At 51.7% G+C, this 57,671-nt stretch carries 54 protein-coding genes and 1 pseudogene (2 of these 55 cut by a window edge); 20 read left to right on the top strand and 35 right to left on the bottom strand.

The genetic code is table 11. From position 1 onward, the window contains the following. Positions 1–234, bottom strand: partial view of an MsnO8 family LLM class oxidoreductase gene (locus FDW92_RS10420; RefSeq protein WP_042308305.1) — the 5' portion only. 765 nt of this gene lie to the left of the window's left edge; the window shows 234 of its 999 coding nt (coding positions 1–234); its start codon is at positions 232–234; its stop codon lies beyond the left edge, outside the window. A 516-nt stretch (positions 235–750) separates the two neighbouring features. Between FDW92_RS10420 and FDW92_RS10415 the strand changes: the two genes are divergently transcribed. After that, on the top strand, positions 751–2,292 hold the full coding sequence (locus tag FDW92_RS10415; protein WP_042308304.1) for a PAS domain-containing methyl-accepting chemotaxis protein: 1,542 nt from the start codon (positions 751–753) through the stop codon (positions 2,290–2,292). A 282-nt stretch (positions 2,293–2,574) separates the two neighbouring features. Beyond that, positions 2,575–4,017 carry an L-asparagine permease gene (ansP, locus tag FDW92_RS10410; RefSeq protein ID WP_042308296.1) on the top strand — a complete coding sequence of 481 codons (1,443 nt, stop codon included), beginning with the start codon at positions 2,575–2,577 and terminating at the stop codon, positions 4,015–4,017. Positions 4,018–4,059: 42 nt separating this feature from the next. Here ansP and FDW92_RS10405 read toward each other — a convergent pair whose 3' ends face one another. Both FDW92_RS10405 and FDW92_RS10400 read right to left on the bottom strand, forming a co-directional pair. Then, complete coding sequence (locus FDW92_RS10405; RefSeq protein ID WP_042308295.1) at positions 4,060–4,281, bottom strand: YgdI/YgdR family lipoprotein; 222 nt, start codon at positions 4,279–4,281, stop codon at positions 4,060–4,062. Between the two features lie 136 nt (positions 4,282–4,417). Next, positions 4,418–5,479 (bottom strand): YncE family protein, encoded by a 1,062-nt coding sequence (locus FDW92_RS10400; RefSeq protein ID WP_042308294.1) that lies wholly within the window; start codon positions 5,477–5,479, stop codon positions 4,418–4,420. 261 nt (positions 5,480–5,740) lie between these two features. On the opposite strand from FDW92_RS10400, the gene pqqU reads away from it, so the two are divergent. Beyond that, positions 5,741–7,861: a TonB-dependent receptor PqqU gene (gene pqqU, locus FDW92_RS10395; protein ID WP_042308293.1), complete on the top strand. Its 2,121-nt coding sequence runs from the start codon at positions 5,741–5,743 to the stop codon at positions 7,859–7,861. 31 nt (positions 7,862–7,892) lie between these two features. On the opposite strand, the gene FDW92_RS10390 is transcribed toward pqqU, so the two are convergent. Next, positions 7,893–8,930: an NADP-dependent oxidoreductase gene (locus tag FDW92_RS10390; RefSeq protein ID WP_042308531.1), complete on the bottom strand. Its 1,038-nt coding sequence runs from the start codon at positions 8,928–8,930 to the stop codon at positions 7,893–7,895. Between the two features lie 57 nt (positions 8,931–8,987). After that, positions 8,988–9,563, bottom strand: coding sequence for an XRE family transcriptional regulator (locus FDW92_RS10385; protein WP_042308292.1), 576 nt, complete (start codon positions 9,561–9,563; stop codon positions 8,988–8,990). 37 nt (positions 9,564–9,600) lie between these two features. Here FDW92_RS10385 and mddA point away from each other — a divergent pair, with 37 nt between their 5' ends. Together mddA and FDW92_RS10375 are read left to right on the top strand one after the other, a co-directional pair. Continuing rightward, the gene (gene mddA, locus FDW92_RS10380; protein ID WP_042308291.1) at positions 9,601–10,119 is read left to right on the top strand and encodes an L-methionine sulfoximine/L-methionine sulfone acetyltransferase; all 519 of its coding nucleotides are present in this window, start codon (positions 9,601–9,603) and stop codon (positions 10,117–10,119) included. Then, complete coding sequence (locus FDW92_RS10375; protein WP_042308290.1) at positions 10,116–10,565, top strand: DMT family transporter; 450 nt, start codon at positions 10,116–10,118, stop codon at positions 10,563–10,565. The genes mddA and FDW92_RS10375 overlap by 4 nt, the downstream gene beginning before the upstream one ends. Positions 10,566–10,645: 80 nt before the next feature. Here the strand turns inward: FDW92_RS10375 and FDW92_RS10370 are convergent, their stop codons facing one another. Beyond that, on the bottom strand, positions 10,646–10,879 hold the full coding sequence (locus FDW92_RS10370) for a YdcY family protein (RefSeq protein ID WP_003020183.1): 234 nt from the start codon (positions 10,877–10,879) through the stop codon (positions 10,646–10,648). A gap of 17 nt (positions 10,880–10,896) precedes the next feature. Continuing rightward, complete coding sequence (locus FDW92_RS10365) at positions 10,897–12,495, bottom strand: ABC transporter substrate-binding protein (RefSeq protein WP_042308289.1); 1,599 nt, start codon at positions 12,493–12,495, stop codon at positions 10,897–10,899. A gap of 282 nt (positions 12,496–12,777) precedes the next feature. On the opposite strand from FDW92_RS10365, the gene FDW92_RS10360 reads away from it, so the two are divergent. From FDW92_RS10360 to FDW92_RS10350, 3 genes are read left to right on the top strand one after another with little or no spacing between them, the layout of a single operon-like run. Continuing rightward, on the top strand, positions 12,778–14,085 hold the full coding sequence (locus FDW92_RS10360) for an SrfA family protein (protein WP_042308287.1): 1,308 nt from the start codon (positions 12,778–12,780) through the stop codon (positions 14,083–14,085). A gap of 4 nt (positions 14,086–14,089) precedes the next feature. Continuing rightward, the gene (locus FDW92_RS10355) at positions 14,090–17,071 is read left to right on the top strand and encodes a virulence factor SrfB (protein WP_042308529.1); all 2,982 of its coding nucleotides are present in this window, start codon (positions 14,090–14,092) and stop codon (positions 17,069–17,071) included. Further along, positions 17,068–19,227, top strand: a complete 2,160-nt coding sequence (locus tag FDW92_RS10350; protein WP_042308285.1) for a virulence factor SrfC family protein — start codon at positions 17,068–17,070, stop codon at positions 19,225–19,227. Before FDW92_RS10355 ends, FDW92_RS10350 begins: the two co-directional genes overlap by 4 nt. A gap of 10 nt (positions 19,228–19,237) precedes the next feature. Here the strand turns inward: FDW92_RS10350 and FDW92_RS10345 are convergent, their stop codons facing one another. Then, positions 19,238–19,411 (bottom strand): GhoT/OrtT family toxin, encoded by a 174-nt coding sequence (locus FDW92_RS10345; RefSeq protein ID WP_016153148.1) that lies wholly within the window; start codon positions 19,409–19,411, stop codon positions 19,238–19,240. Between the two features lie 192 nt (positions 19,412–19,603). On the opposite strand from FDW92_RS10345, the gene yncL reads away from it, so the two are divergent. Beyond that, positions 19,604–19,699 (top strand): stress response membrane protein YncL, encoded by a 96-nt coding sequence (gene yncL / locus FDW92_RS10340; RefSeq protein WP_071524268.1) that lies wholly within the window; start codon positions 19,604–19,606, stop codon positions 19,697–19,699. 135 nt (positions 19,700–19,834) lie between these two features. Here yncL and FDW92_RS10335 read toward each other — a convergent pair whose 3' ends face one another. Next, positions 19,835–20,596: a helix-turn-helix transcriptional regulator gene (locus FDW92_RS10335; protein ID WP_042308283.1), complete on the bottom strand. Its 762-nt coding sequence runs from the start codon at positions 20,594–20,596 to the stop codon at positions 19,835–19,837. Between the two features lie 101 nt (positions 20,597–20,697). On the opposite strand from FDW92_RS10335, the gene FDW92_RS10330 reads away from it, so the two are divergent. After that, positions 20,698–21,822 carry a multidrug effflux MFS transporter gene (locus tag FDW92_RS10330; RefSeq protein ID WP_042308281.1) on the top strand — a complete coding sequence of 375 codons (1,125 nt, stop codon included), beginning with the start codon at positions 20,698–20,700 and terminating at the stop codon, positions 21,820–21,822. A gap of 195 nt (positions 21,823–22,017) precedes the next feature. Here the strand turns inward: FDW92_RS10330 and patD are convergent, their stop codons facing one another. From patD to FDW92_RS10290, 7 genes are all read right to left on the bottom strand, one after another. Beyond that, positions 22,018–23,445 carry an aminobutyraldehyde dehydrogenase gene (gene patD / locus FDW92_RS10325; protein WP_042308279.1) on the bottom strand — a complete coding sequence of 476 codons (1,428 nt, stop codon included), beginning with the start codon at positions 23,443–23,445 and terminating at the stop codon, positions 22,018–22,020. A 21-nt stretch (positions 23,446–23,466) separates the two neighbouring features. Continuing rightward, complete coding sequence (locus tag FDW92_RS10320) at positions 23,467–24,273, bottom strand: ABC transporter permease (protein ID WP_003020204.1); 807 nt, start codon at positions 24,271–24,273, stop codon at positions 23,467–23,469. After that, a complete protein-coding gene (locus FDW92_RS10315) occupies positions 24,263–25,207 on the bottom strand; it encodes an ABC transporter permease (protein ID WP_061381299.1) in 945 nt (314 codons plus the stop codon). The genes FDW92_RS10320 and FDW92_RS10315 overlap by 11 nt, the downstream gene beginning before the upstream one ends. Continuing rightward, positions 25,208–26,224, bottom strand: a complete 1,017-nt coding sequence (locus tag FDW92_RS10310) for an ABC transporter ATP-binding protein (protein WP_042308276.1) — start codon at positions 26,222–26,224, stop codon at positions 25,208–25,210. It abuts the gene before it with no gap. A 16-nt stretch (positions 26,225–26,240) separates the two neighbouring features. Next, positions 26,241–27,386, bottom strand: a complete 1,146-nt coding sequence (ydcS, locus tag FDW92_RS10305; protein WP_042308274.1) for a putative ABC transporter substrate-binding protein YdcS — start codon at positions 27,384–27,386, stop codon at positions 26,241–26,243. Between the two features lie 329 nt (positions 27,387–27,715). Further along, on the bottom strand, positions 27,716–29,125 hold the full coding sequence (locus FDW92_RS10300) for a PLP-dependent aminotransferase family protein (protein ID WP_042308272.1): 1,410 nt from the start codon (positions 29,123–29,125) through the stop codon (positions 27,716–27,718). Between the two features lie 144 nt (positions 29,126–29,269). Next, the gene (locus FDW92_RS10290) at positions 29,270–30,277 is read right to left on the bottom strand and encodes a capsular biosynthesis protein (RefSeq protein WP_042308268.1); all 1,008 of its coding nucleotides are present in this window, start codon (positions 30,275–30,277) and stop codon (positions 29,270–29,272) included. Positions 30,278–30,490: 213 nt separating this feature from the next. Between FDW92_RS10290 and FDW92_RS10285 the strand changes: the two genes are divergently transcribed. From FDW92_RS10285 to FDW92_RS10270, 4 genes are all read left to right on the top strand, one after another. Beyond that, on the top strand, positions 30,491–31,894 hold the full coding sequence (locus FDW92_RS10285) for a cytochrome ubiquinol oxidase subunit I (protein WP_042308267.1): 1,404 nt from the start codon (positions 30,491–30,493) through the stop codon (positions 31,892–31,894). Continuing rightward, positions 31,894–32,904 (top strand): cytochrome d ubiquinol oxidase subunit II, encoded by a 1,011-nt coding sequence (cydB, locus tag FDW92_RS10280; RefSeq protein ID WP_042308266.1) that lies wholly within the window; start codon positions 31,894–31,896, stop codon positions 32,902–32,904. The genes FDW92_RS10285 and cydB overlap by 1 nt, the downstream gene beginning before the upstream one ends. Beyond that, a complete protein-coding gene (locus FDW92_RS10275; RefSeq protein ID WP_064507023.1) occupies positions 32,904–33,029 on the top strand; it encodes a DUF2474 domain-containing protein in 126 nt (41 codons plus the stop codon). The genes cydB and FDW92_RS10275 overlap by 1 nt, the downstream gene beginning before the upstream one ends. A gap of 189 nt (positions 33,030–33,218) precedes the next feature. Further along, a complete protein-coding gene (locus FDW92_RS10270) occupies positions 33,219–33,449 on the top strand; it encodes a DUF2554 family protein (RefSeq protein WP_042308265.1) in 231 nt (76 codons plus the stop codon). On the opposite strand, the gene FDW92_RS10265 is transcribed toward FDW92_RS10270, so the two are convergent. After that, positions 33,446–35,407, bottom strand: a complete 1,962-nt coding sequence (locus FDW92_RS10265) for a U32 family peptidase (protein WP_042308264.1) — start codon at positions 35,405–35,407, stop codon at positions 33,446–33,448. The two genes, FDW92_RS10270 and FDW92_RS10265, sit on opposite strands and share 4 nt — an antisense overlap. 79 nt (positions 35,408–35,486) lie before the next feature. Beyond that, entirely contained in the window at positions 35,487–36,023 is a 537-nt protein-coding gene (locus FDW92_RS10260) for an XRE family transcriptional regulator (protein ID WP_042308263.1), read from the bottom strand. A 105-nt stretch (positions 36,024–36,128) separates the two neighbouring features. Here FDW92_RS10260 and FDW92_RS10255 point away from each other — a divergent pair, with 105 nt between their 5' ends. Continuing rightward, a complete protein-coding gene (locus tag FDW92_RS10255) occupies positions 36,129–37,295 on the top strand; it encodes a benzoate/H(+) symporter BenE family transporter (protein WP_042308262.1) in 1,167 nt (388 codons plus the stop codon). On the opposite strand, the gene FDW92_RS10250 is transcribed toward FDW92_RS10255, so the two are convergent. After that, positions 37,278–38,147 (bottom strand): helix-turn-helix domain-containing protein, encoded by an 870-nt coding sequence (locus FDW92_RS10250; RefSeq protein WP_042308527.1) that lies wholly within the window; start codon positions 38,145–38,147, stop codon positions 37,278–37,280. The genes FDW92_RS10255 and FDW92_RS10250 overlap by 18 nt on opposite strands. Positions 38,148–38,338: 191 nt before the next feature. On the opposite strand from FDW92_RS10250, the gene FDW92_RS10245 reads away from it, so the two are divergent. Next, positions 38,339–39,247 (top strand): DMT family transporter, encoded by a 909-nt coding sequence (locus FDW92_RS10245; RefSeq protein ID WP_042308260.1) that lies wholly within the window; start codon positions 38,339–38,341, stop codon positions 39,245–39,247. Positions 39,248–39,284: 37 nt separating this feature from the next. Here the strand turns inward: FDW92_RS10245 and FDW92_RS10240 are convergent, their stop codons facing one another. From FDW92_RS10240 to tehA, 3 genes are all read right to left on the bottom strand, one after another. Further along, entirely contained in the window at positions 39,285–39,959 is a 675-nt protein-coding gene (locus FDW92_RS10240) for a DUF3313 domain-containing protein (protein ID WP_038640757.1), read from the bottom strand. A gap of 155 nt (positions 39,960–40,114) precedes the next feature. Further along, positions 40,115–40,711, bottom strand: a complete 597-nt coding sequence (gene tehB, locus FDW92_RS10235) for a tellurite resistance methyltransferase TehB (protein WP_042308258.1) — start codon at positions 40,709–40,711, stop codon at positions 40,115–40,117. Further along, positions 40,711–41,712, bottom strand: coding sequence for a dicarboxylate transporter/tellurite-resistance protein TehA (gene tehA, locus FDW92_RS10230; RefSeq protein WP_042308256.1), 1,002 nt, complete (start codon positions 41,710–41,712; stop codon positions 40,711–40,713). Before tehA ends, tehB begins: the two co-directional genes overlap by 1 nt. A 113-nt stretch (positions 41,713–41,825) precedes the next feature. On the opposite strand from tehA, the gene ydcK reads away from it, so the two are divergent. Further along, on the top strand, positions 41,826–42,806 hold the full coding sequence (gene ydcK / locus FDW92_RS10225) for a YdcK family protein (protein ID WP_042308253.1): 981 nt from the start codon (positions 41,826–41,828) through the stop codon (positions 42,804–42,806). On the opposite strand, the gene rimL is transcribed toward ydcK, so the two are convergent. The 5 genes from rimL to FDW92_RS10200 form a co-directional block, all read right to left on the bottom strand. Next, positions 42,798–43,343, bottom strand: a complete 546-nt coding sequence (gene rimL, locus FDW92_RS10220) for a 50S ribosomal protein L7/L12-serine acetyltransferase (RefSeq protein WP_042308251.1) — start codon at positions 43,341–43,343, stop codon at positions 42,798–42,800. The two genes, ydcK and rimL, sit on opposite strands and share 9 nt — an antisense overlap. A gap of 100 nt (positions 43,344–43,443) precedes the next feature. Then, positions 43,444–43,668, bottom strand: a complete 225-nt coding sequence (locus FDW92_RS10215) for a YdcH family protein (RefSeq protein WP_006684453.1) — start codon at positions 43,666–43,668, stop codon at positions 43,444–43,446. Positions 43,669–43,834: 166 nt separating this feature from the next. Continuing rightward, positions 43,835–45,490 (bottom strand): glucan biosynthesis protein, encoded by a 1,656-nt coding sequence (locus FDW92_RS10210; RefSeq protein ID WP_042308249.1) that lies wholly within the window; start codon positions 45,488–45,490, stop codon positions 43,835–43,837. 193 nt (positions 45,491–45,683) lie between these two features. Beyond that, positions 45,684–47,027 carry a VOC family protein gene (locus FDW92_RS10205; protein ID WP_042308247.1) on the bottom strand — a complete coding sequence of 448 codons (1,344 nt, stop codon included), beginning with the start codon at positions 47,025–47,027 and terminating at the stop codon, positions 45,684–45,686. 121 nt (positions 47,028–47,148) lie between these two features. Beyond that, complete coding sequence (locus FDW92_RS10200) at positions 47,149–48,051, bottom strand: manganese-dependent inorganic pyrophosphatase (protein WP_042308245.1); 903 nt, start codon at positions 48,049–48,051, stop codon at positions 47,149–47,151. A gap of 231 nt (positions 48,052–48,282) precedes the next feature. On the opposite strand from FDW92_RS10200, the gene FDW92_RS10195 reads away from it, so the two are divergent. Then, positions 48,283–49,206, top strand: a complete 924-nt coding sequence (locus FDW92_RS10195) for a LysR substrate-binding domain-containing protein (RefSeq protein WP_038640774.1) — start codon at positions 48,283–48,285, stop codon at positions 49,204–49,206. Positions 49,207–49,245: 39 nt separating this feature from the next. Here FDW92_RS10195 and FDW92_RS10190 read toward each other — a convergent pair whose 3' ends face one another. From FDW92_RS10190 to FDW92_RS10180, 3 genes are all read right to left on the bottom strand, one after another. Then, positions 49,246–50,934 carry a methyl-accepting chemotaxis protein gene (locus tag FDW92_RS10190; protein ID WP_042308244.1) on the bottom strand — a complete coding sequence of 563 codons (1,689 nt, stop codon included), beginning with the start codon at positions 50,932–50,934 and terminating at the stop codon, positions 49,246–49,248. A 169-nt stretch (positions 50,935–51,103) separates the two neighbouring features. Next, on the bottom strand, positions 51,104–52,222 hold the full coding sequence (locus tag FDW92_RS10185; RefSeq protein ID WP_038640779.1) for an S-(hydroxymethyl)glutathione dehydrogenase/class III alcohol dehydrogenase: 1,119 nt from the start codon (positions 52,220–52,222) through the stop codon (positions 51,104–51,106). A 32-nt stretch (positions 52,223–52,254) separates the two neighbouring features. Further along, positions 52,255–52,530, bottom strand: a complete 276-nt coding sequence (locus FDW92_RS10180) for a metal/formaldehyde-sensitive transcriptional repressor (protein ID WP_003833178.1) — start codon at positions 52,528–52,530, stop codon at positions 52,255–52,257. Positions 52,531–53,114: 584 nt separating this feature from the next. On the opposite strand from FDW92_RS10180, the gene FDW92_RS10175 reads away from it, so the two are divergent. After that, entirely contained in the window at positions 53,115–53,309 is a 195-nt protein-coding gene (locus FDW92_RS10175) for a hypothetical protein (RefSeq protein ID WP_042308241.1), read from the top strand. Positions 53,310–53,365: 56 nt separating this feature from the next. Here FDW92_RS10175 and FDW92_RS23205 read toward each other — a convergent pair. From FDW92_RS23205 to cybB, 4 genes and pseudogenes are all read right to left on the bottom strand, one after another. Further along, positions 53,366–53,452, bottom strand: a pseudogene (locus tag FDW92_RS23205) (SAM-dependent methyltransferase); the annotation flags it as partial. A 265-nt stretch (positions 53,453–53,717) separates the two neighbouring features. Continuing rightward, on the bottom strand, positions 53,718–54,983 hold the full coding sequence (locus FDW92_RS10165) for a Y-family DNA polymerase (protein ID WP_042308236.1): 1,266 nt from the start codon (positions 54,981–54,983) through the stop codon (positions 53,718–53,720). Between the two features lie 2 nt (positions 54,984–54,985). Further along, the gene (locus FDW92_RS10160) at positions 54,986–55,405 is read right to left on the bottom strand and encodes a translesion error-prone DNA polymerase V autoproteolytic subunit (protein WP_042308234.1); all 420 of its coding nucleotides are present in this window, start codon (positions 55,403–55,405) and stop codon (positions 54,986–54,988) included. A gap of 243 nt (positions 55,406–55,648) precedes the next feature. Then, on the bottom strand, positions 55,649–56,179 hold the full coding sequence (gene cybB / locus FDW92_RS10155; protein ID WP_042308232.1) for a cytochrome b561: 531 nt from the start codon (positions 56,177–56,179) through the stop codon (positions 55,649–55,651). 189 nt (positions 56,180–56,368) lie between these two features. Between cybB and gap the strand changes: the two genes are divergently transcribed. Further along, positions 56,369–57,370: a type I glyceraldehyde-3-phosphate dehydrogenase gene (gap, locus tag FDW92_RS10150; protein ID WP_042308230.1), complete on the top strand. Its 1,002-nt coding sequence runs from the start codon at positions 56,369–56,371 to the stop codon at positions 57,368–57,370. Positions 57,371–57,456: 86 nt separating this feature from the next. On the opposite strand, the gene aldA is transcribed toward gap, so the two are convergent. Further along, positions 57,457–57,671: the final stretch of an aldehyde dehydrogenase gene (aldA, locus tag FDW92_RS10145; protein WP_042308228.1), read on the bottom strand. It continues 1,225 nt past the right edge of the window; 215 of the gene's 1,440 nt are visible here — the last part of the coding sequence; its start codon lies beyond the right edge, outside the window — the gene reads right to left on this strand; it ends in the stop codon at positions 57,457–57,459.

Here is a 57,671-nt window from a genome sequence, read left to right as displayed (position 1 = left end):
CACGCCGCCGGAACCTACGCGGATTCGCTGGGTTTGTCCGAGGAGCCAGGCGATCACCAGCTCCGGCGATGGGCTGGCCAGCTGTGGTGTATTATGGTGTTCCGCGATCCAGAAACGATGGTATCCCCACTCTTCTGCCAGTTGCGCCAGACGCAAGGTCCGGGCAAGCGCCATCACGGCAGTTTCTCCTTCCCCAACGGGGCTTTTATCCAGAATACTCAGGCGATATGACATGTTACAGGCCCATGTTTGTTAACATGTCTTTATTATTAAATTATCAAATAACCATAATGAAACACTTAATTCACATTTGCTCAGCTAAAAAGTAGATAACCAGCCCTGTTGCCATCAGGGATAATACCAGTGGATTCCTTGACTGGTCAGAACACTCAATGGAAAACATGCAAAATTCATGACCTACAAAATATAATAGGGGCGCGACTCTCACAGAAATAACATCAAAATAAGTTCATGCCTGTTTTCTTTTTGCGAAAACGTTTTTTAGCGCGATTTACGTTAAGTCAGGTTAAACGACTTGCAAGGTTATGCGGTTGTATTAAATGTTTCACTTTTATGACGCTTAATGGATAGTACATATAGGATTTTTTAATTTAAGCACTTCCACAGCAATGATGATTAGTAGAGAATACAGCGTTTCTTATTAAAACGGTTTAATACAGTTTTTTAATATCCCCCGATTTTTATTGCGGGGATTTTTGTATGAATTATACATACCATCATGGGGCCTCTATGAAAAGTAACATGCCCGTTACACAAATTGAGTATGCACTTAACGATAAAGCGACGCTGCTCTCGACGACAGATAAAGAAAGTCATATTACCTACGCCAACACCGCTTTTATAGACGCCAGCGGATTTAACGAGCATCAGTTAATGGGCGAACCACATAATATTATTCGCCATCCTGACATGCCTCCCGCCGCGTTCGCCGATATGTGGTACACGCTACAGCAGGGAGACAGCTGGACGGGAATGGTGAAAAACCGGCGGCAGAATGGCGACCATTACTGGGTGCGAGCCAACGTGACACCGGTCTGGCACAATGAAAAACTCACTGGTTACATCTCGGTACGGACGGTTCCTTCGCGCGATGAAATAACGCAAAGCGAACGCTTATATCAAAAAATAAATAGTCAACAGTTTAAACACTTTCGCCTTTTTAAGGGCGTTATTATTCGTCGTGGCATATTAGCATGGGTTTCTGCGTTTAAATGGCTGAGTATTAGCCAGCGAGTTAATTATAGTTTAGGGGTAGCTGCCCTGCTGGTGCTGTTATTAATTTTTATCCCCGTCCCCCTCTTTATTCAGGCAGGTGGACTGTTGGTGCTGTTTCTGGCATTAGCTATTTACCTTAAGTATCAAATTTGTCAGCCAGTTAATACGCTACTGACGCAAATGAAAAAAGTGGTGTCAGGTCGTAAACCCGATAACTGTCATTTAAACAGGGTCGATGAGATCGGAATGTTGATGCGTCTGGTTAATCAGTCCGGGCTTAATTTGAATTCGCTGGTCGATGACGTCAGTACGCAACTATCCGGTATTCGCGCAATTAGCCAGCGGGTGTCAAAAGAAGGTTCTGCGTTGCACAAACGTTCAGAAGAAACCTCCGCTGACCTGCAACAAACTGCTGCTGCCCTCGAAGAAATTGGCAGCGCGGTACAGCAAACCGCTGATACCGCAGCGCATACTATGACCATGGCCGATAAAACCAGCGCCAACGCGGCAGCAGGCGGCGATATCATGAAACAAACCATTGCCATGATGCAGGCAATCTCGCGTGATAATGGGCAGATTGTCGACATCATTGGCGTTATCGACAGCATTGCCTTTCAGACCAATATTTTGGCGCTCAATGCCGCGGTTGAAGCCGCACGAGCCGGGGAATCCGGGTGTGGATTCGCCGTTGTGGCGGCAGAAGTGCGCAATCTGGCGCAGCACTCAGCGTCCGCGGCAAAAGAGATTAAACAACTGATCGAGAAGAACGTCGCCAATGTTAACAGCGGCGTCAAAATGGTGGAGAAAACGGAAACGCATCTCACCGGCATAATTGGTGATGTCTTGCAGATGTCGATGATGATCAAAGATATTAGTCTGGCCACGCGAGAGCAAACCCAGGCGCTGGATCTGATTAACGATTCGATTTCACGCGTGGGGGCCATGACACACAACAACGCCGAAATGGTGGAACGCGTCACTGACGCTACCGCCGATCTGACCCAGCGTTCATCACGCTTACAGCAGGCCGTTCAGGTCTTTGGCGCATCAGCATAACGTTACGGCGCTTACCGGGCGAATGTCTTGATAAGCGCACTCCTCTGGCTGGTTAAACGCCCCCTCTCTTTTATTGGCTGAATCGAGGCCACACCGCGCCAGTTCCGGCTGCACAAAAATGCTGCATTCTTGTTATCGGGGCTTTGCGCAAGTGAACAATTGAATGTAGGATGCTCGGCCGGCAGTTTTCCCCCCGTAACACAATGAAGGGTAACGCTGTTTTCGCCGCAGCAGGTGCGGCAAAAAGGATTTTGTATTTTTGTCAGGTCAACAGGAAAAGTAATGAACACACACAACACGCAAGCCGCGGAACAACATGCGGCGAAACGACGCTGGTTGAATGCTCACGAAGAGGGGTATCACAAAGCGATGGGGAATCGACAGGTACAAATGATCGCCATTGGCGGCGCGATTGGTACCGGGTTGTTTTTAGGGGCAGGCGCACGTTTGCAGATGGCTGGCCCCGCTTTGGCGCTGGTCTATCTGGTGTGCGGTATTTTTTCGTTCTTTATTCTTCGCGCGCTCGGCGAACTGGTTTTGCACCGCCCTTCCAGCGGTAGCTTTGTCTCCTACGCCCGCGAATTTTTAGGTGAAAAAGCCGCCTATGTGGCGGGCTGGATGTATTTCATCAACTGGGCGATGACCGGTATTGTCGATATCACCGCAGTTGCGCTGTATATGCATTACTGGGGCGCATTTGGCGACGTGCCGCAGTGGGTGTTCGCCCTCGGGGCGCTGGCCATTGTCGGCACCATGAACATGATCGGCGTGAAGTGGTTCGCAGAGATGGAGTTTTGGTTTGCGCTGGTCAAAGTGCTGGCGATTGTGATTTTCCTGGCTGTGGGTACCGTTTTCTTAGGTAGCGGAAAACCTCTGGATGGCAACGCCACGGGTTTTCACCTGATAACCGACAACGGCGGATTTTTCCCGCATGGCCTGCTGCCAGCGCTGGTGCTGGTCCAGGGAGTCGTCTTCGCGTTTGCCTCCATCGAACTGGTCGGCACTGCCGCTGGTGAGTGCAAAGATCCGCAAACGATGGTGCCAAAAGCGATCAATAGCGTTATCTGGCGTATCGGTCTGTTCTACGTGGGTTCAGTGGTCCTGCTGGTTCTACTTCTGCCCTGGAACGCCTATCAGGCGGGACAAAGTCCGTTTGTCACCTTCTTCTCCAAACTTGGCGTGCCGTATATCGGCAGCATCATGAATATTGTGGTGCTCACCGCGGCGCTTTCCAGCCTGAACTCCGGCCTGTACTGCACTGGCCGTATTTTACGTTCCATGTCGATGGGCGGTTCCGCGCCAAAATTTATGGCTAAAATGAGCCGCCAACAGGTGCCATGGGCAGGGATCCTCGCCACGCTGGTCGTGTATGTCGTAGGGGTATTTCTGAACTATCTGGTGCCGTCGCAGGTGTTCGAGATCGTGCTTAACTTCGCCTCGCTGGGCATCATTGCGTCGTGGGGATTTATCATGGTTTGCCAGATGCGTCTGCGCCGGGCGATTAAAGAAGGTAAAACCGCAGACGTCAGTTTTAAACTGCCGGGTGCGCCGTTTACCTCGTGGCTCACGTTGCTGTTCCTGCTGAGCGTGCTGGTGCTGATGGCGTTTGATTATCCAAACGGCACTTATACTATCGCATCATTACCGTTAATTGCCATCCTGCTGGTTGCAGGCTGGTTCGGCGTGCGTAAACGCGTAGCGGAAATCCACCGCACCGCGCCGTAAGGATAAAAAGGCCTGACAGGTTACCCCTTCAGGCCTTCTTTTTTAGTCTGCTTCAATGAGCTGCGCGACGTCGTTGCTGTTAATTTCCCGCGCATTCCCATCCTGATCGGTATAGCTGGTCATTCCCGTATCTTTATCCAGTTGTGGCTTACCCAGGGTGGTAATGGTTTGTCCGCTTTTGGTCGTCATAACGTAATTGGTCGTGCAGCCTGCCAACGTAAACAGCATTACGCCTGCACAAAGACACATAAATGGCTTTTTCATGGTATTCCCGCGTTATTTAGTTAGCCGTTGAGGGCGTAGTGTAAGTCCCTGAAGTTAGTCAGGCTACTGGCGGGGTGTAACGAGGCGTATCGTGAGGTTTAGAGAAATGACAGGAGGGGTTTCCCCCTCCGGTTAATTACAGCGCGATACGAATAACATCGTCCGGCTGGGTAGCTTCCTGCTCGCGGGTGGATTTCTGTTTCACGCTGACGTATAGCGTTTTACCGTCTGCGGAGAGCGCCAGGCTGTTCGGGAATGTTGGGGTCTCGAACGTTTTGACAACTTTGTAGCTTTTCGCGTCGATCACGCTTACTTTACCGGCCTGACGATGGGTTACATAGGCCTCGTTGCGCGCCGGGTTGAACAGCACGGCCAGAGATTCCGGCGCGGCGACTTTCGCCAGTACATTGCCGTTGCGGGTGTCGATAACCAGCACTTCCGCAGCCTTAGAGTCGGTAATAAATGCGCGGTTACCCGCCGTGTCCAGACTCAGGTTGATAAAGAAGTGCTCTTTTCCATCATCCAGCAGCTTTTTACGGCTGAGAATTTTGTTATTGGTGGTATCGATAGTGATGAATTCACCGTCCGCATTGGCGGTGTACAGGCGTTTAGCTTTGCTGTCGATAGCCAGAGCGGTGCTCATTTTGCCAGTATTTTGGATTGTGTCCTGAAGTTTGATCGTCTCACCGTCCACTACCCAAATTACGCTCTCTTTACCAATACCGCTAATGTATATCGTGTTGGTAGCATCATCGGCGACCAGCTCACGCGGTTGCAGCGGACGCACATCCTCAGAACGCTTACGCGCATCCAGCACCAGGCGCCCTTTCACCGCTCCTGTTTTAGCATCCATCGCCGTAACCGCACTGTTTACCGTATTACCAAACCACAGCGTTTGCGTGGTGTTATTGATGGTGGCGCCAAACGGTTTGAGATCGTTGTGAATAACCTGAGTCACTTCGAGGGTGACAGGGTCAAGACGATAAACCACGCCGCCGATATCCAGTTTGCGGCTCTGTGAGGTCGCCAGCCACAGCGCGTTCTCTTGCTGGCTGTATGCCATTTCATAGGCACCTTTGCCCACGGCTTTGCGCAGCAGTTCTTCTGCAGCCTGCGTAGTAAAAGATGATGCCACGAGCAGTGAACCTAACAGTAAAGAACCACGCAGGCGCGGCGAAAACAGATGACGTAAAGACATGACGACTCCCTTTGATAAATTCGTTTGTTACTGCTTCACATAGCTTCAATGAGCAAAATCATGGTTTTGCCTTTTTAAGAATGAGAATAGTAATCATTATTCATCGCAAAGTGGAGCACTTCTTCACATATTGACTACACTCCTTTTCATTGCCCGAAAAATTACCGCAATTCAGCAGCGCTAAAATTCATCTTTTTTATAAAAAAATTCACATGCTTACCGTCCTTTTTCCGACGTCAGCATCCTAAACTGGCCTTATTCATGACGATTTTTTCAGCCCGCTATATTGTCTTTCCTGTTTCATTACTGCCTGTCTTTCTCTCGACTTTTGCCGCGGCAGAAAGTGAGCTAAACGAGCAAACGCTGATCGTTAGCGCGACACCACAATCTGTTTCAGAACTGGATACGCCTGCTGCCGTCAGCGTTGTTGCCGGTGAAGATATGCGTCTGGCAACACCGCGCATTAACCTGTCCGAATCGCTGACCAGCGTCCCTGGGTTACAGGTGCAAAATCGGCAGAACTACGCGCAGGACCTCCAGTTGTCGATTCGCGGCTTTGGTTCAAGAACCACGTATGGCATCCGCGGCATTCGTATGTACGTAGACGGAATTCCAGCCACCATGCCGGATGGGCAAGGTCAAACATCCAATATCGATATCAGCAGCGTACAAAATATTGAAGTCCTGCGGGGGCCCTTCTCTGCGCTGTATGGTAATGCTTCCGGCGGTGTGATTAATGTCAGTACCGAAACAGGGCGTGAACCGCCAACCATTGAGGCCAGCAGCTATTACGGTAGTTTTGGCACCTGGCGCTATGGTGTAAAGGCCACCGGAGCACTGGGTGACGGTACTCAGCCAGGTGATGTGGATTACACTGTTTCAACAACACGATTTACTACCCACGGGTATCGTGATGACAGTAGCGCGCAAAAAAATCTGGCTAACGCCAAACTGGGAGTACGTGTTGATGACGTGAGTAAACTAACCCTAATTTTCAACAGCGTGGATATTAAGGCCGACGATCCCGGTGGCCTGACGAAGTCAGAATGGAATGCCAATCCGCAGCAATCGCCCCGCGCGGAGCAATTCAATACGCGAAAAACCATCAAGCAGACCCAGGCGGGATTGCGCTATGAACGCCAACTTAGCGCGCAGGATGATATCAGTGTCATGGCCTATGCAGGAGAGCGCGAAACCACCCAGTATCAGTCGATCCCAATGGACCCACAGTTAAATTCTTCTCATGCCGGCGGTGTCATCACCTTGCAACGTCATTATCAGGGGATAGATAACCGTTGGACTCACCGTGGCGAATTGGGGATTCCGGTGACGTTCACCACCGGAGTGAACTATGAAAACATGAGTGAAAACCGTAAAGGCTATAACAACTATCGTCTTGATAATGGTGTCCCAGAGTACGGTCAGAAAGGCGACCTGCGACGCAATGAACGTAACCTGATGTGGAACGTCGATCCCTATCTGCAAACCCAGTGGCAATTGACGAAGAAGCTTTCGCTGGATGCCGGCGTTCGTTACAGTTCCGTATGGTTTGATTCCAACGATCGCTACATTACTGTTGATAACGGAGATGACAGCGGCGACGTAAGTTATCACCAATGGTTGCCCGCCGGATCGTTGAAGTATGCAATGACTGACGCCTGGAATGTCTATCTGGCTGCGGGGAGAGGATTTGAAACCCCCACGATTAACGAACTCTCCTACCGTTCCGATGGACAAAGCGGCATGAATTTGGGTTTACAGCCGTCCACGAATGACACTATTGAAATCGGCAGCAAAACACGCATCGGCGATGGACTTTTTACCGCGGCGCTATTTCAGACCGATACCGATGACGAGATTGTGGTTGATAGTAACAACGGTGGTCGTACGACTTATAAAAACGCCGGTAAAACCCGCCGTCAGGGTGGCGAGCTATCCTGGGACCAACGCTTTGCCACAAACTGGCGCGTAAAAGCAGCATGGACCTGGCTGGATGCTACCTATCGCAGCAACGTCTGTGGCGATCAAAACTGCAACGGCAACCGACTGCCCGGCATAGCGCAAAACATGGGATTTGCCTCACTGGGCTACGTGCCAGATGAAGGTTGGTATGCGGGATCAGATGTGCGTTATATGGGCGACATTATGGCCAATGATGAAAACACGGCGAAAGCCCCGTCATATACCGTAGTTGGCTTGAATACCGGCTATAAATTTTATTACAGCAGTCTCATGATCGACCTTTTCGGTCGGGTGGATAACCTGTTTGATAAGACCTATGCTGGGTCGGTGATTGTTAATGAAACAAGGGACAGATACTACGAACCGGCGCCAGGACGAAACTATGGCGTGGGTATTAATCTGGCCTGGCGTTTTGAATGATACTGGCGGGAATCGCTCCCGCCGGCACTCTTTACGCATCGTCTGCTACGCGAATAACCACCTTGCCGAAGTTTTTCCCGGTCAACAAACCGATAAAGGTCTGCGGCGCATTCTCCAGACCGTCAGTGACCTGCTCACGGTAGTGGATTTTACCCTCTTTAATCCAACGCCCCATCTCCCGCTGAAACTCATGAATGCGGTGACCATAATCCTGACCAATAATAAACCCCTGCATCCGGATACGCTTTTTCAGTAAGGTTGCCATCAGCAACGGTAATCGGTCAGGGCCGGTCGGAAGCGATGTCGCGTTGTAACCGCTGACCAGTCCACAAAGCGGTATGCGCGCAGAGGTATTGAGTAACGGCAGTACGGCGTCAAACACCTTACCGCCCACGTTCTCGTAGTAAATATCAATCCCCTGTGGACATGCTTTTGCCAGTTGTTGCGCAAAATCTTGCGCATGGTGATCGAGACAAACATCAAAGCCCAGCACTTCGGTGGCATGCCGACATTTCTCTGCCCCGCCCGCCACACCGATCACCCGACACCCTTTGAGCTTACCAATCTGTCCAACCGTTGCGCCCACCGGGCCAGTTGCAGCAGCGACAACCAGCGTTTCCCCGGCTTTCGGCTGGCCGATGTCCAGCAAGCCCATATAGGCGGTAAATCCCGGCATTCCCAAAACACCCAGCGCCCAGGAAGGATGTTCAGGATTATCGCCAAGCTTCACCAGTCCGTTACCGTCTGAAATGTCATAGTCCTGCCAACCACTATAGCTCAGCACCCATTCGCCTGGCTGGTAATCAGGATGGTTAGAGGAAACCACGCGGCTCACCGTGCCACCAACCATCACGCCGCCAATTTCAACGGGAGGCGAGTAAGACGGTTCATCGCTCATGCGCCCACGCATGTAAGGATCGAGAGAAAGGAAAACGGTGCGCAGCAAAACCTGACCTTCTCCCGGCGTTGCGACTTCATCTTCTTCAAGACGGAAGTTATCCGGGATTGGCGCGCCATCCGGGCGGGAAGCCAGTACCCAGCGGCGATTACGATTAGTCTGTTGACCCATGATGTGCTCCTCTGCTTTTAGCATGAATCCATCAATAGTAGCAGCCTGCGCCAGCATTTAGCTCACGACATGGTTTAATCGCACAACCAGGTAAACGCAGGTTTGCGCGGTTTCATTGATAAACCGACAGTCATTCGGCGGGCCCAGCTCCAGACAATCGCCTGCTTTCATTTCATGACGCACATCGCCTTCCACAAAGACTAACTCCCCTTGCTGTAGCCAGATAAGCTGTCTGGCCTGCACGTAGGAGGATGCTGGCATTGGGATATCGCTTCCGGCGGGCAATTCGATCTGTACCAGGTCGATGGGTAGATCGCTACGCGGTGAAACATGACGTCGCAGATAGTGGCTTTGCGGGTCGTGCCAGACGGGCTGGTCAGCGAGGCGCAGCAACTTGCCCTCCTGCATTTCGGCCCGCGCAATCAGCATCGACATGCTGATTCCAAACGCCCCGGAGAGCCTGCCCAGCAGCGTGGCCGTGGGGCTGCTCTCCCCGCGCTCTATTTTATGGATCATTGCCCGCGACACGCCTGCGCGCTCGGCGAGTTCCGTCAGAGACCAGCCGCGAGATTCTCGTTCAAGGCGAATTCTTGCACCGATCCGTTGATTTATGCTGTCTTCAATAGTATTCATATTGTAATACTATAGTGAACAAGCCCTGAGGTTCAACATGTCAATTAGATTTGCCAGCAAAGCAGACTGCGCCGCTATTGCTGAAATTTATAACCACGCGGTACTGCATACGGCGGCTATCTGGAACGATCAAACGGTCGATGCCGAAAACCGTATCTCGTGGTACGAAGCACGCCAATTGGTGGGGTATCCCGTGCTGGTAAGTGAAGAAAACGGCGTGGTCACCGGATATGCTTCGTTCGGCGACTGGCGCAACTTTGACGGATTTCGTTATACCGTTGAACATTCGGTGTATGTCCATCCCGATCATCAGGGCAAGGGCCTGGGACGAGCGCTGCTCAGCCGACTAATAGAAGAAGCGCGCACGTGCGGCAAACATGTGATGGTGGCGGGGATTGAGTCTCAGAATCAGGCGTCGCTACATTTGCACAGTACGCTGGGATTTAAGATCACGGCACAAATGCCGCAGGTCGGCACCAAATTTGGTCGCTGGTTGGATCTGACCTTTATGCAGTTACAGTTAGACGATCGTCGCGATCCGGATGCCGGCAGATGAATCAGACGCTGACCCTCTCCTTTCTGATTGCCGCAGGTATTGGTCTGGTGGTGCAAAATACCTTAATGGTGCGTATTACGCAGACCTCCTCGACGATCCTGATTGCCATGCTGCTGAACTCACTGGTTGGGATTGTGCTGTTTGTCAGCATTCTGTGGTTTAAGCAAGGCGCTGCGGGGTTTGGCGAACTGGTCTCCAGCGTGCGCTGGTGGACGCTGATCCCCGGTTTGCTGGGGTCTTTTTTTGTTTTTGCCAGTATCAGCGGCTATCAAAATGTGGGGGCTGCCACCACGATTGCGGTACTGGTAGCCAGCCAGTTAATTGGCGGACTCGTGCTGGATATTCTGCGCAGTCATGGCGTACCGCTACGTGCGCTGGTGGGGCCAGTTTGCGGCGCTGTGCTGCTGGTCGTCGGGGCCTGGCTGGTCGCGAGACGCTCTTTTTAACTGCCTGATGGCGCTTGCCTTATCAGGCCGACAGAACTTATCCGGCCTGAATATACAGGCCGGATAACAGTAATAACGAATTAAAGGATTGTGCCGCCTTTGGTCAACTGTTCGCGACGGGCTTCCATATCCTCTTTATGCTGACGGCCATGATGTGCGATAGCCGTACGCAAACGCTGTTGCTGGGTGTAACGATCTTCCCGGCTCAGCGCGACATCATCGCTGAGTTCAATCAGCAATTCATTCATATGCGTAATGACGCTCTCTTCAATGGCGGCATCAACTCGTGCGCTGACCTCATCCAGATGCGACATAACCTCTCCTTAACTCATTAATTTAATTTTGCTTTTGAAAAATCACTGCCCATCAGGCTGACGCTGTATCCGCTGACGTTGCTGCGCGTGGCATAGAACGTTTTACCATTTGCCAGGGCTATCCACGGAGCCTGCTGGTAGAAAATCTCTTGCGACTGCTGGTAAAGCGCGGCGCGTTCTTCAGGTTTGCTCACCAGTTTCGCCTTTTGAACCAGAGAATTATACTCTTTATCGCACCAGCGCGCGGCGTTAGATCCGGTTTTAATGCTGTCGCAGCCCAGCAGTACATCGGCAAAGTTATCCGGATCGCCGTTGTCTGACATCCAGCCGAACAGCGCGGTGTCATGCTCGCCTTTGCGCATTCCGGAGAGATATTCGCCCCACTCGTACGACACTATTTTTGCCTTCACGCCGACTTTTGCCCAATCGCTCTGGATCATCTCGGCAATACGTCGGGAGTTGGGGTTGTATGGACGCTGAACCGGCATTGACCACAGCGTCGCTTCAAATCCGTTTTCCAGCCCAGCCTGTTTGAGCAGATCTTTCGCTTTTTGCGGGTCGTAAGCATAATCTTTTAGATCTTTATTGAACCCCATCATATTCGGTGGAATCGGCGATTTTGCCACCGTCCCGGAACCCAAAAAGACGGCGTTAATAATGGCTTTTTTATCGGTCGCGTAGTTCAACGCCTGACGCACCAACACGTTATCAAACGGTTTTTTCTCGGTATTAAACGCCAGATACCCGACGTTCAGCGCTTCAACCGAATGCAGCGTCAAATCTTTATTCTTGTTGATCTCATCAAACTGTATTGGCGCAGGCGCTGGGATAATCTGGCATTCGTTAGTTTGCAGTTTTGCCAGTCTGGTCTGTACATTTGGTGTGATCGAGAATATCAGGTGCTTCGTTGGAACGGCGCCATCCCAGTAGTTCGGGTTGGCCAGGTAACGGATTTGAGAATCCTGCTTGTACTGCTGCAACACATATGGCCCAGTGCCAATCGGCCAGTTATCAACGTTTTCCGGGGTGCCTTTTTTCAGCATCGCGTCGGCATATTCCGCAGAGAGAATGGAAGCGAAATCCATCCCCCAGTCGGCAAGAAACGCGGCGTTAGGTTCATTCAGCACAAACTGAACGTGATGATCATCCACCTTCTTCACTTCTTTGATCAGTTTATCCAGACCGACATCGTTAAAGTATTCGTAGCTGCCCTGAGAAACCTTGTGGTACGGATGATCGGCATCTTTCTGGCGTAATACCGAGAAAACCACGTCATCGGCGTTGAAGTCGCGGGTGGGTTTAAAGAATTTATTACTGTTGAACTTCACCCCCTGACGCAGAGTAAACGTGTAAGTCTTCCCATCGGGAGAAATTGTCCAGTCCGTTGCCAAAGACGGTATTGGGGTATTCTTTACCGGATCAAAGTTGATAAGTCGGTTATAGAGCACCTGAGAACTGGCCACAAATGAGGGACCGGAACTGGCGATTTGCGGGTTAAATGACTCCGGCGATGCTTCAGAGCAATAGATGATGGTGTCCGTGCTGGCCGCGAACGCTGCGCCTGACGGTAAGACAGCGCTGAGCGCCAGCGCGAGTAACGTTTTCCTTGCAATCATGGTTATAAGCCTTCTTATTTTATTATTAACCGGAATATCAGAGCATAGCTGACAAAAACTGACCAATAACAAATCACTATCAGGTTATTCTAATCCGGTGGTTTTCGCTGAATAATTCATCACCACAAGCGAATTAATTTCCCTTAAGTCTTTTTCAAAACGTCAAGATTTTTCCCGACACTCTATGCCATGAAAATTAGCCCCTTTTTGCCTCTCTTTCGCCGTTTGCTCGTTTTTATAAAACGTAAAGTAGATGTGTGAAGAAGTCTAAGGGGTAACAACGTGGCAAAAACTCTCTTGCGCAGCGGCAATTTGGATGACTATCAGGCCGTGGGTGGCGGTGGTCAGGCCGTGTTTGATTCAGCACTGCAAATTCGTGAAACGCTTCGTTTGCGTAAACAGCAGGCGATGGTGGATTGTCTGGCGATCCCACAAATTAACGATAACGGCGATCGGGTTGACTGGTATTCCCCGGTTGAAGGAAAAGCCGTTGCATGGAAAACCGCTGATGAAGAGGCACGTTTTCGTGCGCTGCGCTATCTGGGGAGCACGCTAGAAAATGCGGCGGCACTGAGCCGTAAAAGCCTGCAATCGGGAAAAACCTCCCTCCAGCTGTTTGGTTCATTGCTCGAAAAAGCCATCCAGTTTCCTGGCGAGAACCACGTGTTTCTGGTTGATGGCAAACCCGTCATTACGTTCTGGGGCTTCGTCAATCTGAATGAAAATCCCCGCGACGATGTGCTCGATTGCCTGCGCCTTGCTGATATTCCACCGGTTGTCACTGTGACAGAGCCTGATCCGAAAGAAGAGACTTCACCTGAAATCGCCTTCACTGAGGCCGATGCCCCTTTACTGACGCCAATCGTTGAACCGCCAAAACCGGTTGAACCTGAACCACAACCGCTGGTCATGATTAACGAACCGGAAGTCACACCGCCACCGGTACAGGTGAAGCCCGCACGTCGCCTGCCGCTGTGGAGTCTGCCCGTTGCCGCCGTAATTATCGCAGCCATTGTCGGACCGCTGCTGTGGAAACAACATGCCGTTATCCCTACCCCTTCAGTAGCCCCCATTGCCGTCGCTAAAGCAGACATGACGCCTTTGCCGGAATTGATCTCTGCACTGCCGTTGCATCGGGCTGAAGTCATTCCGCTAGCGAAAAAAGAGAAACCTGACGCAGGACCGGTGGTGATTGCCGCTATTCCCAAAGATGCGCTGGTAATGGATGCCAGCCAGATGAAGGCAGGAACGACGCGTTTCCTCAACGGTAACTGGCGCATCATCGTCGACGTGAAAGATCCGGTCAGCGGCAAAGCGCCGTCGCTGCGCTATCAGATCCAGACGAATAAAGGTACTGCACGCGTAGTGCATGGCGACAATATTGTTTGTCGTGCCGAGATTTTCTCTGGTTTGCATCAGTCGGGCGAATTAATGATTAAGAGTCGCGGCAATGCCCGTTGCACGGATGGCTCCCGTTATCCGATGCCTGAAATTACCTGCAAAGCGGGAACCAATGACGTCGCCGCCTGTACCGCACGATATGACGATCACGCGGAAATCCCTCTGACGATCAAAAAGATAGGTGCCTGATTTTATGTTGGTGAATCTGTGTGACTACAAACAGAGCGTGACGCTCATCGCCAATAGCGGTGTGCAATTTCTGGATTTTGGCCTGACGCCGCAGGAGTCTGCACATCATGGCCGCTTTGTGCGCAAAACGGCCAACGGTCCCCTGCTACGGCTGGACTTCGATCTGACAACGGGACGCTATACCTTGCCGGGCAGCACCGGCGGTCAGCCCGAAGTGGTGAAGCCGGAAAGCACCCAGACGCTGCATTATTCTCTGGACGTGCTCGACGGCGTCTGGCTACCGCTGCCGTTCCTGCGCTTTAATCCGCCGCGTACGTTTGTTGAAGGCCCGGATAACTGGGCGCGTGTACAGGTACGAAAACTGGCACAACCTGACAGCGCGGGCAACACCCACCGCATTACCCTGGCGCTGGACAGCCAGCTCACTGAAAATGCCCCGGCAGCGTTAACCCCTAACGAAAATGACCTGCTTAACGGTACGCGATTTGCACTGGCCTGGCATGACAACGAAATTGCCGATTTCCTCGACCAGACCTGGATTGACGGCTGGCTGCGCGAATCCTTTATGCACCATGCCACTCAGCACGAGAACCGCTCAGAACATGAGATCCAGCAGGCGCTGCGTAACTTTGAATATCAGGCGCACTGGTTAAATTTGTTAACCCTGTTAGGCGAACAGCTTTCCATTCCGGAAGTCAAGCTGGTCACACATACACTCAGCACACCGGCAATTCCCGTCGATCTGATCCTGGATATTGGTAATACCCATACCTGCGGCGTCCTGATTGAGGATCACGGCGATGCCAATGATGGACTGCGCCAGACCGCTGAATTACAGGTGCGGTCATTAAGCGAACCACAGTTTCTTAACGATCCGCTATTCACCAGCCGACTGGAGTTTTCCGAAGCGCGGTTCGGTAAACAGCACTTTTCCGTTGAGAGCGGTCGTGATGACGCCTTTATCTGGCCGTCGATTGTTCGCGTGGGCGATGAAGCCCGCAAGCTGGCGATGCAACGTATGGGTACGGAAGGCAGCAGCGGGATCTCCAGCCCGCGCCGTTATCTGTGGGATGAAACGCCTGTACTGCATGACTGGCGCTTTAGCCAGATGAATGGCAAAACCCAGCGCGAACCGCTGGCTACCGCCTTCCCGCTGATGAATCTAATGAATGATGACGGACAACCGCTGTTCAGCCTGCCGCAGGATGACCGTCTGCCGGTGTTCTCACCGCAATACAGCCGCAGCACGTTGATGACGCATATGCTGTGTGAGATCCTGGCTCAGGCACTGGGTCAAATTAACAGCGTGGCGACGCGTTTGCGCCTCGGTTTCCCGGCGTCTCCTCGTCAGTTGCGGACGCTGATCCTGACCCTGCCGTCGGCGATGCCCAAACAGGAGCGCGAGATTTTCCGCCTGCGTATGTTTGAAGCCATTGCACTGGTCTGGAAAGCGATGGGCTGGCACCCGCAGGATGAAGACTTCACCACCCGCAAGCAGCAGGAAAAGAGCGTGGTTCCCGTCCCTGAGATTCAGATGGAATGGGATGAGGCCAGCTGCGGTCAGTTGGTGTGGCTGTATAACGAGGCGATTTCCCACTACGATGGCCATACCGAATCGTTTTTTAATGCCCTTTCCCGTCCGGACCGTCTGCCGGAACCAGGTGAGATAAAAGGCCGTGCGCTGCGCGTGGCATCCATCGATATTGGCGGTGGCACAACGGATATGGCCGTCGTCCATTATCAGCTTGATGACGGCGTTGGTGCGAACGTCAAGATCACTCCACATTTGCTGTTTCGCGAAGGGTTTAAGGTCGCGGGCGATGACATGCTGCTGGACGTGATTCAGCGTTGCGTGCTACCTGCCCTGCAAACCCGCTTGCAGCAGGCTGGCGTGACCGACGCCGCTGCATTACTGGCTACGCTGTTTGGCGATTCCGGGCGCATCGATACTCAGGCAATTCTGCGTCAGCAAACGGCATTACAACTCTTTATGCCGCTCGGTCATGCGGTGCTCTCCGCTTGGGAACAAAGCGATATTAACGATCCGGTAGCCGGGCTGCATGCTACCTTTGGCGAGCTGCTTAGCCAGCAACCCACGCGTAACGTGATGAACTATATCCAACAGGCTATCGATCATGCGTTGCCCTCTGGTTCACCAGCGTTTGATGTTTTGAGCGTGCCGTTACAGGTGCAGTTCAGGCAGTTACAAGAAGCGTTACTGGCGGGGAAATTTACCCTGACCTCGCCGCTGCACGCGGTCTGTGAGGCTATTTCACATTATCGTTGCGACATTTTATTAGTGACCGGCAGACCCGCCTGTTTACCGGGCGTACAGGCGTTGATCCGCCATCTTCAACCCGTTCCGGTTAATCGTATGATCTGGATGGATAACTATCGGGTCCACGAGTGGTATCCGTTCAGTCAGCAAGGGCGGATTGGCAACCCCAAATCCACCGCAGCAGTCGGCGCAATGCTATGCAGCCTGGCACTGGATCTGCGTTTACCGCGCTTCAATTTTAAAGCTGCCGATATCGGCGCTTATTCGACCGTACGTTATCTTGGTGTGCTGGATAATACGGTCAACACGCTGCGCGATGAGAACATCTGGTATCACGATATCGATCTGGATAAACCCGGCGCGAAGCTGGATACCCGTTTGCACTTCCCGCTGCGCGGCAATGTGACGTTAGGTTTCCGCCAACTGGCAAACAGCCGATGGCCTGCCACGCCGCTGTATACGCTGAGCATAAATTCTGCCGAACTGGCAAAAAGCATCGCCGGAGATGGCGTATTAAATGTACGGCTGCAGTTACGTGGCGGCAGCAAAGAGAGCGGCCCGGAATGCTTCGTACTCAGCGATGCCTGGTTACAGGATGGCACCCCCGTTGCCGCGAATGCCTTAACGTTAAAACTGAATACGCTGGCGGATCGTCGCCATAGCGGTAGCCATTACTGGATTGATAGCGGGAGCGTGTACCTGAAATGAGTAAGATGTTAAACACCGCGCAGGCCGCCATCGAGTGGGTAACAGAGTCCCGCCAGCATTCGGTTCGTCTTGATGATGAGGCGGATGCCCTGCTGACACAACTTACGTTAGCCGCGGTTAATGAATCTGCGCTGACGGCGACCTTTTCAGCACGAGGCTGTGTTGGGTTATACGGGCATTCACAATCAGCAAAAGCGCATCTGCTCGCGGCATTGTGCAGCAATGCCAACGGCAAAATGAACATCGTGACCCCGGATCGCAGTTTTGATTATTTTTCGCATATTAATCCGGGGCATGCACCGACCAATATGGCGATTCGCTTTACGCGTGAAGATAATCCGCTGAATAGCGAATGGCCGTTGCGCTTACGCTTACTCAGTGAAGCCGAACTGGTACAGCTGTTTATCACGCAGTTCTGTGCGCTCCCGGACAACCGCCAGGTTGAGAAATCGATTATTGAAGCGCGCCTGGAAAAATGGCAAACGCTGCGTCAGCGTCATCCGGTGCAAGGTATTACTGCTCAGGATGTCGCGGCAATCGGTCGTTTCTGGCGCTCCTGCGTACCGCCTAACCAACAGCAAATTGACGATGCGCTATGGCATCAGTTTGCCACGCTGCTGCCCGCTCTGGATCTGACGACCCGGGCAAACGCCTGGGCATTATTGTGGGGAGAACAGCCAGAGCTAACGCAACAGTGGCTGGCGTTGGCGCATACGTTGCAACAAACCGGGAACGCGCAAGAATTAGCGGCCCCACTGAGCCTGCTGGTTGATCATTTTGGCTTGCCTGCCGAAAGTTTTCTCACTCAGGCGGCATTGCATGGGAGTGAAGCACAAAGTGATGTAGTCGTTCATCCGATTGAAAATCATCAGTTGCTCAATGCGGTCAGTCTCTCGCAAACCTCGCTGGCACTGCTGACGCGCGAGCTGGTCCTGACGGTGGAAGATACTGTGCTGGAGAATGTCGACCTGCTCGATATTCCCCTCGCCCCGGATGCTCATTCCCATCCGCTGTGGCAGGCAAAATTAGGCTGGATGCTGGAGCATTATCGCCAGCATCTGCAACCGGATGTGCTCCTAATCTGCAACGCGGTATCTACCCGCGCCCAGACGCCAACCATTACCCGCAAGCTACTGGGCTGGGTCAACGATACGCAACCCGTACATGACGCCGCATTACCGGGCGTAGTCTGGGCCATTACCCCACAGGATGCGCGTTTTAGCACCCAGCAAAACCTGGATGAGTCAGTACAGCAATTAATGGGCAAACCGGGACTGCACTGGGGGACGCTACAGGCGCTGGATAACCACAGCTTACAACGCCTTGTCGAATGGCTGACTCAGGCGACTTCACCACAACAGCGTCAGGCCAGGCTGACCTCTCTGCGCGAACAGCACCAACAGCGCATCCGCGAAACGCTGATGAGTTGGATTAACACCCGTGATAATGAGTCAGGTAGCAGCGAGTCGGTGATCCGCCAGTTACAATCCCAGGCGGCAAAACATGGGGAACTCCTGGAGGGTTTACTGCCGCCAATGCGCCTCTTTGAGTCTCTTCTGCGTGTTCATCAGCCGCGTGAGGAACAGGTGAACGGGTTATTTAATGAAGAGATCGACCTGTTTGCTGAAGTGCGTGACATGCCGCACTCGCAGGAAAGTAAAGAAACTGGATACCAGGCACACAAAATGTGGGTTAATCACGTGCGCCAGTGGTGCCGCGATGAAAATAATGCGCGCCGTTTAGGCCTCGATCCTCGTACGCTAAGGCAGGTGGCTGACATCCTCGTTACCACCAGCTATCGCCTGGATATGCCGCAACGCTTACAGCATATTATGCAGCGTGAAAACGTCTGTGCAGCGCAGCTACATGCCGATATTGGGGATTTTATTACCTGGCTTGGATTTACCAACGTTGCTGAGGAACAGCGCCCTGCCAGCAGGATCCAAAAAGGCGCGGCTATTTTTAGCGCGCCAAAGCAACAACCAATGTCGCGCCTGGCCAAACTGGAAGAACAGCCTTCGCACGGTGCAAGTCGCTACGTTTACGACTGGCTGGTTGCTTTGTACACACGCGCCAATGAGAACGTGGGGTATCAGCACCCACAGGATGTCACTGAAGCCGACAAAAAACGTTTAGATACCCTACTTTCCGTCTGAAACGGCCTCATCAGAAAAGCGAAAACATCAGCGCGACGGGGAAGCTCATTGGCCAGGTCGCCCCGACTAATACCGCGCTGAGAAAGCGGATCCGCTTTTTATCGCGGGACAAAAACCAAGTGATGATTGCCGTGATAGCGGCCATCACTGCATAAAAGACCAACATTTTTTGGTACAGAGACATGTAAGCCATCCAGGCCAGAAGGTAAAATCGCGCGCAATATGCTCTTTTTCATGACTCACATCAAGTTTTATTAATTATTTTAAGAGAAACAGCGGTAAAACAACCCGTTTTCATTATGTTCAGATTTCGTACTATTGCGGATAGTTATAACCCGTACTATACCCATAGGGGTTAAAACGAAAGGTGGCACAAATGAATGTTTCCAGTAAAACTGTGGTGCTGATAAATATATTTGCTGCTGTAGGACTATTCAGTCTGATTTCCGCAAGGTTCGGCTGGTTTGCTTGATGTGAAACTTCTTGATTAATGGCAGCGTCCACTGGCAGAGAGGACTTCTCTCTGCCATTAGTCAACGATCTTCCCACCCTGCCTTCATCTGGTAAATTACCCTCAGGTTGTAATATCCCTAACCCTTCTGCGGCATTAATTACCTGTAAAGCGGGCCGGTGTGGTGCCAGTGTGCTGACGGAAAAATGCGATAAAAGCACTGTCACTGACAAATTCCAGATGTTGCGCCGCGTGGCTAATATGACTCCCGTTCGCCAGCATTTCCATGGCCTTTAACAGTCTAAATTGCTGCCGCCAGTTCTGATAATTCATCCCGGTATCTCTGATAAAGATCCGGCTGATTGTCCTCTCACACGCCCCAACCTGTTGGGACAACTGATTCAGTCGCGGTGGTAACGCGCCCATACGCAATTGCTCAAGCCATATGTCCAGCCGTGGATCTGAGGGAAATTGTAATGTCCAGTTTTCACTGCGCGCGGCCCGCAATTCCTGACAAAAAACGGTGATGAGGCTGGCCTGTTGCACCGCAGGCATATCCCATGACCAAAAGGCCATGCGTTCTATGACTTCGAAAAAAAGAGAATTAACCTCGACGATTTGCATTGGCAGATCGGATAACGGCAGCGAGGTTGAAAAGTACAAAGAACGATAAGCCATTACGCCACGCATGATGGCGCGATGAACCGTACCAGCCGGGATCCAGACCGCTCGGCGTGGCGGCAGCTGGCACAGGGCCTGCTCCAGCTCAATCGTGATGCTCCCCGCAGCCGAAAAAAGGAGCTGATGACGAAGGTGGCTATGGCGTCCTGAATCGTGTACGCCCATATCGGCGGCAATCCCGATTACCGGGTTATCAAAGCTATCCGCATCGAAAATTTCATCGGGGGCAATTTTCATTATCTGTCCGATTTTTGATATTTAAAGTCCTGCTAATAGTAATTAGACACACCCCTTTCAGCAATAATGCCCGCCTGTTTTCGGTCTCTACGGATATTGCTATGAATATTCTTCGTCGCCCGCCGCTGTGGCTCCTTACTCTACTGATTATGTTCCCACAACTGGTGGAAACCATTTACAGCCCGGCATTGCCTGGCATAGCCAGCGCTTTTCACATCAGCAGTGAACGTGCGGCTCAAACACTCTCCGTTTACTTTGTTGCCTTCGCCGTCGGTGTGACGATATGGGGCTGGCTGAGCGACAGTATCGGGCGACGGCGGGCGATGCTGGCAGGACTAATCTGCTACGGCACAGGTTGTGCATTGGCCGTTGTCGCCACCGATTTCAACATGTTGCTACTGGCGCGGATGGTGTCAGCCATCGGAGCGGCTGCCGGGTCAATCGTGGTACAGACCATGTTGAGGGACAGTTATGAATCAACCACGCTATCCCGCGTCTTTTCTGTGATGGGTGCCGCGCTGGCACTGAGTCCGGTTTTTGGCCTGCTAAGCGGAGGCTGGGTGGTAAGCTTCTATGGTCATGTTGGTGTATTCGTTGCCCTTGTTTTACTGGCGATATTACTGCTCATACTGACAGCAACCCTTTTGCCGGAAACAAGGCCAGAGAATACGGTCCGCCCACGGATGACGGTGCTCTTTCCCCGTATGGCGCGGGACGGTGAGCTGTGGAAAAATGCCATCCTGGTCGCGTTGTTAAATACCATGCTGTTTAGTTATTACAGCCTGGCGCCATTTCTTTTCGGGCAGTTGGGATGGAGTTCCAGAGCCTTTGGCTGGACAGGAGTGTTACTTGCGCTGGCTTCGCTGTCGGGGAGCCTGCTGAATCGGCGGCTGTTAACTACCGGTCTGACGCCGGAACAGTTGGTACGTCATGCTTGCGCGCTGGCCGTGTTGTCAGGTCTGGCGGCGTGGTGGCTACAGCATACTGCATGGATCCTGATACCGGTGTTTGGGGTGGTACTGGCCTATGGTATCGCCATTCCCAATGTATTGAGCCAGGCTCTGCGTCGATATCGTGAACAGGCCGGGGCCGCCGGTGCTTTGTTCGGGTTAAGCTATTACCTGTTACTGGGAATGATGCTGGGATTGGCTGGCATGGTGCAACAACTGGGGCTGGTGCTGAGCGTCTGTGCGCTACTAGCCTGGCTTTGCAGCTTGCGCCGCTAATAACCGGACGGTATACCTGAAAGCACAAAGCCCCGGCGTTAAACTGGGGCTTTGTCGTATCAATTAGCCTGACCTCGCGGATATTTCCAACTTACCGCCGTCCGATGGCGACGAGGCCAGTGGCGCGAATAGTATAGACACCCGTTTGCTGATTTTTAGCTATCCGTGCCGCATTAGGTATTCACGCTTAAAATGTTACTCATGCTTGATCATGACATGGCGAACAATCGTGTAATCCTCCAGTCCGTACACCGACATATCTTTGCCATAACCAGACTGTTTTTGCCCGCCGTGCGGCATCTCGCTGACCAGCGTAAAATGGGTATTGACCCAGGTGCAACCATATTGCAGACGAGAGCTGAACCGATGCGCGCGTCCGACGTCCCGGGTCCAGACGGAAGATGCCAGTCCGTATTTCGAATCATTCGCCCACGCCAGTACCTGGTCTTCATCATCAAATACGGTCACGCTGACCACCGGACCAAAAACTTCCCGCTGCACGATGGCATCTTCTTGCTTCGCCCCGGCCAGCAGCGTTGGGGCAAAGTAGTAGCCTGCACCATCCACTTTTTTACCACCGGTGATAACCTTGATATGCCCCAGGGCTTTGGCCTCATCGACCGCTTTGGCCACGCGATCAAGATGCGCCTGCGAACTTACCGGTCCCAGCTCCGTCGATTCGTCGTTCGGCGCGCCAATTTTCAGGCTGGCAACCGCCGCGCCAAGTTTCTCAACCAACGCGTCATAAATACCTTTCTGGGCATAGATTCGACAAGCGGCGGTACAGTCTTGTCCGGCGTTGTAATAACCAAAGGTTCGCACGCCGTTCACTACCGCATCCAGATCCGCATCATCAAAAATGATCACCGGGGCTTTGCCGCCCAGTTCCATATGTGTGCGCTTAATTGAAGACGCGGTATGCTGGATAATGTGTTCGCCAGTGGCAATAGAGCCGGTTAGCGAAACCATGCGGACTTTTTCATGTCCGGTCAGCGGATCCCCCACCGTTTTACCGCGACCAAACAGCACATTAACAACGCCTGCCGGATAAATATCTTTGGCAAACTCGGCCAGTTTAAGCGCCGTCAATGGGGTAATTTCCGACGGTTTAATCACCACGCAGTTCCCCGCCGCCAGCGCCGGAGCCAGTTTCCACGCCGCCATCATCAGCGGGTAGTTCCACGGCGCAATGGAGGCGACCACGCCCAGCGGATCCCGGCGAATCATTGACGTATGCCCTTCCAGATACTCTCCGGCGGCCTGGCCTTGCAGGGTGCGGGCCGCCCCGGCGAAGAAGCGGAAAACATCGACGATGGCCGGAATTTCATCGTTGAGCACACAGTGCAGCGGCTTACCGCAGTTGAGCGATTCCAGCTCAGCGAATGTTTGCGCGTTATCCGCGATAGCATCCGCCAGTTTCAGCAGTAACTCGGAACGCACTTTCGGTGTGGTTTGCCCCCAACTGGCAAATGCATGGTCGGCCGCACGGACCGCGGCATCAACCTGCATGGCTGAGGCCTCGGCAATCTCCAGAATCAGCTCACCAGTGGCAGGGTTATAGACTGGCTGCTTTTCACCTTCACCGTTGACCAGCTCGCCATTAATCAGTAATTGATGTTGCATAGCAATTTCCCATATCGTCGTTTATTTACCGTTTCCGGCGAGAGTGTCGCCTTCACGCGTTAGCCACCAGGCCCCTAAAATTGGCAGTGTAGTCACCAGCATTACCAGCAATGCCACAACGTTGGTGACAGGCACATCTCGTGGACGACCCAATTGATTGAGCAGCCACAAAGGAAGTGTTCTTTCATGTCCGGCAGTGAACGTTGTCACGATGATTTCATCAAATGACAAGGCAAACGCCAGCATCCCTCCTGCCAGCAGTGCCGATGCCAGGTTCGGCAGCACCACGTAACGAAAGGTTTGCCAGCCGTTGGCGCCAAGATCCATAGACGCTTCAACCAGACTCCATGAGGTACGGCGAAAACGCGCCACTACGTTGTTAAACACCACCACCACGCAAAACGTCGCATGCCCCACCACGATGGTGAGAAAACCCGGTTCCAGGTTGATGGTTTTAAACGCCGTCAACAGCGCCAGACCGGTGATGATCCCCGGTAACGCGATTGGCAACAGCAGCAACAGCGATATTGCACTCTTGCCAAAAAAGTCCCTACGCCACAGCGCGGCAGCGGCCAGCGTCCCCAGAACGAGAGCAATGGCCGTCGACAACGCAGCGATTTTAAGTGACAACGTCACTGATTCCAGAATATCGCTACGTTGTGCCGCAACGCTAAACCACTTCAGCGTTAACCCCTGCGGTGGAAAACTAAAAGCAGCCTCCTCAGTATTAAAAGCATAGGTGGCGATGATGAGGATGGGAAAGTGCAGGAAAATAACCCCGCCCCATGCCGCCAGTTTGAGTAACCAGGGTGCGCGTTCAGAGTGCATCGAAAGCTCCCAGACGCTTCACAAACGCCAGATACAGTGCGATTAACACAATCGGCACCAGAGTAAATGCCGCCGCCATCGGCATATTGCCGATCGCCCCTTGTTGCGAATACACCATGTTGCCGATGAAATACCCCGGCGGTCCCACCAGTTGCGGCACGATAAAGTCTCCCAACGTCAGAGAGAAGGTAAAGATCGATCCCGCCGCGATACCGGGTATTGCCAGCGGAAGGACCACATAGCGGAAGGTTTGACGAGGGCGTGCGCCCAAATCAGCGGAAGCCTGTAACAGTGACGGAGGAAGCCTCTCCAATGCGGCCTGTACCGGCAGGATCATAAACGGCAACCAGATGTAAACGAACACCAGAAAGCGCCCTAACCCTGAGGTCGACAACGTATTGCCGCCAACAGCAGGTAGCGTCAGGAACGAAAGCAGCAGCGGCTCCAGCCCAAGATGGGTTAAAAACCACTGCGCCACGCCGTCTTTCGCCAGCAGTAACGTCCACGCGTAGGCTTTAACAATGTAGCTGGCCCACATCGGCAGCATCACCGCAATGTAAAAAAAGGCTTTCATTTTGCCGCTGGTATAGCGCGCCATATACCACGCCATTGGAAACGCCAGAATCGCGCTGGCAATGGTGACCGCTATCGCCATCGTCAGGGTACGCAAAATGATGTCATAGTTGGCGGGATTAAACAGCGCCTGCAGATTCGCCAGCGTCAGGTCCGGCGTGACCGACATGGTGAAATCGTCGAAGGTATAAAAACCTTGCCACAACAGCGTCAGCAGTGAGCCAAAGTAGACAATGCCAAACCACATCAGCGGCCCGAGAAGCAGTAAAAACAGCCCCAGCCCCGGATTACGCCAGAAGAAACCGGAGATCTTGTTCAGATTTGTCGGTTGCGATGGCGAAGGTAAGACGTTCATAGCCATTCACCTCTCCTCAACCAGCGGCACCATCACGTCGCGTGACCACGATGCCATCACCTGCTGACCCGGCGACAGCGTTGAGGGCAGCATTTCTCCCGTCAGGTTCGCCTGGCTAACCAGCAACTTTTCACCGCCGGCGAGTTTCAGTTCAAACCGTGTCGCCGCGCCCTGGTACTGCACCGCCTGGATAACGCCCGGAGCCTGGACTTCTCCCCCAATATCATTCAGACGAATGTGTTCCGGACGCAGGGAAAACATCCCCTGTAGCCCGCAAACGTTCGCTGACATCGTGGCATCAAAGACATTGGACGTCCCGACGAAACTTGCCACAAACGGCGTACGCGGTCGCATGTACAGTTCACGCGGCGAGTCCACTTGTTCGATGCGACCGTTATTAAACACCGCCACACGATCAGACATCGACAGCGCTTCGCCCTGATCGTGAGTGACAAAAATGAAGGTGATACCGAGAGATTGCTGTAACTTCTTCAGCTCTAATTGCATCTGTTCGCGCAACTTAAGATCCAACGCCCCGAGCGGCTCATCCAACAGCAGGACACGTGGCTCATTAACCAAGGCCCTGGCAATCGCCACGCGCTGACGTTGTCCGCCGGAAAGCTGTGACGGTTTGCGCTCATGAACAAAACCGAGTGCGACCTTATCAAGCGCCTCACGGGCTTTGGCGTGACGCTGTTTTTTATCAATCCCTTTGACCATCAGCCCGTAAGCGACGTTGTCGAGGATCGACATATGTGGGAATAGCGCGTAATCCTGAAATACCGTATTGACGTCCCGCTCCCAGGGCGGCAATTCGCTGGCTTGTTTTCCAAAAATGGTGATTGCGCCGCCTGAAAGCTGCTCGAACCCGGCAATCAGGCGCAGACAGGTGGTCTTGCCGGAGCCGGATGGCCCCAGCATAGAAAAAAACTCCCCGTCGTTAATCGCAATACTCACTCCATCAACTGCACGAACATCCCCGTACAGACGCGAGACGTTATGAAACTCTACTGCGTACGTCATAAAACCCCCAGCGGAATTAACGACCGCCCATAATGGCGATGTAATCCTGCGTCCAGCGACTGTAAGGAACGAATTTGCCACCTTCCGCCATTGGCGTTTTCCAGAAGGCGATTTTGTCAAAGTAGCTATAGCCGTTGGTTTCACAGCCCTTTTCACCCAACAGCGGGCTGGCTTTACATCCTTCAGGCACCACTGGCAGAGAACCAAACCAGGCGGCTACGTCGCCCTGTACTTTCGGGGTTAATGACCAGTTCATCCATTTGTAAGCGCACACCGGGTGTTTCGCTGCACTATGCAGCATGGTGGTGTCAGCCCAACCGGTAACCCCTTCTTTTGGGAATACCGTGGCAACAGGCTGACCTTCTGCTTTCAGGGCGTTAGCCTGATAAGGCCAGGCGCTGGATGCCACCACGCCTTCGTTTTTGAAGTCACTCATTTGCACAGTGGTATCGTGCCAATAGCGATGGATTAGCGCATGCTGATCGCTCAGGACTTTTATAACCGCCTGATACTGCTGTTCGGTGAGTTGGTAGGGATCGGTGATGCCTAATTGCGGCTGGGTGGCTTTAACGAATAACGCGGCATCGGCGATATAGATCGGGCCATCGTAGGCCTGCACGCGTCCTTTATTGCTTTTTCCATCCTCAAGTTTTTGCTCAACAAACACCACGTTCCAGCTATCTGGCGGTGTTGGGAAAGTTTTGGTGTTATACATCAGCAAGTTTGGTCCCCACTGATACGGGGTGCCATATACTTTTCCGCCAACGTTAAACCACTCGCCTTTCACCACGCGTGGATCGATACTTTTCCAGTTTGGGATCAGCGCAGTGTTAATCGGCTGCACGCGTTTACCCATAATCAGACGCAGTGAAGCGTCACCGGACGCGGTCACCAGGTCGTAGCCGCCTTTTGCCATCAGGCTGACCATCTCATCAGATGTGGCCGCCGTTTTAACATTGACCGCGCAGCCGGTATCTTTCTCAAACTGCGAGACCCAGTCATATTGTTTATCGGTTTGTCCGCGCTCGATATAACCCGGCCAGGCAATAATATCCAGGCGGCCTTCCGGTTTATCTAATGATGTAGGGGGTTCGGCTGCCTGTGCAGTCATCAGCGTCATACTGAGCGCACACAGGCTACTGAGGGCAAATTGCTTGCTCATAACATCTTACTCCTGTCGAAAAAATATTGAGCGGCAGCCTTGCCGTAAATATATGTCCTTTCCTAAAAATAGTCGGGGTGTGCTAAGCGTTCCTGCTGGCGCAAGGAAATTTAATCAGGTTGTGAGCTAACGCTCATTACGCTACTGATTCTGACCGGGTGTTTTAATCTTCTGGAGTATAGACAAGGAGTTAGGCGTAGAGGTGGCAATAGTAAGAACTATTGATTTTTTGTATGGTAGCACCCGATATAAATAACATCAGGGTTCGGTATTCTCTATTTCGAAAATAAGAACGCACTATTCTTTTATATTGAATAGCGCGTTAGATTTTATTTCATCATTTCGCGAATTAATTTTCCAAGCTGTTTCACCGCCAGTTCCTCGCGTTCTCCCCAGTGCCATGCGGTATTAAAGCGAAAGAAACGTGTCCAGCTTCCCGAGGTTGAGAACATTTTCCCCGGCGCAATGCTGATGTGGTGCGCCAACGCTTGCGTACTGAGCTCTCCCGCATCCAGCGGTTCCGGCAGTTCGAGCCACAGAAAATAGCCGCTGTCGTTGTGGTGAATTTTGACCTCCGCCGGAAGATGGCGCAGTAGCGTTTGCCAGGCCTGCTGTTTGCGTTCTGCAAGTTGACGGCGTAAACGGCGCAGATGCGCGTCATAGCGTCGGGTTGACAAATAGTCCACGAGAGCAAGCTGCATGGGGGAACTGGTGGATAAGGTGCTCATTAGCTGGAGTCGCTGAATGCGCCGGGCATGTTTCCCTGCCGCCACCCAGCCAATACGAAATCCGGGCACCAGGCATTTTGAGAATGATGAACAATGCAGAACGCTATCGCTGCGATCCCAGGCTTTGGCGGGGAGCGGTTTTTCTCGACCAAAGTACAGTTCGCTATAAACATCATCTTCAATCAGCATCACATGATATTTCTCCAGTAATGCGACCAGATGCGCTTTTTTCTCTGCGCTGAGCGTAAATCCCAGCGGATTTTGGCTGTTGGTCATCAACCAACACGCTTTTACCGGATACTCCTGCAATGCCTGCTCGAGCGCGGTAAGATCGATCCCTTCTTTAACATCAGTGGCAACAGACAGCGCCTTCAGACGTAATCGCTCCAGTGCCTGCAATGCGCCATAAAAACAGGGGTTTTCGACAATTACCCAGTCACCCGGCTCGGTGACCGCCTGCAGGCTCAGGTTGAGGGCTTCTAGCGCACCGGTGGTGATCACAATTTCGTCAGGTGAAATAGTCATCCCCTGTTGGGCATAGCGGCGGGCGATGGCATGGCGCAGCTCTTGATTCCCCGGCGGCAAGTTTTCGATCACGCTCATCGCCGTGGCCGTTTTACTCACCTGCGCCAGCGAGCGGTTTAACTGCTGGAGGGGGAACAGACGCGGGTCAGGGAACGCAGAGGCAAATGGCATCACCGACGCATCCCGACTGGCCTGTAGCATATCAAAAATGTAGGTGTTGATATCCACCGCTTCGTCGCGCATCACCTGCGCTGGCGGCGCTGCCAGCTCGCGTTCGGGACGTGCGGCAACATAGTAACCCGACTGTGGCCGGGCAATAATCCGGCCCTGGCTTTCCAGCAACTGATAGGCATGGCCAACGGTCATAAAACTCATCCCGCTGCTGACCACCTGCTCACGCAAAGAAGGCAGACGATCGCCGGGTTGCCATACGCCAGACGCGATTTGCTCGCGAATTTGCTCTGCCAGTCGCTGGTACTTTTTCATGTTTCGTCCTGATTACCGGTGTTGGTGACAACCACTGTGTATATCAGTTTACATAATCAAGACATTTTTTATAACTGTTATGACCAAAATTTGATTAGATTTCATAACGGTTAGATTTTTTATGAAAGGTGCGCAGCGATCACTTTAAAGCTCAAACTCTGATTTCTCACTGAGCTTTTTCTCAAAGGCTGTTCGCAACTTATTGGTCACAGCATCAAAATCATTAAGTATTTCTGTATCATTAAAGCAGACCTGAGCGGTTCCATCGGTTAGCGTTTTGATAGCATCATTGATACTTTTAGAAGACAAATTAAAATACTTCCCTCTCTTTAGGGGGTTTTGTGGGTTAAACGTTCCTTTAGCCAGTTGCCAGTAACGGAATAAATATTGCGTTAAGCACAAAGGCTCTCTGAATTTCTTGCTGATCGTTTCTCTCAGCAGTTTTTCTTCTACCTGCCATATCTCATTAAATGTGCTTTTCAAAAATGGCTGTGGAATATGTCGGCTGTAAAAGCCTTCAAAAAACTTCTCTTTTCTGTTAGAAAAATTTTTCAATAGTCGTCTTTTGTAACACATGTTGTAATATTTACTCTTATTCTCTCGCATTGTAACATGTTTACTAAAGTGGCTATTTAAGATGCTGACATTGAGAAAATCTGATGAACTCATGATAAGGTCATCTTTATTGGTTGGTGGATTTCTCTTTAAAATCAGAAAGTCATTAGGTTTACCGTGATCAAAGTAGAAGTTTTCGCTCAGCGGTGCCGTGATGAAAGTGTCATCATTAAATAACACAAACTTATCACTCAAATCATTAATTTTGTGAATATTAAGTTCTATCGCATTTGAGTTGAAGGTCGGCAGATACTTACTTTCGATGAACTGCTCATGAAAAACGATATTTAATTTCTTATGATGAACATTAAGCCATGCAGGAATTTGTCCGCATGTAACTAAATGTATCTTCCTGACCCATGGTGCATATTTTTCAACACATCTGAACCAATAATTAAAGATACCCATATCCCTGAACCGTGCCGGGTGTATAGCACCCTCATCGTGGTAACACGCGGCTTTATGTTGGGAAAAACTATCCTGCCAGGCTAAATCACTTGAGTCAACCCACAAAACGACAAAGTCGATTCCGCTCATTTTATTGTTCCAATGAATTATTTGCGGCGAATATAACAAAGTGCTAATTCACTTTTTGAACTAATCAAGGCATCAACATTGAAGGTCCCTGCTTTTGTGAAAACCATAGCAATAGTGCAACTGTTATGGTTAAAAAGAACTGTTCTGTTTCTGCCCTCTATTGCTTCCCAGGCTTAGAATTGCGCCAAATCAATTTTGCCTGCGGAGTTAAGCATGTTCGGTCTTGACGCGTTTCACCTGGCGAGGATCCAGTTCGCGTTTACGGTATCCTTCCACATTATCTTTCCGGCCATTACAATCGGGCTCGCCAGTTATCTGGCAGTGCTCGAAGGACTATGGTTAAAAACGAAAAATCCCACCTGGCGCTCGCTATATCATTTCTGGTCCAAAATATTCGCCGTAAACTTTGGTATGGGCGTGGTTTCCGGGCTGGTGATGGCCTATCAATTCGGCACCAACTGGAGCGGTTTTTCCGAGTTCGCCGGGAGCATCACCGGACCGCTACTGACCTATGAAGTGTTAACCGCCTTTTTCCTCGAAGCGGGTTTCCTTGGAGTAATGCTGTTCGGCTGGAATCGCGTGGGCCCTGGCCTGCACTTCTTCGCGACCTGTATGGTTGCACTGGGTACCATTATTTCTACCTTCTGGATCCTCGCCTCCAACAGCTGGATGCAGACGCCGCAAGGCTATGAAATCGTTAATGGGCAGGTTGTTCCCGTCGACTGGTTCGCCGTTATCTTCAATCCCTCATTCCCTTATCGTTTGCTGCATATGTCTGTAGCCGCCTTCCTCAGCAGCGCGTTATTTGTGGCGGCTTCTGCGGCGTGGCATTTGCTGCGCGGAAACAATACGCCAGCTATTCGCGCTATGTTTTCGATGGCGCTGTGGATGACATTAATCGTCGCCCCGTTACAGGCATTGATTGGTGATATGCACGGTTTGAATACGCTGAAACACCAGCCGGCAAAAATTGCGGCGATTGAAGGACATTGGGAAAATCCGCCCGGTGAACCTACTCCGCTATTGCTGTTCGGTTGGCCGGATATGGAACAGGAGCGTACCCGCTATGGACTGGAGATCCCGGCGCTGGGCAGTCTGATCCTGACCCACAGCCTGGATAAACAAGTCCCGGCCCTAAAAGAGTTTCCTAAAGAAGATCGACCCAACTCAACCATGGTGTTCTGGTCGTTTCGCATTATGGCAGGGCTAGGCATGCTGATGATCCTGCTGGGCGCGATCGCCCTGCGGCTACGTTACAAGCAGCGGCTATACACCTCACGTCCTTTCCTGCGTTTTGCATTATGGATGGGTCCCTCCGGTCTGATTGCCATACTGGCTGGCTGGGTAACCACTGAAGTTGGCCGTCAACCGTGGGTGGTCTACGGTCTGCAACGTACCGCAGATGCAGTATCCGCGCATGGCGATCTACATATGAGCATCAGCTTGCTGTCATTCTTTGTGGTGTACAGCTCAGTGTTTGGCGTCGGTTACAGCTATATGATTCGCCTGATCCGTAAAGGGCCACAGGAAGATGATCCGTCAACGCCGCCATCCGGCACGCCTGCACGACCGCTTTCTGCTGCAGTTCTTGATTCTCAACCGGAGGCTCACCGCTAATGGGTATCGATTTATCAGTTATCTGGTTTGTCATTATCGTGTTCGCCACGTTGATGTACATCGTGATGGATGGTTTCGATCTCGGTATCGGCATTTTGTTTCCTGCAATTCAGGATGCTGATGACCGTGATGTGATGGTGAATAGCGTCGCCCCCGTATGGGACGGCAACGAAACGTGGCTGGTACTGGGCGGGGCCGGATTATTCGGCGCTTTCCCCCTGGCCTATGCAGTGATTGTCGATGCGCTGACAATCCCGCTAACCCTGATGCTGCTCGGCCTGATTTTTCGCGGCGTCGCTTTTGAGTTTCGCTTTAATGCCACGCCAGCACATCGACCATTCTGGGATAAAGCTTTTCTCGGCGGCTCAATTCTGGCGACATTCACTCAGGGCATCGTGGTAGGTGCCGTGCTTAACGGATTCTCTGTAACCGGACGCAGCTACAGCGGCGGTCCTTTAGACTGGCTGACCCCGTTCACGCTGTTCTGTGGTGTTGGGCTGGTCGTGGCCTACGCCCTGTTGGGAGCAACATGGCTGGTGATGAAAAGCGAAAATCCGTTGCAGGATAAAATGCGCCGCGTGGCCAAAAAACTGCTGCTGGCGATGCTGGTTGTTATCGCCATTATCAGCCTGTGGACGCCGCTGGCGCACAGTGCGATTGCCGAGCGCTGGTTTAGCCTGCCCAACCTGTGGTTCCTGATGCCGGTTCCGCTGCTGGTGCTGTTGATCAGTATGTGGCTGTGGCGCTCACTGGACCAACAACACAGCCATGCACTACCGTTTATTTTGACGTTGGGATTGATCTTCCTTGGGTTCAGCGGTCTGGGGATCAGCATATGGCCGCATATTATTCCGCCGTCCATTACGCTCTGGCAGGCAGCAGCGCCAGCGCAAAGCCAAGGCTTTATGTTGGTTGGCGCCCTACTGATTATCCCGATAATCCTGGTATATACCTCCTGGAGCTACTACGTTTTCCGCGGCAAAGTTCAACATGGTGAGGGGTATCATTGATGCAACAATCAATCTGGAAACGCCTGATGTGGCTAGTGATCCTCTGGGGTGGCAGCGTGCTGGCCCTGGCCGCCGTCGGTATGTTCTTTCGTTTACTGATGACGGCTGCTGGCTTTAAGTCCTGAGACTCTCCCTGAAAACAACCGGGCAGCGCGATGCTTCCCGGTTGTAACAAATCCCAACGTTAACCAAACAAAAATGCAAAAAACATCTCACTGGCAAAACAGAGATTGCCATTTCACCGATTAAAATATTGAATAGTCACTAGGTGAAATTATCGCCACTTCCGTTGCTAACGTACCAGAGGGTGCAAGATGTTTAAGAAAGGATTAACGGTGTTATTGCTGGCCAGCGCGCTTTTTTCAGGTCAACTTCTCGCAACCAATCAGGGGCATGAATATCTTCAGGTGCAGAATGCCGATCACGTATTACGGCACACCGCCGACAGCGATGAGCTACGCGTGACGGCGGAAGAATCCGCCGCCGATCTTCGCGAACATCATTACTGGCAAAAATCACGCAAACCCGATACTCACCAGGGTTAAGGTTTGCGCTTCGGCAATGTTTTCATCAGATCTTCAGGACTGACGGAAGCGACGATGCTGCCCGGCAATGGCATCTTCAGAATGTGATGTTTCATCTTGCCGATTACATGCATTTCGCACGGTCGGCAATCAAATTTCAGCGTCAGAACTTCATCGCCGTTTACCAGTTGCATCGGTGTGGCTTTCCAGCTCTTGATGTTTCCTTTCGCCTGTTTCGGGCACAGGTTAAACGCAAAACGCAGGCAATGTTTGGTGATCATCACCGGCACATCGCCCTTTTCTTCGTGCGCTTCATAGGCCGCGTCAATCAACTGAACGCCATAACGGTGATAAAACTCACGCGCTTTATGGTTGTAGACGTTTGCCAGGAAGCTCAGATGAGTTTGTGGATACACCGGCGCAGGCTGTGAAACCGGTTTGCGACTGCCGCGCTGATAGTTTTGCAAACGCGCCGCATCCAGCATATCGACAGCTTCACGTCGCAGTTGATTGAGTTGACCGTTTGGCACAAACAGCGCCCCCGGCAGATTAACCTGAATATCGCGGGCGTAATAAAGCGTTTGTCCAAGTTTGGCCAGACCATCCTGCAGATTGCTCAACGCTTTTTCTGCATTGTTCGCTTCGTCAAAGTGACCGTCCAGCGTATGAGTAACGCTCACCCCCTCTTCACTGGTGAGCGTCAGGATCAACTGCTCCTGCCAGCCACCCAGCTCAATATCAACCGCGATACGACGTTCGCTGGAGGTTTTGGTTAACGCCTGCTGCCAGTTATGATCGAGATTACGGTTCAGCGGATGATGCGGACGCACTTTGTGCAAATCGGCTGGCATTTCATTCGGCCACACCCGATATCGATTGTGCCCCGTTTTTTCAACGGTATTGGCACGGAAACCAACCACCTCACGCTTGATTAACACGTTCAGACCATCGCCGTTCGCCAGCGGCTCGGTGACCTCAACATCCAGATGATCTTTCGCGACCTTCAGGACTTCACCAACCGGCAGACCAATGAATTTTGGCGAGTCAAACGCGCCGATATCGCCCTTACGCGCATTGACAAAATAATCGGTGCTACCGCGATGGAAGGTTTTTTCCGTGGAGGGGGTAAAGAAATGTTCGGTGCGTCCGGCTGATGAACGGGCAAGGTCGCCGCGCTCTTCAATGATGGCGTCGAGCATCTGACGATAATGCGCGGTAATATTCTTCACATAGCTCATGTCTTTGTAGCGCCCTTCGATTTTGAAAGAGCGCACGCCTGCATCAATCAACGCGCCCAGGTTGGCGGTCTGATCGTTATCTTTCATCGACAGCAGGTGTTTTTCATAGGACACCACGCGCCCCTGATCGTCTTTCAAGGTATACGGCAGACGGCAAGCCTGGGAGCAGTCGCCGCGGTTAGCGCTACGTCCGGTTTGCGCATGTGAAATATAACACTGACCTGAATAGGCAACGCACAACGCACCGTGAATGAAAAATTCAATGGTCGCGTCCGTGGCCTGGTGGATGGCGTTAATTTGCTCAAGGCTCAGTTCCCGCGCCAGGACAATCTGGGTAAATCCGACATCAGACAGAAACTTCGCCTTCTCGACGCTGCGAATATCACACTGCGTGCTGGCATGCAGCTCAATGGGGGGAATATCCAGCTCCAGAATCCCCATATCCTGCACAATCAGAGCATCAACACCGGTCTGGTACAGATCGGTAATTAATCGCTGTGCGGGCTCCAGTTCATCATCGTGCAAAATCGTATTCAGCGTCACAAAGATTTTCGCCCCGAAGCGATGGGCAAAAGGCACCAGTTCGGCGATATCTTTCAGGCTGTTGCTGGCGTTATGACGCGCGCCAAATCCCGGTCCGCCAATGTAAACGGCGTCTGCGCCGTGCAGAATGGCTTCGCGCGCAATGGCGGTATCCCGAGCCGGACTTAACAATTCAAGGTGATGAGGTTGCTGGCGCATACAGTTGTTACCATCCACAAGCGGTAAAAATGGCGGCTATTGTAGTCACAAGCGCGGCATTTCGGAATAGTTTTCCCGATCAACTGCGCGGGTAATGGATCAGCGAATGAAAGTGAACCGTTTGTTCACCGCTGTTACGGTAACTATGGGCCGTATCGCCGGCAAAACGGACACCTTCACCGGCTTTAATGGTACGCCATAGACCATCAATGCACATATCCAGCAGTCCACTAATCACCACTACGTGCTCTATAACACCGCTTTCGTGTGGCGTGGATTCACTAAGCGCGCCGGGCGCCAGCAGTATCGAAAAGTGATCGAAACACAACTGAGGATCCCATGGGAACAGCGGCGTGACGACCATCGCCTGGTGTTGGGGATCGAAAGACGGCGTGCCGTCTGACTCAGGAGGCGAAATAAACGTTGAAAATGGGACATTCAGCCCGGTGGCGATTTTCCACAATGTCGCCACTGTAGGGCTGGATTCATTGCGCTCAATTTGCCCCAGCATCGCTTTTGACACGCCGGTTTCCTCCGCCAGACGCGAGAGACTCCATTCCCGCTGGTGGCGCAGCGTTCTGAGCGTCGTCGCCAGATAGTGAGTTAAGTTATCCATGTTTCTCCTCCTTCGACCTTCCTTCTCAAGGCTACAGCTTAGCACTTGTACGCTATAACGCACAGTGCTACAGTGACTGACCGTTATAACGCACACGGAGTTGCTATGCGCACATTTTCAATCCCTCTGCCTACCGTGCTATCAGGTTTTGTCGCGGTGCTGGTCGGTTATGCCAGTTCGGCAGCCATTATCTGGCAAGCGGCGCTGGCCGCAGGTGCGACGACAGGGCAAATTGCGGGTTGGATGACCGCGCTGGGAATAGCGATGGGTGTTAGTACGCTGGCGCTGACATTATGGTATCGCGCCCCTGTTCTCACTGCATGGTCAACGCCCGGCGCCGCACTGCTGGTTACGGGCCTGCAAGGGGTAACGATTCAGGACGCGATCGGTATTTTCATCGTGGCTAACGCCTTAATTGTGCTGTGCGGCGTAACCGGACTCTTTGCCCGACTGATGAAAATAATCCCTCACTCACTGGCGTCAGCCATGCTGGCCGGGATCCTGCTACGCTTTGGCCTGCAGGCGTTCAATAGCCTTAACAGTGAGCTTATCTTGTGCGGTAGCATGCTGGTGGCATGGTTAGCGTTTAAAGTCATTGCCTCACGGTATGCGACGATCGCCGCGATGCTGGTAGGTATAATCATCGCGCTGATAAAAGGTGACATTGTCACTAATGAGATAAGTTTATCTCCAGTGTTACCCGAGTTTATTGCCCCGCATTTTTCATTTGCCCACAGCATTAGCATCGCACTGCCGCTGTTTCTGGTCACCATGGCCTCGCAAAATGCTCCCGGTATCGCCACCATGAAGGCGTCAGGTTATGCGTTACCCGTTTCACCGTTGATTGTCTTTACCGGTCTGCTGGCGCTGCTGTTTTCCCCTTTTGGTGTCTATTCCATTTGCATTGCCGCTATAACCGCGGCAATTTGCCAAAGTCCCGAAGCGCATCCTGATGCCAAACGACGTTGGCTAGCCGCGGCGGCGGCGGGTGTCTTCTATCTTCTGGCTGGGGTGTTTGGCGGTTCGGTCACCGGGCTGATGGCAGCCTTGCCCGTAAGCTGGATCCAAATGCTGGCGGGTTTGGCGTTGCTTGGCACGATTAGCGGCAGCTTGTACCAGGCATTGCATCATGAAGCCGAGCGTGATGCGGCTATCATTACTTTTCTGGTCACTGCCAGTGGCCTGACGCTATGGGGAGTTGGGTCTGCATTTTGGGGGCTGATCGCCGGAGGTATGTGTTACGCGGTGTTTACTTTATTTCGCCGCACGTAACTGCGTTGGCGTTTTACCCGTCACCTGCTTAAACCGGTTGCTGAAATGGCTCGCCGAACTGAACCCGCAAGCCATCGCAATATCCGACAAACTGCGGGAAGAATGACAGACCAGATGCTGGGCTAATACCATACGTCGTTGCATAACGTACTGATGCGGCGCCATATTCATTGACTGGCGAAACATTCTGGCAAAGTGGAATTCACTCAGCGCCGCCTCGCTTGCCAAATCGCTCAGGGTGATGGGGTACGCCAGATGCGCTTCTATGTAGGCCAGCACGTTGCGCAATGTGGCAGGCGCAAGTCCCCCGGTGACAGCGGGCAACTGCCATTGGACGTTGCTGTAATGCTGAATCAGATGCGTGAGCAGTAGCGAAGACGCGGCGCTGAGCGTGAGATGATTGGCCGGTTGTTGCCAGTCATTCCCGAGTAAAAACTGACGATAAACCGCTGTTATCCCCGGATCGCTACCAAACGTATGCTCATCCAGCGTGAAGCTATAAGGGCTTTTGTCCCAGACTTTTTCACCCACTTCGCGCAAATGGCCGTCCGTACAATAGAGATGCACAAAGGAAAGATCGTCGCGGATATCCCAACTGGATTCGCTCTCTTTCGGCATCAGGCAAAAACGGTCCGGCCCACCGCCATTCTTCCAGCCGCTGGCCGTCTTGTGGTAACTCTCGTAACCATCGGCGATGTATAAGCTAAGGGTATGGTGATCGCAATACTGGGTAATAGTATCACGCTTATTTGACCAGGCCGCCAGTTGGATCCCTGAATGTAACGCAACCGACTCGTGCAGCACGGCATTGTGTTTGCGTAAGTTTTCAAAGGCAGCGTAGGGCTGAGACAGAGACATACCATCACATTCAAAATAAGTTAGCAGGCTTTCAGTCTATATCAGCTACATATTGTTAACAGCTTCCTTTTCACATTTGCGCGAAAAAAAGCGCAAGATTTTGCAAGTCCACCGCAATCGGATGAAAGCCCCCTGCTACCCAACGTGACACAGTGTGCGCCTGAAGACCAAAAAGAGAGAGTTGTATGAACGCACTATTGTACTGCCTGGTGGTAGTGATTTGGGGAACGACATGGATTGCCATTTATCTGCAGCAAGGGCCGGTTTCAGCGCCGGTATCTATCTTTTGGCGCTTTGCCGTTGCCAGCTCGGTAATGATAATAATCCTGTTGGTTAGCGGTAAATTACGCAAACTATCTGGTCGTGACCATCTGTTTTGTCTGTTACAAGGCGGATGCGTTTTTTGCTTTAACTTTTGGTGTTTTTATACGGCTGCGGCGTGGATTAACACGGGCCTTGAATCGGTGATTTTCTCGATGGCCGTCCTGTTCAATGCGGTCAATAGCTTTCTGTTTTTCGGCCAAAAACCGCCGATGCGCTTTTATATTGCCGCCGGTCTCGGTCTGACCGGCATTGTCACCCTGTTCTGGCAGGACTTGCTCAACAGTGGGTTCAACCATTCACTTCTGCTGGGCATCGGCTTAAGCGCTCTGGGAACCTTTGGTTTTTCATTGGGCAACATGATAAGTCTGCGCCACCAGAAAAAAGGGCTGGAAGTATTGACCACCAATAGCTGGGCCATGTTGTACGGCACGTTGCTGATCGCCGCTATTGCGCTGGTGCGTGGCGATGACTTCACTCCGCAGTGGACTTTCAGCTATCTTAGCGCACTGCTGTACCTGGCTATTTTTGGTTCGGTGATTGCCTTTGGCGCCTATTTCACACTGGTCGGTCGTATTGGTCCCAGTAAGGCCGCATACAGTACGCTGCTTTTTCCTCTGGTCGCACTGACGCTGTCAACATTGTATGAAGGGTATATCTGGCAGGTAAATGCGATTGTGGGATTAGTATTGATTTTGCTGGGGAATCTGGTGATGTTTGCCCGACCAGAAGCGCTGATGGGTAAACTCGTATATCGTCGCCGGGCGGCATAAAAAAACGCACCATCCTTAGATGGTGCGTTCATCATTATTATTGTGTTTTTTTGTTCACGTCAAACATGGAAGCATCAGTCGCCATGTCATCAACAACTTTCTTCAACGTTTCGAACGCCATCGGCGTGCTTTCGTTGTTCAGATCTTTACCTTCACCCTTACGTACAACCTTAACAACCGGTTTATTGGTCGCCGCATCAATCAACTCACCCTCGAAGTAGAGGTTGGTATCCATGGTACGGTGACCCGTTGCCATTTGCGTTCCCGCAACCAGCAGCGCAACCGGGATCACTTCGTAGAACTGCAGCCCTTCTTTACTGGTCGCTACACCGGTAATTGCCCCGCGGAAAATCAGGCTACGTGGCCCAGGGGTAGTCACCAGGGGTTTACGTTTACTGATTGCGGATTTCAACTGTGTATTGGTGTAGGTCAGTAGTTGATCAAGAACCTTCTGCCCTACCTGCGTAGTAGGTTTAGGAACCGGATAATACGTTACCGGGTTATATACAATGTTGTCATATTTGGATTCGTTGTAGTTCGGGTCAACCCAACGGAGTACCGTTTGTCCGGTTGCCGATTTTGTTTCCTTCAGATCAGAGTAATTTTTTAAAAACCCAGAATATTTATCCGGTTCGGTTACTTTTGACGCACAGCCGGATAATGCCAACAAGCCAGTAAGCACTGCAACTTTAAATAAAGTATGAGTACGCATGAAACGATCCCTTTAGTTTTCGCAATGATGCCTAAAAAGAATAGCAAAACAGATTCATTTTGGATGCACTAAAAATGGTAAGGACCGCACAATTTTATCTTTGCGCTCAACATAAAAAATGCTGAACGCAGAGAGAGTTAACCCAGACAGGAGGTTCAGGCAGTTTTGCGTGCCAGCATAGTGGCAAAGCGCAGTTTAATGCGATTACCGTTTTCATCCGTACGATGAAGTTCACCCACGTCTTCGTTGTATTTCAGCAGATCCCACCCGCTGTAATAGTTGCGTAATTCACCCGCTTTAAAGGCAAACGGAAAACCAACAGTGCACGGGAAATCATCAGTGTCCATTGCCGCAACGATTAAATTATATCCGCCTGGCTTCGTGCAGCGCTGCATATTCTCTATCAGTCCTGGGATAGTTTTAGCCTCAAGGAACATCAGCACAACGGTAGAAAGAATAAAATCATATTCGCCATCAAAGCGTAAGGCGTTAAGATCTGCGACCTGCGCATGCAGGTTGGTCAGTCCTTCCGCCGCTTTAATACGCTCAAGGTTCGCTATGCTCATGGGGTTTTTATCCCATGCGGTAACGTCATAGCCGTTTGCCGCAAGGTACAGACTGTTACGACCATTACCGCAGCCCAGATCTAATGTTTTACCTGGCGCGACCACTTTTGCCGCTTCAACAACATCGGAATGCGTACGGGTTAAATCGTATTTCTCAGTAAAGTAGTTTTCGTCGCAATGAGTCATCATTTATCCTCAGATTTCAGTAATGCAGCACGTTCTGTGCGGATAAGCAGCTTTCCCTGCATCAGCAAAGCAAGCGTACGTATCAGTAATAATGCAATGATAAAATTGGTAAAAATAAACAGTGGGATAGACAGCGTATGAAAAAATCCTGATTCGCTGCCGTGTCCGAGATGCAGGCCCGTCGTCGCCAGGGCCGACACGCCAAACGAGAAGCTCCAGAACGAGGCATTAAATGGTTGAGACAGATACCATGGCATGAGACGTAGCATAAACAGAAGCTGCAGCAGACCATAGCCGAACAGCATTTTGGCTAACGTATCGCCCTCTCCGCCGTTGACGCTAAGCCAGGCGCTACAGGCGACCAGCGCGGGCGCCAGTTGAATGCCAAGCGAAGTCCGTAAGACCGATGGCAGCTCCCCGCAGCTACGTAAACGTTGCAGGATCACCGGTTCCAGGCTGAGCCAGGAAAAAACCCCGGCCCCCAAAAACACCAATCCGGCATCATTGAAACCAAGTGCACCACAGGCCATTGCGCTGATAAAGTTATTGGCGACGGTCGGCAGATACAGACCCGGCGTGGTGGCCTCCTCTGGATGCGCTCCACGCCATAATCCTGCCGTTTGCCAGGCCGCGTACGCCAGTTGTATCACCACGCCAATGCCGAATAACCCGATCGCCAGCGGTCGATACCAGGGAACAAAACCAATTGCTACCAGCATGGTTGTGGCCGGAAACAGACTGACAAAGCTACTCATCACCGGGTGACGAATTTCAGCCAGTACGCTGTGCGGGAAGTGCAGCAAGCGATACATAAAAGCCAGCGTCAGCAGCCCCCAAATGACCATCGCCAGGATCACTAACCCATCGCCAATCCAGTGGCTCACCGGCCATATCTGGCTGGCATAACGCCAGGCGAATCCCATCCCGATTGTCCCCAGTACCATGCCAAAATAACCGGCCGGAAGATTGAGAACCCGTTCACTCTGTTTGCTCTTACTCATTTTGTTTATTTTTTAAAGTATATTTGAAATGCATTTTATGGAATTTCAGTTGGTTTAGCCAGTGCGGAAAACTTTGCTACGTTTAACTAAGGTGCGCAACATGGAAATGAGCAATGACCAAATATCGACTCAGCGATGAGCTTCGCTCCTTTAGTTACCAGGATAATGGCAATAAAAAAAGCGTATTACTACGCCAAATCATTGCCCTCATTGATTTTAATGATGTTACCGCCGGTACGCCTGGCGGCTGGATTGATGATGAAAGCGTCTTGTCGCAAAGCGGTGATTGCTGGATTTACGATGAGAATGCGCTCGCATTTTCCGGCGCATCGATAACCGGAAACGCCCGGGTTACTCAGGCAAGCGTAGTCAGAGATGGCGCGCAAATAGGCGATGCCGTGTGGATTGACCGGGCAGAAATCAGCCATCACGCACAAATACGTGACAACGTCACGATTCAGAATTCTGTTATTCGCGGCGAGTGCCTTCTGCACGGTAATGCACGCGTTGTATGTGGGTCCGAAATCATTGCCGCCAGGGGACTCACTGTTGAAAACGACCAGTTGCTGCAGATTTACGATCGGGCGACCGTCAGCCACTCACGCGTAGTGCATCAGGCGCAGATCTATGGCGATGCGAATATCAACTATGCCTTTATTGAGCATCGGGCGGAAGTTTTTGATTTCGCCCAGGTGGAAGGTAATGAAGAGAATAATGTCTGGATTTGCGATTGCGCCAAAGTCTACGGACATGCGCGCGTCATCGCCGGAACCGATGTCGATGCTATTCCTACCCTGCGCTACAGCTCACAGGTGGCAGAACATGCGGTAGTCGAGGGTAACTGCGTGCTGAAGCATCATGTGTTGGTCGGGGGACATGCTACATTACGCGGCGGACCAATCCAGCTAGACGATCATATTCTGGTTGAAGGTCACGCCTGCGTTCTTGGAGAAGTGTTGATCGAGAATCATATTGAGATAAACGGCCAGGCGCACATTGAAGCGTTTGATGGCGATGCTATTCATCTGCGTGGGCCGAAGGTGATCAACGCTGAGCAACGCATTACGCGCACACCTATCGCAGGCTTATTCTGAGGGACCATCAATGATGCGGGCATAGAGATTCACATCATGGTAATCACCATTGAGGAACTCCGCTTGACGTAAACATCCTTCCAGTTGGAAGCCATTGCGCAATGCCACCTGGTTGCTCTCAACGTTCGCTACGCGGCATTTGATCACAAAGCGGCGAATTTCCTGGCGCTGCGCATAATGATGAATCAATGCCTGTAGCGCCAGGGACATAATGCCTTTACCCTGGTGAGCTTCATCCAGCCAGTAACCAATATAAGCCGCTTTGTTCAGCGGCTCTATCTGGTTAAACGCGATGACGCCCACCACATTCTGTTGTGCAAAAATCAGGAACATTTTGGCGTAGCCGCGCTGGTGCAACATCATATTTCCCTGCACGTTTTTGCGCGTGTCGTCCTCTGACGTCACAAACTGCGGCCAGTTCAGCGACTGCTGGAGCCAGGTTTTATTCTTGAGCACCAATTGATGCAGAGGGGTGACGTGTTGTTCTTCTACGGCACGCAGTTCCAGCGTGTCACTAATGGTTATCACTTCTGGCATTTTCTTTCCGTTACGCTCGTTAAGCAGCTAATTCTGCTCACAATAAAACAGGAAGGGCTTCCCTTTTGGAAGCCCTTTTACACAGCAAGCGCTGTTTTACTTAGCTCTCACCGACACTCTCTTTTTGCAAAATTTTGAGCAGATCTTCCTTCAGGTGGAGTTTCTGTTTCTTAAGGCGAACAATGTCCAAACTATACCCCCGACCATCCGAACCTTCCAGTCTGGAGATCTCATGATCAAGGCTGTTGTGTTTTTCGAATAAGGACAGAAAGCGAGGGTTCTCGGTTTTCAGTCGGGAAATAAGGTCTCTGTATTCTGGAAACATACTTTCTCCCTGTTAGTGGACAAGAACGTGTATAAGAAATACACAGCCCCAGAGTACCCATTTGCCATACAGAAAAATGCGAACAGGATCGAGTAAATAGCGTACAGAATATTTTCAGAAAGATTGCAGATACGGCTCCCCCTCTGGAGAGCCGTAAAAGGAGTGATTAACGCATCTCACGGTCGTCAACATACTGACGTTTATCCGGCGCTGGCGGGAAGTACTGATACAGCCAAGTTTCGCTGATGGCGTCGCCCTGGCAACGCAGGAACATACGCATATCTACCGGGTCGGTTGAGTCAGACGTCGGATACCAGTCAAACTGGATACGGTAGCCGTCGATAGGCTCCACGTAGAGGATCTCAATCTGTTTCGCTTCACCGCTGGAGAGCGTAATCACCGGTTCAATGCCTTTCGGCGCAGCGGCTTTCAGATCGCCACCGACGAAGTCCACGGCAAAACGGCGCGCCCATTTTTCCGGGTAGTGCTCGCCCGGCGCCCATCCTTCCGGGAAGCCGCCCATGCCGGTACGGGTCGCCATCACGCGAGCTAACGGCGAACGTACCGGCGGCTGCGCGCTCCAGTACAGACGATATTTAAATTCCAGCTCATCGCCGGCTTTAATCGACTTCTCCGGCTGCCAGAAGCAGACAACGTTATCCAGCGTTTCGCCCGTCGTCGGGATCTCCATCAGGCCGATGGTCCCCTTGCCCCACTGGTTACGCGGCTCGACCCACAGGCTAGGACGCTTGTTATACCAGCCCATGATGTCCTGGTAATGAGAGAAGTCGCGATCGAGCTGCAGTAAACCAAACCCTTTCGGGTTGTTATCGGTATAGGCATTGAACTGCAGTTTTTGCGGGTTATTCAGCGGACGACAGATCCACTCGCCGTTGCCCCGCCACATCGCCAGACGATCGGAGTCATGAATTTGCGGGTGAATGGTGTCACACATCCGGCGTTCATTGTTACCACAGCTGAACATGCTGGTCATCGGCGCAATGCCGAGCTGTTTAATGTCTTTACGCGCGTAGATATGGTTTTGTACATCCATGATCACCTGCGTTTTCTCGCAGTGGATCACGAACTTAAAAGCGCCTGTTACGCTTGGGCTATCGAGTAGCGCATACACGGTAAAGGAGGTCGTCCCTGGTTTAACCGTTTCGAACCAGAAAGCGGTGAAATCAGGAAACTCTTCTTTGCTGTCGGTATAGGTATCTACCGCCAGACCACGCGCCGATAAACCGTACTGGTAGGTGTCATCCACTGCGCGGAAGTAGCTGGCGCCGAGGAAAGAAACCACATCACGACGGGCCAGTTCTGGCGCTTTAAACACGCGGAAACCCGCGAAACCGAGGTCAGTTTGCCCTTCCAGTTGTTTGGTATCCACACCCGCGTCGTTGTACTTAAACAGCTCCGGACGGAAGTGGATTTCACGCGCCATATGCGTACTGTCATCGACCGAGAACATGCGAACCCGGCGGCGGAATCCCATTCCCACATGGAAGAACTGCGCATCAAGCTGACGATTTTCAACATTGTTCCACAGAGACTGCTCTGCGTCATATTGAATGCTGTTGTAGGCCTGCGGCGTCAATTTCGCCAGCGTGTCGGGTAACGCACGCGGCGCGCCGCCCCAGGGTTTCTGTGCTAAGTCGTGGGCCATCGATTGCAGAACGGAAAAATCAAAACGTACGGTTTTTCCGTCTGCAATGTCAGACTCTGCCGCAAAGGCGGCGCGGGAAAAGAGTGATGCAATACCACTGGTTCCGCACACGGCGGCCATTGCCATTGAACCTTTAATAAATCGTCTGCGATTCATGCCTGAAAGTGAGTCCTTCTGGTCGTGTAAATGGTCCCGCGCCGGTCAAAATCTGCGGCAAGAGAGTGCACATTTCTGACCGCTCACTCTAGACAAAATTCATTAATAATCCAATTGTTGTTCGCCGATTATCTGTACAAAATCGAAAATATTTTATGTCGATGGGAACAGACCGAATCCCGTGTAAATTCCGTTAAAGTAAACCACACCGCCGTTTACTTCTCTCCTCCGCCTCCTGATACAGCATAAACTCGTCATATACCGTGCACCCCAGTGCCTGTTCAAACGCGTCGCGGCTGGAATTCCCGTGGCTGCGAGCCTGAGTTTCATTACCCAGATTTGACTGGAAAATCCCCGCAGCGCTCACCGGTAAGAAATCTTCGTAGGTGATAGGTTGAGCAACCAGCCAGCCCCGCTCAATAAGCGGTTGCGGATCGTCATCCGGGCGAATGGCCTGGCGATGCGCTTCGCCTGATGGCGTCAGTCGATAACGAAACCAGGCAAGTCCCTGCTGGCGCAGCAGAAACTCACTGTCCGGGAACGCCTTGAAAACCTCCTGAAGATGTAACTGATGCGTCAGATTATCTTTTCCCGTTCCCGCTTTATTCAGCAGTTCGTCATACAAGGCTCTGCCTTTCGGCGTGAGCGCTACGCCGCGCTGTTCAATCTCACCAAAACGCGCCGTGTGAGTACCGCGCATTTCACCGGCAAACAGCACCGGTTCTTCCAGCGCTTTGAAACTGGTCTGACGTAATAAAATCGGCACCTCGCGGCGCGGCGGCCCTTCAATCAATATTTTCGGCTCTATGCCGCATTCCGGCATCATGGACTGTACCCGGTCAATATCCAGCGTGCGCGGCGTCAGATGGTTGATGTGACAACCAGGGAAACACACCACATCGGCAATCAACCGGTGTTCATTGTGTAATGCGTGATAGGTCGCTTCATCTACCGTGGCGTGCTGATGCCAGCGGAAAGTTTCCAGTGCTTCATGGACAAACTCCTGCGCCTGCTCAGGCGTAAAACTGCCCTGCGCATCAAACTCATCCAGCAGTTCATGACAACGACGAGTGAAAATGTCGCGTTTCGCGAGGATCTCCGAAGCCTTTTGCCGCAGCGCTACGTTCTCGATTAATTCGAGCCGTAATAACGATGTGAATACCCGAAACGGGTTGCGCGAAAGCGATGCATCGTCGATGGGCCGAAAAGCCGTGGAATGTACAGGGACGCCGGCCTGAGAGAGGTCATAATAACTCACCGGATACATGCCCATAATGGCAAACATCCGGCGCAGCGTAGAAAGTTCCTGCGCAGTACCCACCCGGATGGCTCCGTGGCGCTCAACGTTTAGCCGGGCCAGTTCATCCGCATTAGCCAGTTTTTCATGCAACGTCGGGTTATTTTCCAGTACCGCCAGATTCACATCAGCGACAAGTTCCAGCAACGTGCCATACTGCGGGACTTCCTGCTGGTACATTGCTGACATTGCCTGCGAAAATTGTTCCCGAATCTCATCTGCCGTGATGGTGTTCGCCATAATGTCATGCCTCCAGTGAATATTACCTGGAGTGTAGAGAACGCTGCAAAGTCCGGTGGGAAGAATTTACAAAGTGTGACCCCGCGTAAATTTCCCACCCTATACAGACGGCGAACAGAACCTACTGGCGTGGTTTTAAATGACTTTCCAGCCAGGGGAGCATCTGTTTTTTACGGCTGAGCATACCTTCCACTTTGCAGGGCTGCGGGATGTCAGAAAGCTCAGAACCGGCAAACCACAGACTGGTGTCGCCCAGATTAATATCGGTGAGCATGAGCACAACCAGCGCGGCATTTTTTTCCTGCGCATAGCGCGCCATTTCCTGGCGTAATTCATCCAGCACTGTATCAACCTGTTGCAGTGCATACAGTTCAAGTTGCGCCACACAGACCTGATGCCCATGGATAGTGAAGGTTTTAATGTCTTTCTGCAGGAGTTCGCGGGCACTCATTCCTTCCACGCTCGTTTTGGCAGACAGCAGGTCACGGCTGAAGGCATCAAGGTCTACACCAGCCTTTTGAGTCAGCGCATCGACCGCCAGGCGATCGTCGGCGGTGGTCGTGGGTGAACGAAGCGTGACAGTGTCACTCAACACGGCACCCAGCAGCAAAACGGCCTCCGCAGGAGATAACTGGCTACGCTCATCTTCCGACATCAGTTGCCATAACAGCGTTGCGCTACTGCCGACAGGCTTCACCCACACTTTTGGCGGCAGACGGGTGACTAATCCCCCAAGTCGGTGATGATCGATAATCCCCACGACGTTACAGTCTGCCAGCGATTGCGGTCCCTGGGCAGGTTCGGTGAAATCAACCAACCAGACGTCACGATCGGTCAATTCAAACGTCAGTCGTTCAGGCAGTGTCAGCCCCGCTTGCGCAAAGATAAATTGCGTTTCGCGGTTAGCTTCCCCCAGACGCCATGCCGTTGCCTGCTGACCGCGTAAGGTAAGCCAACGCGCCGTCATTGCGGCAGTGCAAATGGCATCGCTATCGGGATTAAGGTGTCCTACTACATGTATCATTAATCAGTGCCTTGTAAAGATAAAGGGTGCAAAAGCAAACAATATTCAAAGTATAACGACCGGATACATTCCCTTCCATGATCCCACCACTCAGCCTGACTGTACAAAACATAAGCAAAATAAATAAGTTGTAAGTAAAACATGATAAATGTTAATAATATTTTGCTATCAAGTTATCAAAAACAAACAACTTCACTTGTCACCGATACGGCTCTGTTTTTAACATCGCTTATGGAAAAAAATGTTCTGTTCAATCAGCGCATTCGCTTGCGCCACCTGCATACTTTTGTCGCCGTTGCACAACAGGGAACGCTGGGGCGCGCGGCTGAAACCCTTAATCTGAGCCAACCGGCCCTCTCCAAAACACTAAATGAACTGGAGCAGTTGACCGGTACCCGGCTCTTTGAACGCGGTCGCCTTGGCGCGCAGTTAACATTGCCCGGCGAGCAGTTTCTTACCCACGCGGTGAGAGTACTGGACGCGCTCAATACTGCCGGACAGGCGTTAAACCAGCGCGAAGAGTCGCAGACTGACGTCGTACGGATTGGGGCTTTACCCACCGCTGCGTTGGGTATTCTTCCGGCGGTAATCGGTCCGTTCCATAAGCAGCAAATGGAAACGACGCTGCAAGTTGCCACCATGAGTAATCCCATGATTCTGGCCGGTTTAAAATCGGGAGAAATCGATCTTGGTATCGGTCGGATGGCCGATCCGGAATTAATGGTCGGTCTGAATTACGAGCTGTTGTTCCTTGAGTCGCTCAAACTGGTTGTGCGACCTAACCACCCGTTGTTGCAGGAAACCATCACGCTGAGTCGGGTGATGGAATGGCCCGTTGTGGTGTCACCAAAAGGAACGGCTCCTCGTCAGCACGCGGAGACGCTGCTGCAAAGCCAGGGTTGCAAAATGCCGCCAGGCTGCATCGAAACGCTGTCAGCATCGCTTTCCCGCCAGTTGACGGTTGACTACGACTATGTATGGTTTGTGCCGTCAGGCGCGGTCCGGGAAGATTTACGTCAGGCGACGTTGGTATCATTGCCGATTCCCACCCACGGGGCGGGTGAACCTATTGGCATTCTTACCCGTGTAGACGTGCAGCTTTCCTCTGCTGCACAAATCCTCATTGGCGCGATACGCAAAACCATACCGTTTTGATACCAAAAATTAAGGGACCATCTGGTCCCTTATAGCGTGTTAAAACGTTTCCCAGTTATCACCACTGGCCGTTGCTGCCTGCGGACTTGAATGGCTCGACGTTTTGGTACCAGGAGCGCGCTTTATCGCACTTGCGCCCTGCAAGCGGAATGTGCCGACGGCTTCAGTTAAACGTGCGGCCTGTTCTTCCAGCGATGCCGCTGCGGCCGACGCTTCTTCAACCAGAGAGGCGTTTTGCTGCGTCACCTTATCCATCTCCGAAATCGCCTGGCTCACCTGCACAATGCCCCGGCTCTGCTCATCAGAGGCCGCCGCAATTTCCAACATGATGTCGGTCACGCGTTTTACCGCATCGACAATATCCGTCATGGTATTACCCGCCGCGACCACTTCATCGGATCCCTGGTCAATGAGTCGTACCGATTCGCTAATCAAACCCTCAATCTCTTTTGCCGCCTGAGCGCTTCGGCTCGCCAGCGTGCGCACCTCGCTGGCGACCACGGCAAACCCTCGTCCCTGCTCTCCCGCCCGCGCCGCTTCTACCGCCGCGTTCAACGCCAGGATATTCGTCTGGAAAGCAATGCTGTTTATAACGGCTGTGATTTCAGAGATTTTCTTCGAACTACCTGAGATATTGCCCATGGTTTTCACCACGCCAGAAACCATCTGACCGCCACGGCTCGCCTTGCCGGAAGCATCTTCCGCCAGCTTGCTCGCATGGTGCGCGTTGTCAGCGTTTTGCTTCACCGTAGCCGTCAGCTCTTCCATACTGGCCGCCGTTTCTTCAATCGCCGCGGCCTGTTGCTCCGTACGTGAGGACAAATCGGTATTCCCTGCAGAAATCTCACTGGTACCGCGATAAATTTCCTCTGCCCCCTGGCGCACCGTGCCCACGGTTTTCACCAGCGAATGCTGCATAGTTTGCAGATGACGACTCAGGCGACCAATTTCACTGCGCCCGGTCGGTTCCTCCGGCATGGTCAGGTCGCCTGCCGAAATTTGCTCGATGCGCAGGGCTGCACGTAACAGAGGATGAATAACGGTGCGGCGCAGAACGATAAACGTCATCACGGTGAGCACCAGCGCGAGGGCAAATGCACCGAGCATAAACGCCATACCAAGTTGCGTACGTTGGTGCGCCTGCTCGCTGAGGTTATTCGCCCTGGCAGTGCGAATTTCAATGGCTTTCAGCAGCACCTTGTTGTAGGCAGAATCCAGCGGTCTGGCCTGTTCATTTTCGTGGTTGATAATCGCTTCAAACATGCCGTTTTTAGCGTATTTCAGCATTGGCTGTAAACCGTCGGTATAGGCTTTGAAGCTGGCGCTTAATTCGGCGTCTAATGCTTCATCAGCAGACGTTTTCACCGTACGCGACATATAAGCATTGAAGCCGTCCTGCGATTGCTTAATCCGTTTTTCTGCCTCGGCGATATTGGCCTTCATGTCATCCATTTCGGCAATGCGGCTCGCCGCGCCGGCATGGATCATGTTAATACGTGCGGTGCGTAAGTGGTTAGAGCTGTTAGATAACCCCATCCTGACCTGAATCTCGTCGGTCACATCGCGCTGATCGCGATCGGCCTGCATAAGAAAATAGCTTGCCAGCCCTGAACTTAAGGCGAACAACAGAAGGATGCCACCGAGAATGGAGGAAAACAGCGGAACCAGTCGGATTTGATGCAAAAAACCCAGTTTATGCTGGGCCTGCATCGATGTTGTGTTGTCCATGACCGTCGACTCTCTTGTAGGGTTTATGCGTGAAAACACGCCCGTTAGATAGTCATCGGCAATCCGTGAGGTTTACTTACCGTAAAAAGCGTCGGATTCGTCACACTTTCACAACATAATTCTAAAAAATTCAGGAAAGTGCCAGCGGAGAAATCCGCTGGCCAATGAATCAGTTATCGCCAAAATGGATAACGGTACGAATGGACTTGCCCTGATGCATTAAATCGAATGCTTCGTTAATCTGCTCCAGCGGTAAGCGATGGGTGATAAACGGATCCAACTGAATTTTCCCGCTCATCGCTTCTTCGACCATTCCCGGGAGTTGAGTGCGCCCTTTCACGCCACCGAACGCCGAACCGCGCCAGACTCGCCCGGTAACCAGTTGGAACGGACGCGTTTTGATTTCTTGTCCGGCACCTGCCACGCCGATGATGATGCTCTCGCCCCACCCTTTATGGCAGCATTCCAGCGCCGCACGCATCACGTTAACGTTGCCTATACATTCAAAGCTGAAGTCCACACCGCCATCGGTAAGCTCAACAATCACATCCTGAATCGGTTTATCGTAATCATTCGGGTTGATGAAATCAGTCGCGCCCATTTCACCAGCCAGTTTGAATTTCTCCGGATTGGTATCAACGGCCAGAATACGTCCGGCTTTCGCCTGCACCGCGCCCTGAATCACCGCCAGGCCGATGCCGCCAAGACCAAATACGGCCACGGTATCGCCTTCTTTCACTTTCGCAGTGTTATGTACTGCTCCGATCCCGGTAGTGACGCCACAGCCCAGCAGACACACTTTGTCCAGCGGAGCTTGCGGGTTAACCTTCGCCAGTGAGATCTCCGCGCAAACGGTATATTCACTGAAGGTACTGGTGCCCATATAGTGATAAATCGGCTCACCGTTATATGAGAAGCGAGTCGTGCCATCCGGCATCAGGCCCTTGCCCTGGGTGGCGCGTACAGCCTGACACAGGTTGGTTTTCCCCGATTTACAGAACTTACACTCACCGCATTCTGCCGTGTACAGGGGAATGACATGGTCGCCCGCTTTCAGGCTGGTGACGCCTTCGCCCACTTCAACCACAATACCGCCGCCTTCATGGCCAAGCACCGCCGGGAATACCCCTTCCGGATCGTCGCCTGAGAGCGTAAAAGCGTCAGTATGACACACGCCAGTGTGGGTAATTTTAACCAGAACTTCACCTTTCTTTGGCGGTGCGACGTCGATTTCGACAATTTTTAGCGGTTGGCCGGGGCCAAATGCAACTGCTGCACGTGATTTCATTTGTCTCTTCCCATTATTGCGAGGTGATGGTGTTATTTTAGATAAGCGCGAAGAAGATGGCCGATTTCAGCCATACGTACGGCTCGCTGGTCTGGCGTTGTCTCGCCGCTGACCAGTTCGTCTTTCAGGTGGATCTCAACCATTTCGCCCATCAGGCCATTGGATGCGCCGCGTACAGCGGCAATTTGTTGCAGGATCGCAAGGCACGGTTCGCCGGACTCCAGCGCCCGCTCAAGCGCGTCAACCTGACCGCGAATACGACGAACACGGGTGAGGATACGTTTTTTATCTTCAGGTGAATGTGGCATACGCCCTCCAGATACTATAGGGGGGTATACTATCAGAATTTTTACATATTTGTAAAATATAAGAATTATTAAATATCATAGACTTATGTTAAGTCGCTATCAGCCATATGCGGACATATGCAGTCTTTTCTATGCCCCCAAAATCTGCGCCCCGGATTCCTAAAAATGAGGTTAGTCGAAATCACCGTCCCCAAACGAACGTCTGTTACAGCAGCAGTTGTGCCGGTGCTGATAGTAACATTCCCGTTGGCGTCAGGTTTTTTGCCGTTTACCGTGAAAGTTAGTAGGTATTCCACGCCGTCGGCCACAACAACCAGATCGTTTGCTGTTGTACACTCAAACCGCCAGCGTGATTTACCCCCACTCAGGAGTAGAGGTTGGTTAATCGCGACTTAGCAGACAAACGTGGGAAGCATAACACCCACCATAAATAGGAGTTGAAACAACTAGTTACTTTTGTAAAATTAGCAGACACGCCCAGGGAAGGTACAGCAAACACAGAAGCCTCAGTGCTACATGGAACTATATAATAACCATAAAAAATCGCGCGTTAGTTAACGGTTTCCTTCATTAAAGGTGTTGTCATGTCTCAAGAGCCCACTGCAGGCCAATTTTTTTGGGGTATTATTCTTTTTGTTATCACTGCTATTCCTCTTGGATGTATCGGAGTTGCTATGCTGGTGATGGCGCAAGGGATAGAGCGTTGGTCTGGTCTTGTTTTCTTAGCTGTTGCTTTTGGCATTAGCCAGAGTATCTGGAGAAAACTGTCTGGAAAATAACTAAGAAACCACAGATCAAAGCAGGATTATTATCCTGCTTTTTTATTGTGCTATGTATCTGCGAACACGGCGCGGGTGTCCAGTTTGTTAAACCAGAACATGCGGGGGCCGCAACACACGTCCAAAATGGTTTGCTGTAACATCACTCCCCCCTTAATGGCTATACCAGAGGCTTGGCAAGCGTTCTTAAATTTCACCTCACACTTCAGGCGACACACGTTATAAATTGCAGCCAAGTCAGATGGGTCGAATTCATTGTTGATATAATCGTCGAGTGTTTTTCTGGGTGGCATAATTAGCGAAATACTTCTCGCCTCCAGTTCGGTTAGCCCCCGGAACGACCACCAGCTCTTTATCTTTACTACCCGTCATCGATACATTAAGATTTGAATCAACCGGTATTAATACTCACCTCACGCGCAGTAAATCAGTAAAACGCGTCGTATAGCGAGGTGAGAGCATTTCTCGTTTCATTTGCCACGACTGCTCAATCCCCTGTCCGGCAAACCAGATTGTCCCGCGCCCCTTTTTATTCAGCCGATCAATCACCCTCATCAGTTCCGCACTGCCGTGCCGGGGGGCGTTGCCATCAAACAGATTCAGTTGTGCCACGCCAGAACTAAAAAAATCGCCCAACATCACACCCGCTTTTTGATAATGTTGCCCCTCTCGCCAGATAGCGTCCAGGCTGCGCGTTGCCGCACTCATAATTTCCCGTGTGTCCTGGGTCGGGATCAGCAGTTTTACCGACGCGCTGTTAGCGTAATAAGGGTCCTTTAGGGCAAATGGACTGGTTTTGATAAACACAGAGATAAATCGACAGAACTGATGCTCACCGCGCAGCTTTTCCGCCGCACGTGAGGCATAGGTGCAAATTGCTTCACGCATCGCGTTATAGTCCGTGAGTTTTTCACCAAACGATCGTGAGCAGACGATTTCCTGTTTAACCGGCGCAAACTCTTCCAACGCCAGGCACGACTCACCGCGCAATTCCCGTACGGTTCTTTCAAGAACAACGTTGAAGTGTTTGCGAATAAAACGAATGTCGGTATCAGCCAGGTCACGGACGGTTTTAATCCCCATCGCGTCCAGTTTTTTACTGATACGGCGGCCCACGCCCCACACTTCACCAACAGGGAGTGCGGCCATCAGCTTACGCTGGTGGTCAATATTTGATAAATCCACCACTCCTCGAGTCTGTTGCGGCCATCTTTTGGCGGCGTAATTCGCGAGCTTTGCCAGCGTTTTGGTCTGGGCGATGCCAACGCCAACCTGAAGTCGTGTTTTCTGTAGAATTGTGGCCCTTATTTCGAGACCAAAATCCGTCAGATCCCTACAGTTTCTTACTCCCGTCAAATCGCAGAAGGCCTCATCAATACTGTACCTTTCCACATGTGGAGAGAGGTCTTCCAGGATAGACATGACCCGGCCGCTCATATCCGCATACAGTTCATAGTTGGAACTAAAACACACCACGCCGTAGCGCCGGAACAGATCTTTCTGTTTGAAGTACGGAGCACCCATTGTCACGCCAAGCGCCCGAGCCTTCGCGCTACAGGCGATAACACAACCGTCGTTATTGGAAAGAACGACAACCGGTTTGCCTTTCAGATCGGGCCTGAATGCCATCTCACAGCTGGCATAAAACGAATTAACATCCACCAGGGCAAACATAATTAGCCAGCCGCCTTAACGATAAAGGTCACCACACCAAAGATATCCAGCGAATCCTCGCTGCTGATTATGATGGGCGCGTAGGCTCTGTTCTCTGGCCTGAGCATCACAATTGGATGCAATTGCAGACGTTTAACAGTGAATTCTCCCTCAATGGCGGCAATCACGATGTCTCCATGAGCCGGGTTTCTGGCGCTGTCGACAATCAGCAAATCACCCTCACCGATCCCCGCCCCGACCATAGAATCACCCGATGATTTAACAAAATAGGTTGCGCTGGGATGCTGTACCAGCAGGTCATTGAGATCGATACCTTTCTCAACGTAGTCCTGCGCTGGAGAAGGAAAACCACAGGGCACAAGGTCGCTGAACAGGGGAAAATGTTTCGTTTGTCGACGTTTTGCAGGCTGGAAAAACAACATAATAATCGGCCTCTCACTTAACTGTGTTTATATACAGTAGTTTTAATGAGGACGGCGATCAAGTGACGAAAGTAGCGAACTGGGTGTTGTTTAACCATCTCGTCGGTAAGCTTTTATCACGTCTGGAAAAATAATTTCTGTTTTATTCGGCAGAGGAAGACGTTCATTTAGCCGGAACGATAAAGACGAAAGGTATCTCGATTTGAAAGGGGTAAAAAAGCCCCACACTTGCGGGGCGTTACGTCAGGAACGCTTACGCGGCATCATGCGCAGCAGCGTATTATCCTTCCAGAAGTAGTGATGCATCAGGGCAGCCGCGGCATGCAAACCAATAACAAAATAGCCCAGGTTTGCCAGCGTCACGTGCCAGGACTTCAGCATCTCCACGAGGTCAAGGTTGGCTTTTGCCGCATATGGCATAACAATGCCAAATGCAATCCACGGATTCCCCCGGTTGTACATCATCACCAGACCAATAATCGGCAACGCAATAAACAACAGATAGATAACCAGATGCCCCAGATGCGCCATTCCGGTCATCATCGGTTTCGGTTTTGGCACAATCGGCGGCGCCGGATATTTCAGCCTGACCAGCAGACGCGCCACCATCAGCGTTAAAATCGTGATGCCACAGGATACGTGCACCATGTTGAACAAGGGACGATAGCTACGCGGGAAAAACCCGCGAAACTCCATGGCGCTGTAGGCCACAATGACCAACAAAAAAACCAGCCAGTGAATACCAATTTGCAGGCCAGAATACTTATTCCCCATAACACTTCCTGAATAAAAACAATAATGCGTCAACATAACGGGCTTTTGTTAAAAATTCATTAATTTTTGTTCATCCATTATCAGTCAGTTACGTTTAAGCGCAAAAACAGCTATTGCCCCGGATGCCCGACTGGACTATGCCTGGTAGGGAAAATATGTCGTACCGCCTCATCCTGACAGGAGAAAACCATGAGTAAAATTGGCATTAACGGTTTTGGTCGTATCGGTCGTCTGGTATTGCGTCGACTACTGGAGGTCAAAAGCAGCGTGGAGGTCGTCGCCATTAATGACCTGACCTCGCCCAAAATTCTCGCCTATCTGTTAAAACACGACTCAAATTACGGTCCATTTCCCTGGAGTATCGACTTTACCGAAGACGCGCTGATTGTCGACGGTAAAAAAATCGCTGTTTATGCAGAAAAAGAGGCCAAAAATATCCCGTGGAAAACCACCGGCGCAGAGATCATCATCGAATGTACCGGTTTTTATACCTCAACGGAAAAAGCCAACGCGCACCTGGACGCAGGGGCCAAAAAAGTCCTGATATCCGCCCCTGCCGGGGACATGAAAACCATTGTTTTTAACGTGAACGACGACACGATGGATGCGAACGATCGAATTATCTCTGTCGCATCGTGCACCACTAACTGCCTGGCGCCGATGGCGAAAGCCCTGCATGACAACTTCGGTATTCAACTGGGCACCATGACAACCATCCATGCCTACACGGGGACACAATCGCTGGTAGATGGCCCTCGCGGAAAAGATCTGCGCGCCTCGCGGGCGGCGGCAGAGAACATCATTCCCCATACCACCGGTGCGGCGAAAGCGATTGGCCTGGTGATTCCGGCATTGAGCGGAAAATTAAAAGGCCACGCCCAGCGCGTACCGGTGAAAACCGGATCCGTCACGGAACTGGTATCGGTATTGGGTAAAAAGGTTACCGCTGAAGAGGTTAATGACGCGCTGAAAAAAGCCACGCTGAATAATGAGTCATTTGGCTATACCGACGAGGAGATTGTCTCGTCAGATGTGATTGGCTCACATTTCGGTTCGGTATTTGATGCGACACAAACCGAGATTACCGAAGTGGGCGATCTGCAACTGGTAAAAACCGTCGCCTGGTACGATAACGAGTACGGTTTTGTGACCCAACTTATTCGTACGCTGGATAAATTTATCAAGCTCTGACGTTGTGGCGGAGGTCGAATGAACGGGATAGCCGCCAAAGTGTAAGAATTGCGCCGGGTGACGTACAAACTCACCCGGCTAAAAACTTAGGACTGCAGATAAACCACCTGCGTTTGCAGATATTCTTTCAGACCGTGTTTACCGTCTGCCCCGCCAATCCCGGACTTGCGCCACCCTGCGTGGAAGCCCTGCATTGCCTCGAAGTTTTCACGGTTAATATAGGTTTCGCCAAACTTCAGCCCCTTAATCGCTTTCATCGCCGTGTTCAGATTTTGCGTGTAAATCGATGAGGTCAATCCAT

This window comes from Citrobacter sp. wls706 (genome assembly GCF_005281305.1).
GTDB classification, from domain to species: domain Bacteria; phylum Pseudomonadota; class Gammaproteobacteria; order Enterobacterales; family Enterobacteriaceae; genus Citrobacter; species Citrobacter werkmanii.
This window is presented reverse-complemented; position numbering and strand designations above follow the sequence as displayed.

Coding starts and splice junctions, on each gene's coding strand:
- FDW92_RS10255 (WP_042308262.1), top strand. CDS start 36,129: ATGCGCACATTTTCAATCCCTCTGCCTACCGTGCTATCAGGTTTTGTC.
- FDW92_RS10210 (WP_042308249.1), bottom strand. CDS start 45,490: ATGAATCGCAGACGATTTATTAAAGGTTCAATGGCAATGGCCGCCGTG.
- FDW92_RS10265 (WP_042308264.1), bottom strand. CDS start 35,407: ATGCGCCAGCAACCTCATCACCTTGAATTGTTAAGTCCGGCTCGGGAT.
- FDW92_RS10240 (WP_038640757.1), bottom strand. CDS start 39,959: ATGCGTACTCATACTTTATTTAAAGTTGCAGTGCTTACTGGCTTGTTG.
- FDW92_RS10215 (WP_006684453.1), bottom strand. CDS start 43,668: ATGTTTCCAGAATACAGAGACCTTATTTCCCGACTGAAAACCGAGAAC.
- patD (WP_042308279.1), bottom strand. CDS start 23,445: ATGCAACATCAATTACTGATTAATGGCGAGCTGGTCAACGGTGAAGGT.
- FDW92_RS10385 (WP_042308292.1), bottom strand. CDS start 9,563: ATGAATACTATTGAAGACAGCATAAATCAACGGATCGGTGCAAGAATT.
- FDW92_RS10275 (WP_064507023.1), top strand. CDS start 32,904: ATGCAACAATCAATCTGGAAACGCCTGATGTGGCTAGTGATCCTCTGG.
- yncL (WP_071524268.1), top strand. CDS start 19,604: ATGAATGTTTCCAGTAAAACTGTGGTGCTGATAAATATATTTGCTGCT.
- FDW92_RS10160 (WP_042308234.1), bottom strand. CDS start 55,405: ATGTTGTTTTTCCAGCCTGCAAAACGTCGACAAACGAAACATTTTCCC.
- cydB (WP_042308266.1), top strand. CDS start 31,894: ATGGGTATCGATTTATCAGTTATCTGGTTTGTCATTATCGTGTTCGCC.
- ydcK (WP_042308253.1), top strand. CDS start 41,826: ATGACCAAATATCGACTCAGCGATGAGCTTCGCTCCTTTAGTTACCAG.
- pqqU (WP_042308293.1), top strand. CDS start 5,741: ATGACGATTTTTTCAGCCCGCTATATTGTCTTTCCTGTTTCATTACTG.
- FDW92_RS10260 (WP_042308263.1), bottom strand. CDS start 36,023: ATGGATAACTTAACTCACTATCTGGCGACGACGCTCAGAACGCTGCGC.
- tehA (WP_042308256.1), bottom strand. CDS start 41,712: ATGAGTAAGAGCAAACAGAGTGAACGGGTTCTCAATCTTCCGGCCGGT.
- mddA (WP_042308291.1), top strand. CDS start 9,601: ATGTCAATTAGATTTGCCAGCAAAGCAGACTGCGCCGCTATTGCTGAA.
- FDW92_RS10285 (WP_042308267.1), top strand. CDS start 30,491: ATGTTCGGTCTTGACGCGTTTCACCTGGCGAGGATCCAGTTCGCGTTT.
- FDW92_RS10195 (WP_038640774.1), top strand. CDS start 48,283: ATGGAAAAAAATGTTCTGTTCAATCAGCGCATTCGCTTGCGCCACCTG.
- FDW92_RS10205 (WP_042308247.1), bottom strand. CDS start 47,027: ATGGCGAACACCATCACGGCAGATGAGATTCGGGAACAATTTTCGCAG.
- FDW92_RS10175 (WP_042308241.1), top strand. CDS start 53,115: ATGTCTCAAGAGCCCACTGCAGGCCAATTTTTTTGGGGTATTATTCTT.
- cybB (WP_042308232.1), bottom strand. CDS start 56,179: ATGGGGAATAAGTATTCTGGCCTGCAAATTGGTATTCACTGGCTGGTT.
- gap (WP_042308230.1), top strand. CDS start 56,369: ATGAGTAAAATTGGCATTAACGGTTTTGGTCGTATCGGTCGTCTGGTA.
- FDW92_RS10390 (WP_042308531.1), bottom strand. CDS start 8,930: ATGGGTCAACAGACTAATCGTAATCGCCGCTGGGTACTGGCTTCCCGC.
- FDW92_RS10365 (WP_042308289.1), bottom strand. CDS start 12,495: ATGATTGCAAGGAAAACGTTACTCGCGCTGGCGCTCAGCGCTGTCTTA.
- FDW92_RS10290 (WP_042308268.1), bottom strand. CDS start 30,277: ATGAGCGGAATCGACTTTGTCGTTTTGTGGGTTGACTCAAGTGATTTA.
- FDW92_RS10335 (WP_042308283.1), bottom strand. CDS start 20,596: ATGAAAATTGCCCCCGATGAAATTTTCGATGCGGATAGCTTTGATAAC.
- FDW92_RS10405 (WP_042308295.1), bottom strand. CDS start 4,281: ATGAAAAAGCCATTTATGTGTCTTTGTGCAGGCGTAATGCTGTTTACG.
- FDW92_RS10330 (WP_042308281.1), top strand. CDS start 20,698: ATGAATATTCTTCGTCGCCCGCCGCTGTGGCTCCTTACTCTACTGATT.
- FDW92_RS10185 (WP_038640779.1), bottom strand. CDS start 52,222: ATGAAATCACGTGCAGCAGTTGCATTTGGCCCCGGCCAACCGCTAAAA.
- FDW92_RS10310 (WP_042308276.1), bottom strand. CDS start 26,224: ATGACGTACGCAGTAGAGTTTCATAACGTCTCGCGTCTGTACGGGGAT.
- FDW92_RS10375 (WP_042308290.1), top strand. CDS start 10,116: ATGAATCAGACGCTGACCCTCTCCTTTCTGATTGCCGCAGGTATTGGT.
- ansP (WP_042308296.1), top strand. CDS start 2,575: ATGAACACACACAACACGCAAGCCGCGGAACAACATGCGGCGAAACGA.
- FDW92_RS10370 (WP_003020183.1), bottom strand. CDS start 10,879: ATGTCGCATCTGGATGAGGTCAGCGCACGAGTTGATGCCGCCATTGAA.
- FDW92_RS10200 (WP_042308245.1), bottom strand. CDS start 48,051: ATGATACATGTAGTAGGACACCTTAATCCCGATAGCGATGCCATTTGC.
- FDW92_RS10320 (WP_003020204.1), bottom strand. CDS start 24,273: ATGCACTCTGAACGCGCACCCTGGTTACTCAAACTGGCGGCATGGGGC.
- FDW92_RS10350 (WP_042308285.1), top strand. CDS start 17,068: ATGAGTAAGATGTTAAACACCGCGCAGGCCGCCATCGAGTGGGTAACA.
- FDW92_RS10245 (WP_042308260.1), top strand. CDS start 38,339: ATGAACGCACTATTGTACTGCCTGGTGGTAGTGATTTGGGGAACGACA.
- FDW92_RS10315 (WP_061381299.1), bottom strand. CDS start 25,207: ATGGCTATGAACGTCTTACCTTCGCCATCGCAACCGACAAATCTGAAC.
- FDW92_RS10400 (WP_042308294.1), bottom strand. CDS start 5,479: ATGTCTTTACGTCATCTGTTTTCGCCGCGCCTGCGTGGTTCTTTACTG.
- FDW92_RS10300 (WP_042308272.1), bottom strand. CDS start 29,125: ATGAAAAAGTACCAGCGACTGGCAGAGCAAATTCGCGAGCAAATCGCG.
- FDW92_RS10270 (WP_042308265.1), top strand. CDS start 33,219: ATGTTTAAGAAAGGATTAACGGTGTTATTGCTGGCCAGCGCGCTTTTT.
- FDW92_RS10180 (WP_003833178.1), bottom strand. CDS start 52,530: ATGCCACATTCACCTGAAGATAAAAAACGTATCCTCACCCGTGTTCGT.
- FDW92_RS10355 (WP_042308529.1), top strand. CDS start 14,090: ATGTTGGTGAATCTGTGTGACTACAAACAGAGCGTGACGCTCATCGCC.
- FDW92_RS10165 (WP_042308236.1), bottom strand. CDS start 54,983: ATGTTTGCCCTGGTGGATGTTAATTCGTTTTATGCCAGCTGTGAGATG.
- rimL (WP_042308251.1), bottom strand. CDS start 43,343: ATGCCAGAAGTGATAACCATTAGTGACACGCTGGAACTGCGTGCCGTA.
- FDW92_RS10345 (WP_016153148.1), bottom strand. CDS start 19,411: ATGTCTCTGTACCAAAAAATGTTGGTCTTTTATGCAGTGATGGCCGCT.
- tehB (WP_042308258.1), bottom strand. CDS start 40,711: ATGACTCATTGCGACGAAAACTACTTTACTGAGAAATACGATTTAACC.
- FDW92_RS10415 (WP_042308304.1), top strand. CDS start 751: ATGAAAAGTAACATGCCCGTTACACAAATTGAGTATGCACTTAACGAT.
- FDW92_RS10190 (WP_042308244.1), bottom strand. CDS start 50,934: ATGGACAACACAACATCGATGCAGGCCCAGCATAAACTGGGTTTTTTG.
- ydcS (WP_042308274.1), bottom strand. CDS start 27,386: ATGAGCAAGCAATTTGCCCTCAGTAGCCTGTGTGCGCTCAGTATGACG.